Source organism: Granulicatella sp. HMSC30F09 (genome assembly GCF_001806915.1).
Taxonomy (GTDB): Bacteria; Bacillota; Bacilli; order Lactobacillales; family Aerococcaceae; genus Granulicatella; species Granulicatella adiacens.
Map to the genome: position 1 here is coordinate 100956 of NZ_KV786427.1, position 55814 is coordinate 156769.

Genomic DNA, 55814 nt, shown 5'->3' on the forward strand with positions numbered 1-55814 from the left:
AAGATAGCTAATCTTCGTACTTTTTTATTGTGATAGTTTATAAAGTGCTAATACTCCTTCTACGTTCGCTGAGAAGGAAGGGAAGAGGATGACATTACCAAATATGATAATTTTGTATCATTTTTTATACGTATCATAAATGATACAAAAGAAGATGTAACAAAAATGTGACGTCACATTTTTGTTACATCGTAAATTTTAGACAAGAAAATAGCACCAAGGACATTCAAGGAATGCCTTTGGTGCTACGTTTATTTTGTTGAGGTTATTTTTTTACATATCCATTTTTTTCTAATTTTTTAACGGCTTCACTATAATATAGTGGATCATTTTTAGCTGGATATTTCTTTGGATTACGTTTGTTTAGTTCTACAAAGTCCATTGTATTGTAGTCAAACGTGTTTTTACGGGTATATACCCCGTCCTTAAATTCAAGCGTTCCTTCGATTCCCTTAACACCTTTTGTTTCGTCAAAAGCTTTTTGGATGGTTATTTTAAATTGTTCTGGATCTTGACCCATTTCTTTTGGATTATAAACATAAGTACCTTCTTGTTTATAAACAACGTCATCTTTGTAGTAGTACTTCAATGTAACAGTAACACCAGGCTCTTTGTATTCGTAAGTTGCTTCGCCTGTTTGATTGCTTTTAGCAGATTGAGTGGTCGTCGCTTTTGTAGTTGCAGCTTGAGTAGTAGGCGCTTGTGTAGTTGCTTGAGCAACGGTTGTTTGCGCTGAAGTTTCATCAACTTTCTTTTCTCCACTTTGACATGCTGCTAGAGCAAAAGCAGTCGATAATAATGCAATAACTTTATAAGTCTTTTTCATGATTTTCTCCTTAAACATCGATTATATTATTTTTGTTGGAAACCAGCTTCTAAAAGCACTTTTTTCATGGCTTCGAAGCTTGTAGAATATTCATTCAGTTTAAATTTAGGATCAATTTCTTTTAGCTTAGCAACATCAATTTTTGTATAATCCATATCAAAAGTTTGGATTAGTTTTTCACCTTCAGTTTCAAGCTTAACGAGAAATCCTTCCATATCTTTGAATTGTTCCTTCGTAATTTTATAAGTTGCTTCAACCGTTTCTTTTTGTGCCTTAGCAATGATTTCTTTTGTTTCCTCTGTTATGCCAGGTAATGATGTAAAGTCAAAGATATTCTTAGTGATCTGTCTAGTCACTTGATCACCTTTATGATAAACGATCATAGTTGTAATGCTTCCTGGAAGAGAAATTTCGAATACAGCTTGTTCTTCCTGAGCATTTGAATCATCTGCTTTTGCAACGGTTGTTTGAGCGGTAGTCGTAGGAGAAGCCGTTGTTGTCTGCGTCGTTGTTTGCGCGACAGTGGTTTGAGCTTGCGTCGTTTGGACTACCGTTGTGGGATCCTTTTCTTCGGAATCTTTATTTTGTCCACAAGCAACCAGAAAGAAACCACATGTGGCAAGTAGAGCCAATTGTTTGGTACGTGTATTCATATTAATTTCCTTTCATAACGATTCCTTCGAGTATCAAGTAAGACTATTGAACTTCTTTGAATCCTTCTTTAACTAGGAAGTTTTTAGTAACTTCATAGCTTACTGTATTATCATCTTTTGGTTTAAAGCTTGGAACGAGTTCTTTTAATTTAGCAAAGTCTGTTTTTGAATAGTCGATTGTAAAGTTTTGGATGACTTTACCATCTTTGAGCTCAACTGATGAAGAGATTCCTTCTACACCTTTATAAGCTGCAAAAGCTGTCTCGAGTTGTGTTTTGATTTGTTCTTCAGTAGCTTTAGTTTCCATTTCTTTTACGTTGTAAACATTCTCAGTCGTTTGTTTTACAAGAACGTCACCTTTAGAGTACATGATTACACGAGAAGTTACGCCCTTATCAGACTGTTCTAACACTGTTTTCTTTTCACCTTCAGTTGCTGCAGTAGTTGTAGCTACCGTAGTTGCTGTTGGAGCGGTTGTTGTAGCAGTAGTAGTTGTTTCTTTTGTGGCAGATGATGTAGTAGTGGTTGTACTATTATCTTTTTGACCACAACCAGCTAATACTAAACCTGTAGTAAATAAAATGGCTAATACTTTCGATTTTTTGTTCATGATCTTTTCCTCACTTTTCTTGTTTTAATTATAGGAAAACCGGACGAAGAGTATATTCTTCCCCCGGTTTTATGAATATCCTTTTATTTCTTTTCTTTGTATCCAGCTTGTAATAAAGATTCTTTAGAAGCTTTAAAGCTGATTTTATCGCCGTCTCCAGTGAATTCTTGAGGGAATGCTTTTCTTAACTCAGAAACTTTAGCTTTAGTGTAATCCACTGTTAAAGTTTGAATAAGAGTACCATCTTTAGATTCAATACTAGCAGTAACGCCATCAACAGCTGTATATTTATTATTTACTTCTTCGATTTGTTTTTTAGCGTCTTCTTCAGTTACGCCTAATTTCTTTAAATCATAAGTATTTGTAGCAGTTTGTTTTGTTACTAAATCGTTATTATAGTAATAAGTTAAAACTGAAGTTACTCCGTTTTGATTTAATTCAAATGAAGATGATTCTTCTTTACCGCATCCTAGTAATACGAATAGTGCTGCGAAAAATACAGCGATTAATTTCAAGGTTTTTTTCATGAAATTCATCCTTTCAATTTGTAATATACTTGTATTATAAAACTAAAGATTCTATTATGCAAGAAATTTTGTAAAATTCTTGGGATTATCTAAAGAGAAGCATGTTCATTAGTTAGATTTTATAGGGATATGCTATACTAAATCTATCGTGAAATGGAGGAAAGAAAATGAATCAAACAATCGATTTCTTAAAAGAATTAGTAGCCATTCCATCTCCAACAGGGTACACAAAAGATGTTCAAGATTATTTAATTGAAGTGTTAACGGATATGGGATACCAACCAAAACGTACAGCGAAAGGGCTTGTCATTGTAACCGTCGAAGGAGCAAACGATAAAGAGCAGCGCGCAATTACGGCTCATATCGATACGCTTGGAGCGATTGTAAGAGCAGTGAAACCAGACGGACGTTTGAAGTTGGATCGTATTGGTGGTTTTGCTTGGAATATGATTGAAGGAGAAAATTGTACCGTTCATATTGCCTCAAACGGAAATACGGTTTCAGGAACGATTTTATTGCATCAAACGAGTGTTCATGTATATAAAGAAGCCGGAACGGTCGAACGGAGTCAAGATAATATGGAAGTTCGATTAGATGAGAAAGTCACTAATGAAAAAGAGACGCGAGCTTTAGGAATCGAAGTGGGAGATTTTGTTTCTTTTGATCCACGATTTGTTGTCACACCAACCGGATTTGTTAAAAGTCGATTCTTAGATGATAAGGTTAGTGCAGCAATTTTACTTACCTTATTGAAGAAATATAAAAAAGAGGGAATTACCTTACCGGTAACGACTCACTTTATGTTTAGCTGTATTGAAGAAACGGGGACTGGAGCTAACAGTAGTATTCCTTCTGAAGTGGTTGAGTTTCTTGCAGTGGATATGGGAGCGATGGGGGACGACCAACAAACCGATGAATATACGGTTTCGATTTGTGTCAAAGATGGGTCTGGACCTTATAACTATGATTTCCGTCAACAGTTAGTCAGTCTTTGCAAGGAACAAGAGATTCCGTTTAAACTAGATATTTATCCTTATTATGGAAGTGATGCTTCTGCAGCGATGCGAGCTGGGGCAGAAGTAAAACATGCACTGCTAGGAGCAGGAATTGAATCGAGTCACTCTTATGAAAGAACGCATATCGATTCTATTGAAGCCACAGAGTCCTTAGTGGATGCTTACTTATTAAGTGATTTAATCGAAGAATAACCGTAACCCTTCCCATAGATTTGTGGGAAGGTTTTTTTGCTTAAAAATTTGGAATATCTTTATTGACAGCACTCCCCCTCAAATAGTATACTCTAAAACGTAAAACTTACGATTTAAGAAAGTGGGAGATGAATGAATAAAAAAGAGAAGGTATTTCTAGGTGGAGCAGTTGCCTTAGGGCTTGTCTTCGCTTCAGGAATGATTTTAGCCAATCAACAAAGTCAAGTGAATCAAGTAGCAGAAAGTACGGTTGAACAAACGACGATTTCTCCTGAGCAGATGGCGAAGTATGAACAAGCTGCAAAGGAAATTAAAGAGAATAAACCTAAAACAATTGTGGGAGAAGTTTTTGAAAATGGGTATCTAAAGAAACATGGAGACCATTACCATTTTGTGTTTGGGACTCCACCTTCTGATGCGATTTATGAGCAAAAGAAACAAATTAGCCAAAACAACCATTCAGATGATGATTATGTCTTTAATCCAAAAGATATTGTGAGTGAAAATGAATTAGGGTTTGTGGTGAGACACGGTGATCACTATCACTTTATTTATCGTTCACAACTGGCAAATGCTCAAACCGTTACTAGAGAAGATGAAACGGGGAAAAAGAGGACTTGTAAATTACTCCGAATTCCTCATGGGGATCATTTCCATGATGTACTAGACTGTGGGGATGGAAGTACCAATTATACTTTTGACGATGAACCTACGTCTCATCGTGGAGGAGGAACGAGTGGGACAGTTGCTGCTGCCTCTACTCCTTCAAGACAACATCAAAATAGTACGGCTACAACACCTACCGTTCAAACGTCTACAACAGATATGACGACACCAGGAGATAAAGAATTAACTTTGCAATCTCCTGAAATTCAAAAATATTTGGATTATATTACGTATGCATATGGTGTAGAAAGAGATAGTATCAAATTCGAATCAGTTACCAATGATCAAGGTGAATATATTGGAAAAGTATTTGCCTTTCAAAATATGGAGCAAGGGCAAGATAAAAATCATATCCATCCTTGGGTCATTCCATTGAAACGATTTGAAGTACCAAATTCTGATCCATCGATCCCTGCTGAAGTGAGACTTTCACAGGAAATTGATTTGATTGCAAGACGTATGGGGATTTCTCGTACAGCGATCCGCATTGTCAATGGACGTTTTGATATTCCACACGGTGACCATAGTCATTCAATGAATATCGTGAATAAAGATGGGATTGAAGCTTACGAAAAAAATAAATTGCCTGGAATCGTTCCACCATTTGTGGCAGGGGATTTAAATGAAGAAGAAGTGTTTCAAAAAATTGACGAGGTGAAAACTCGCACCCAAGAGAAATACAAAGATGATCCAGTTGCTTTAAATCGAATTTTAGTGGCTTTAAGTGAATATAAAGAGCAAGTGCAACAAAAAGGGAATTCAACGGAAGGCTTTGTTAAAGGACTAGAAAACTTTGAAAAGAAAGTCGTGAATAAAGAACAAGATGTTGAAAATTCGGTAACACCGCAAGAGCAAAAGATGAATGCAACTCATGAAGAAACAATTCGTAAGATTAGTGAGTTATCATTGAAAGACTACGGAGTTACTGCGGATGAGCTAAGAGATTTAGCTACAAAAGCAAGAGAAAGTGGAAAAGAAGCGCAAGTGAATGCAATTGCTTCATTAATTCAAGCATTACGGGATGCTAACGATCGCATTAGTATTGAAGGGATGCGCTATTTATACTTCCTTACACAACACGTACTAGACCAAGAATTACCATCTGCTTTAAGAGAAGAAGTGGCTAGCCTCATCAAACGATATATGGGATCTCGCTTGAACTTTGGAACGACAGCCGTTGAAGCGCTCATTATTGAATCTTATCGTACTAAATTAGCGATTAAAGAAGCGCACGCGAACTTTAATGGCAAAGTTGAAGGTACCATTGGTAAGAATCTAAAAGAGATTATGACACCGGCTTCTGCTGATGAGTTAAGTATTTTAGAGGAAGCAAAAGACTTCTCTGAAGGCACTTTAGATGAAGCAGATAAAGATAATAGTATTCCAAAGAGCTCTATTTTAGACAAAAAAGTAGAGGAAAAATCTACTGAAGCTACAACAGTGTCATCAAGCACTTCAGAGACAACATCTACTTCTACGCAGGAGAGTACCGAGGAAAAGAGCACTAGTGCTTCTGAAACACAAGCTACAACCTCTCAAGAAGTTACAACAGAAGCTCCTAGTGAGACGACGAGTGAACCAACGCAAAAATAGTGGGAAAAGAATAAGGAAATTGGGAATCAATCTCTTAATTTAAAAGGAAGAAAATATGAATGAAAAGCATGTCAAATGGTCTATTTTGGAACGTTGACATGCTTTCCTTTTAGTCAAAAAAAGAAATTATGTTATACTAATACAGCATTCTATACGAAGGAGGGGTTTAAATGAGCGTAATGCACTTTGGAGATAATACTTGGATTAACATCAATTCAGATTTGATTAGTGAATACTCATCCATTTATGATACGTATGAAATTGATGATGAAATGATTGAATATGCACTGGATAAAAATGAGCGAGCACATATGGAATACAACCGTCGAACGAAAACGCTGGTTGTTATTTATAATGTATTAAACTTGTCTAAAGAAGAGAACCACTATGAAACGATTCCGTTAACATTCATTGTTCGTCAAAATCAAATTGTTACGATTTCAAATAGTCAAAATGAATACATTATCGATGCGATTGTAGAAGAGTTGGAAGAGAATCTTCATTGGAATGTGTTTAATCTTTTACTGCATAGCCTTTTTGTCATTTCGGAGCATTACTTCCCAGTAATTGAAAAATTAAATAAAGAACAGCAAAATATTAGCAAACTCCTTCGAAAGAAAACGACTAAGAATAATTTATTTGCACTTTCTGATTTGGAAATTGGTGGAATGTATTTAGTATCTGCCACTAAGCAAAATGCTGTTGTATTAGAGCAATTGAAAACGCAACAAGCCTTTAAAGAATTCGATGATTTTGAAAGAGAGCAATTGGAAGACAATATTATCGAGGCAAAACAATTAGTTGAGATGACAGATTTACATCTTCAAATTTTAAGACAAATTTCCGGAACGTATAATAATGTTTTGAATAATAATTTGAATGATACGATGAAATTTTTAACAGTTATTTCTATATTGATGACGATTCCAGATATTGTCACGGGATTTTTTGGAATGAACGTTCAAATTCCTTTGACGGAACTACGATATGGATGGGCCATTATTCTCTTCATCATTGCACTCGGTTGGATGGGCGCACTTAAAGTGATTCAAAAACTATTGAAAGATTAAAAAAGAGCAACTTCCCTGGTTTGAGGAAGTTGCTCTTTCATTATTTCATTCGTTTTGCTTTTTCGGTATTGGCGAAGTGGAGTTTTGCGACTTTACGTAAAGTATCCATTCCGTTGTGCTTTAGAATTTTTGCAGCAATTTGGTCCACATTGCTTCCAGCACCACTTGGTAGTTTATACCCGAATTCTGTACTTAATGAGTCTAAACCATCCAGGAAAGCGCATCTAGCAATCATTGACGCCGCCGCTACAGCGATATGATGGCTTTCGCCTTTTGTAATAAAGTACGTTTTATTTTTATCGACTAAAGGCTGTCCTTTTAAATAACGATAATATAATTCTGGTTTACAAAATTGATCAATTAAATACCCTTCAGGTGATTCTGGCATTATTTTTTCACTTAAGAGACGTAAGGCTTGGTTATGAAGAAGAGTCTTCATTTCATTTAAGTTTTTGACTTGTTGAACCTCATTGTATTTTTCAGGCCAAAGCGTCAATAATTTATACGGAATGACTTCTTTAATTTTAGGAACGAGAGCTCGGATTTGTTCATCCGTTAAATCTTTAGAGTCTTTCACTCCCATTTTTTTAAGAAGAGGGATATTTTCTTTTGAAACGTAAGCACTAGCAACCGTTAAAGGACCAAAGTAAGCTCCGTTTCCAACTTCATCGCTTCCCATTACGCTCCAAGAAGAAAAATCCTTTGGAAGAGAAGGCGTGTCTTTTGATTTCTCTTTAGATGTCTTTATTGACGATTCTAGCTGATTCTTTTGAATAAACGTTTCAATGCCTTTCCCTTGGAATAGCACTTTACCAGATTGATAGGCAGTAATCGTTAACCCGTCAATCTTCAACCTTAAAACGGCGTGTGGAGGAGGGGACTCTACATATGAAGGATATTTTGCTTCTAATGCGGAAACCTGTTCGGGTGATAGTGTTAATGTTAATGAATTCATAGTAATCCTCCTTGTTCTTTTTAAGAATACCATGAGAACATTTATTCGTCTACTCCTTCAAAAAGAGGATTATTCGTGTTTTTTTGCTCAGAAAATGGTAAAATAAGGTGATATTATGAGGAATGGAGATGATCTATTGTGAAACAACCGAAATCAAGAGTTAAAGCAGTCATTGCCGGCAAATCCTATACGATTATTGGGAAAAAGTCTCAACAAGAAATGCAAAGTATTGTGAGAGTCTTACAAGAGCAATTAGATCAAATCACCCGAGTATCAGACAAATTATCGAATGAAGAAGTAGCACTCCTTGCAGCGATTAACGCTATTTCAAATCAATTCGAAAAACAAGAAGAAGTCGTCGCATTGAAGAAGCGAGTAGAGCAGTTAGAAAAAGAAGTGCAAAATGCGCATCATAAGCGACCTTCCATTGACTCAAAAAGAAAACAAGAATTAGAAAAACAATTTGAATTACAACAAGATTTGTTGAGAAGGTAGGGTTTATGATTACATTAATCATTTTATTTTATTTAATCGTTGGAATCTATACGGGTGCCCGTAGAGGATTAACATTACAATTAGTTTATATTGCGGGTTACTTTATTACCTTTTTAGTGGCATTATTTACGCATGAAAAACTAGCTAAATTTTTATCGGTATTTATTCCGTATCCGTCCTATGTTCCCGGAAATCAATTAGCGATTTTCTCTGAAGAACAAGCAATGAATTTAGACCACTCATTTTATAGATTGATTTCATTTTTAGTGATTATGATTTTAGGTTGGTTAGTGGTTCGTTTCTTAGGATATATTGCGAGTGAATTAACATTTTTACCATTATTAAAACAATTTAATACAATCAGTGGTGCTGCATTAGGATTCCTTATGAACTATCTATTTATTTATTTTGTTCTTTACGCGATTGCGATGATCCCACTGGCTCCAGCACAAAAAATGATTGAAGGCGGACTGCCAAACTTTATTATTACCAAAACTCCAATTGTGACACAAATTGTTTCAAGTTGGTTATTACCTAAATAAAAACGAGAGCGTGGAACAGATTTGTTCCACGTTTTTTAAGAAAGAAGGACTGTTATGAATTCGAAAATCGAAAAGGTTTTAGAATTTGATAAAATTAGAGCCCAATTAGCTGAATATGCAACCTCTGAAAAAGGAAAACAAATGATTAAAGAACTTCCAATAGAGGTGGAAGAAAAGGCGATTCAACATAAAATTGAAGAAACAGCAGATGGAGTTGAGCTTCTTCGCTTAAAACAAGGGATTCCGATTCCACGGTTGAAAGATATTAGTTTCGCCTTGAAACGATTGGAATTAGAAGCGGGATTAAATGGGCGCGAATTAAGTGATATTTTACGAGTGCTGACGACAACGCATGAAGTAGAACGTTTCTTTGAAAAAGTTGAAGAAGAAGAGATTGCATTAAAACGTATCCCCCGACTAGTTGAAAAATTAGAAAGTATTCCTGATGTGACTAAGGAGCTAGAAGCATCGATTCGAGAAGATGGATATGTATTAGATAGTGCGTCTCCTACTTTGCATGGAATTCGAGTAGGCATTCAGAAAACGGAACAAGAAATTCGTCGCCAAATGGATCAATACCTTACAGGAAAGAATGCCCAATATTTAAGTGATACGATTATCACCATTCGGAATGACCGTTATGTACTTCCAGTAAAAGCAGAATATAAATCTGTATTTGGAGGTACTGTACATGACCAAAGTGCAACGGGACAGACTCTCTTTATGGAGCCTCAAGCAGTTGTTAATTTGAATAATAAATTACGAGAATATCAAGTCCAAGAAAAGCGTGAAGTCGAACGCATTTTATGTGAACTTTCTCAAAAACTCATGCCATACACGAATTCATTGCATCAAAATCATTATGTATTAGCACGATTAGACGTAGTGAATGCAAAGGCTCTATATGCTAATGAAATAAAGGCAACAGAACCTATTATTGACCGGCAGAATCATGTGGCGCTTTGGAAAGCATGGCACCCACTATTAGACCGTGAGAAGGCTGTCGCAAATGATATTATTCTTGGAGAAGAGTATCAAGCGATTGTCATTACAGGGCCGAATACAGGGGGGAAAACAATCCTCTTGAAGACGGTTGGAGTCATTCAATTAATGGCACAAATGGGACTCTATATTCCTGCGGGCGAAAATAGCCGTGTAGGAATCTTTACCGAGATTTTTGCAGATATCGGGGATGAGCAATCGATTGAACAAAATTTATCAACATTCTCATCTCATATGTCGAATATCGTGTCTATTTTGAAGAAAATTAATGATAAGAGCTTGCTGTTAATCGACGAAATTGGGTCAGGAACCGATCCACAAGAAGGATCTTCACTTGCGATTGCGATTCTCGATTATATTGCAAGTAAGCAAAGTTATGTGATTGCTTCGACACACTATCCGGAGTTGAAGGCCTATGGGTATGATCGTCCTAAAACCATTAATGCGAGTATGGAGTTTGATGGAGACACTCTTCAACCGACATACCAACTCCTACTTGGAGTACCAGGGCGTAGTAATGCCTTTGATATTTCAAAACGATTAGGCTTACCAAGCATTATTATCGACCAAGCACGCGGACTTTTATCAGAGGAAGACCAAGACTTAAATGCGATGATTAGTGACCTTGAGCAAAAACGTCGCCGTGCGCAGCGTGATGCCGATAAGATGCGTCATCAATTAGAGTTAAGTACACAGCTATTAGAAGATTTGCAAAAGGAAACTGAACAGTTTAAAGCAAATAAAGCAAGACTTCTAGAAGAGGCCAAAGAGCGTGCAAATACCTTAATTGAACAAAGTAAGGATGATGCAGATAAAATCTTGTCAGAAATCCGTGAATTACAACTGAGAAGTAAACAAAGTACGGTTAAAGAACATGAAATGATTGAGAAAAAGACAGCTTTAACAGACTTAAAACATGAGCAAGACTTGAAGAAGAATAAGGTTCTTCGTAAGGAAAAAGCGAAGAAGGCGCTACAAGTCGGACAAAGTGTCGAAGTTCTCTCGTTTGGGCAACGCGGAACGCTTGTTGAAAAAGTCAATGACGAAGAATGGGTTGTTCAAATGGGGATTATCAAGATGAAGATTGCTGTAGAAGACTTAGCCCCAATTGCCGAAACGCAAGAAACTAAACAACAAGTGATTGTGAAAAGTGCTAGAAGTAGTCATGTCTCTTCAGAATTAGACTTACGTGGAAAACGATATGAAGAAGCGATGAAAGATCTTGATTTATATATTGATGCGGCCATTTTAGCTAATTATCCACGTGTGACCATTATTCATGGACGCGGAACAGGCGCGATTCAACAAGGTGTTCATAAAACACTTCGAAGCCACCGCTCTGTTGCTAGTTTTGAATTTGCACCAATGAATACAGGTGGAAATGGGGCAACGATTGTTACTTTCAAATAATCTATGAGCAGAAAAGTTGGTCGAGTGAATTGAGATTGCTATACTGGTCTTATAGAAAAAGGAAAGGATGATTTCAATGGTAAAATCATTAACAGATAAAAACTTTGTAGAAGAAACTAAAGATGGAGTCGTTTTAGTAGACTTTTGGGCTACATGGTGTGGACCATGTCGTATGCAAGGACCAGTTATTGACCAATTAGACGAGGAAATGGGAGACAAAGTTACATTCACTAAAGTGGATGTGGACGAAAACCCTGAAACCGCTCGTGCTTTTGGGATTATGAGCATTCCAACTTTATTAATTAAAAAAGATGGAGAAGTGGTAAATAAAGTAGTTGGCTACCATGCTAAAGAACAATTAGAAGAATTGTTAGCACAATATTTATAAAATCATATTTTTGATGGAGTGATGAAGCAAGGAGAATCCTTGTTTTATCACTCTTTTTTTATTTTAAAAAATTTTTTTAAAAAAGATGTTGACAAAATAGTTTTTTAGTTTTGTAGTTAATTACACAGGTAACTAACCAACAAACACAAAACTAAAAGGAGGTGCGTTATGAAATTTGATTTTCAAAGTGATATCCCGTTATTTCAACAAGTAGCCAATCAACTAGAAGAAGAAATCTTCCATGAAGTCTACAAAGAAGGAGATCAAGTACCGTCGACAACTGAGATTTCCACAGGGTATCAAATCAATCCAGCAACCGTATTGAAAGGAATGAACTTACTCGTGAGCGAACAAGTATTAGAAAAAAGAAGAGGCCTTGGAACGTTTGTAGCAGAAGGGGCCAGAAAAATTATTCTAATCAAAAAGCAAAATGAATTTGCCAATCAGATGGTGCCAAATTTTTTAAAAGAAGCGCAAGCACTAGGAATTACAAAAGAAGAATTAGTTAAAATTATCGAAGGAGGGTTCCTAAAATGACAATCCAAGTGAAAGGGTTAAGAAAGAAATATTTCAATAAAGAAGCTGTAAAAGGGGTCGATTTTACGATTGAACCAGAAAGTATTATCGGTTTGCTTGGACGAAATGGTGCGGGAAAGAGTACCGTTTTAAATATGATTGCTCGTCGTATTGAGAAGACAAGTGGAGAAATTTTGCTTGACGACGTGGATCTTCATAAAACTCCAAGGGCGATGCATCAAGTGTATTTATCGAGTACAGAAAATTGGTTCCCAAAAGAATATAAATTTAAAGATTTATTATCTATTTATAAGAAAACTTATCCAGAATTCGACAGTGACTTTGCAGAAGAGTTAATTAAAGTCTTTGGAGTCAATGTGAAAGAAAGATTTTCAAAGGCCTCTACTGGATACCAAAGTATTATGAAAATTATCCTAGCGCTTTGTAATCCAAGTGAGTACATCTTTATGGATGAACCAGTACTAGGATTAGACGCGAATCATCGTCAAATTTTTAACAAAAAATTACTGGAAGCTTATGCAAGAAATCCACGAACATTTGTCATTGCGACGCATTTAATCGAAGAGGTTGCGTCTATTCTTGAAAAAGTCATTGTCATTAAAGATGGTGTGGTTACAGAGGAAATAATGGTGGAAGAGGTTCTTGGAAAAGGATATGTTGTCAGTGGTGCTTCCAGTCTAGTTCAAGAGTTTGTCGCAGATAAAAAAGTATTAGTAACCGAACAAATTGGAAATATCACTCGAGCAGTAGTAATTGGGAGAAAAGGTGAGACCCCTCAAGGATTAGATTTTTCACCATTAACATTGCAAGATTACTTTATTTCAATCACTCGAAAGGAGAATGAATAAGATGAACCGTTTAGTATCAGTTGTTAGCATGGGGCTAGTGAAAAGATGGAAATCGATTTTAATCTTTTTAGGTATGTGGTGGGTTTTCGCAGGCCTATTCATGAAAATTTTTGCAAATGGAGATTTCACTTCATTTGGAGTCTATTTTCCAATTTATTTTGATAATGAAGTCGGACTCATTATTTTAATCATCGGAATTGCTTATATCATTGAACAATTCCGCCTAGAAAGCCAATTAGGATTAACGAGAAATGAACAAATTCAAAGTCTGTTTATTCAAACAATTGTCGATTCACTCATTTTAACGTTTTTCTACAGTTTATTGTTACCACTTAGAGATGGAATCACATTATTCAATACTGTCAAAATTCAATCGAAGTTAAGCACCTTATATAATCCTGAAAATCTATTTTTAAGTATTGCAGCTTTCTTTGCGCAAGTATTATTGATTCATCTGATTGCAAATGTGATTGGGATTGTTATGAATAAAATGCCATTAAAAACAGGACTATTCGCACTTGGGGGAGTTACTTTATTAATGGGTATTATAATCAGTGGAGTGAGTCATCAAGGGAAGGAATTACCAGATTTTGTTAAATTTATCATTCAACTAGGAAAATCTATCAATGAACACCCTGGCTGGGCCATTTCAATAACTTTCTTAGTAGTGATCGTTCTCTTAATATTAGTGACTAGAAAACATCAAAGTAAAGATCCAAACGTAGCATAAAAAACGAGAACTTCTGCACAGCAGGAGTTCTTTTTGTTTAGTGCGGAGGTTTCTCCCCTTTCTTTTTTAGTCACCTGGTCGTATTGCAAAACGTTATGAGCATCATTGTTTGAATGAAAAGGTCGGAGGAGTCAAACGGAGGGCCTATCGGATTCTATAGTGTGAGTAATAGCTCAGTAGGTGAGAGACCACGGCTCGAACCGCTACAGCTATTACAAACACTATGAAGATATCCGATAAAGGCACGCAGTGTAGACCCTTCAAAGCCTTTTCATTCAAACACCGAAGGGTCTTCTCTTTGATTAACTTTTTCATAATACGAACCACTTTTGAATCAGCCAGGTTTGAACTATGGTATACTATAGAAGACAAAAGATAGAGAGGTTGGCAAAATATGAAAAGACCAATTGGATTTATTGATTCAGGAGTGGGAGGCTTAACGGTTCTCAAAGAGGCGTTAAAACAATTACCAAACGAATCAATGATCTTCTTAGGAGATTCCGCTCGTTGCCCATATGGGACAAGACCGAAAGAGGAGATTCGCCAATATACGTTGGAAATGGTGCAATTTTTACTGCAAAAGAATATAAAAATGCTGGTTATTGCCTGTAACACGGCCACAGCAGTCGTTTTAGAGGAATTACAACAAACTTTAGAGATTCCGGTAGTGGGAGTGATTCAACCAGGAAGTTTGGCAGCCATCAAGCAAACATCTAATGACCGAATCGGAGTATTGGGGACGAATGCTACGATTTCAAGTAAAGTGTATCCAAAAACAATGCATGACAAGAATAAGAACATTCAAGTATTTGATATTGCTTGTCCAAACTTTGTTCCCCTTGTCGAAAATAATCAATCGGACACGCCTGAAGCTTGGGAGATTGTAAATGAAACCCTCAAACCATTAGAAGGCACCAATGTAGATACAGTGATTTTGGGTTGTACACATTATCCTCTTTTAAGAAAAACGATTCAAAAAGTCGTAGGAGATCAAGTTTCCTTAATTGATTCAGGTGCAGAAACTGTATCAAGTGTGAGTGCTCTTTTAGATTATTGCAAACTCAGCGAAACTCCTGAAACGAATCCAAATCCTACTTTAGAAATTTATACAACGGGAGATGCAACTCTTTTTGAAGAGATTGCGGAAAATTGGCTCCACAGAAAGGGTTTAGAGGTGAAGACGGTGACTTTAGAGGAAAAATTAACGCCTATCCAACTTGGAAAAGAAATTGTTATTGCAACGAATAATGTTGGAAAAGCAAAAGAATTTGCCAAAATTTTTGAACCAAAAGGCTATAAGGTTAAAACTTTAAAAGATTTCCCAGAATTAGATGAAGTTGAGGAAACTGGAACGACTTTTGAGGAAAATGCGAGACTGAAAGCAGAGACGATTGCGAATGCTTTACAAACAATTGTTTTGGCTGATGATTCAGGACTTTGTGTAGATGCTCTAGAAGGACTTCCTGGAGTTTATTCAGCAAGATTTGCAGGAGAAGAAAAGAATGATGCGGCTAATAATGCCAAACTGTTATCTGAACTAGGTGGGCTTAAAGGAAAGGAAAGGGCAGCTCATTTCACATGTTGTTTAGTTTTAGCGGCGCCGTTTAAAGAATCCCTTGTGGTACAGGCAGAATGTCACGGAGAAATTGCCACATTACCATCAGGAGACAGTGGATTTGGTTATGATCCATTATTTTTAGTGCCAGAGTATCAACAAACATTTGCGGAACTCGGAATGGATATCAAAAATAAAATTAGCCACCGTGCAAAAGCGATTGAATTACTGGTTGAAAAATGGGAACATTGGACAAACTCTTTAGGAGCTGTGGAGGAAACAGAATGAAAATAGTCATTGTCAGTGATAATCATGGTCAAGAGTTGACGCTTCGGAAAATTTTTGATCATTTTTCTGGAGAAAAAGTAACTTTTGTTCATACAGGGGATTCTGAGTTTCCCTATAAGGATGAATTATTATCTCATTGTGTAAGAGTCACAGGGAATTGTGATTATGATATGGAGTATCCTGAGTTTGAGGTTTTTGAAGTAGAAGGGATTACGTTCTTTGTCACTCATGGGCATCATCAATATGTAAATGCTGGGAGAGAGTATTTAGCAAACATGGCTAAAGAAAAAGGAGCTAGTATTGCTTTGTACGGGCACACTCATAAGCTAAATGCAGAGACTGTTGATGGAATTTTATGTATTAATTCAGGATCGACAAATTTTCCAAGAGGGACTTATTCAGGAACTGCGAGTTATGCTGTATTAGAGATTTTATCAAAAGAACAAATTCGTTTAACGTATTATACGACGAAGCATGAAGTATTAGATGATTTAGTTTTAAACTATACTTGGAGCCCTGAAGGAGGTTATACACTTGATTCATAAGAGAATACAAGAATTATTATTGGAAAATCGAGAGCAGCTCTTTATTGATGCTGAGAATGTAGCGATTCTACAAGAAGACCATACATTAGAGCATGCCATGTTAGTTCTTACGAATGTACGATATTCTTTAATCCCCGTTTTGAATAAAGAAAATCAAATTGTAGGCTTAGTGTCTTTAGCGATGATTTTGCAAAAGATTACTGGAGTCGAACAAATTCATATGAATCAACTCAGTAAGTATAAAGTTCGTGATGTCATGAAGACGGAGTTTCCAACGATTTTCGTTGATACAGATATGGAAGATGTATTGAGGGATTTGGTGGATCAAAGTTTTATTTGTATTACGAATGAAAACCAAGAATTTTTAGGGATCGTAACCAGAAAAGAAGTGTTGAAACGCATTAATTTCATGGTTCATGAATTAACTAGAGAATTTGATTTAGTTGAAAAATAAAAAGAGAAGGCGAAAATTTTTCGCCTTCTTTTATTTTGTCAGATAGGGAATCGTTGGAGTCGAAAGGTCGATTCCTTTTTTTAATAATGCTTCTTGATATAAGGTTAAGTATTTTTGATAAGTGGCATGTTGCAATCCATTCTTCGTCATGATAGAAATCGTGAAGACAAATTGTCCAGTTGGTTTGGTTTGAGGGCCCACAATATTTGGTGCAGAAGCTAGAGCCTCATCCGATTTAGCATATCGAGTATTCACGGCTTCAATGGTTTCATAGACCGTTTTTAAATCAACATTACTATTGAGTGGAAGTTCGATTAAAGCTCTCATATTTCCTCGAGATTGGTTGCTAACAACGGTAATGTTGCGATTGGGAATGTAATGCAGGGTTCCATCATATCCTCGAACTTGGGTTGTACGAACGCCAACGCTTGCAATCGTCCCAGAAATAGAATTAATTAAAACCGCATCTCCTACTTCAAATTGACGTTCCATTAAGATAAATAATCCATTGATGACATCTGATAAGAAACCTTGTGCTCCTAGACCTAAAGCAACCCCAGCGATTCCGGCACCTGCTAGTAAACTAGAAATTGGGACTCCGATAATCGAAAGAATCCAATAAATCAAAATGAAATATAAGAAATAATCCAACATATTCTCTAATAATTTAAGAATGGTTTTCTTGCGACTTTCCGATTGAGTAGAGACTCTCATAGAAGAGAGAATGGTTTTCTTAAAGAGAAAATGGGCTAGTTTTTTTCCTAAATAAAATAGTAAAAATAAAATGACTAGTGAGAGTAGTTTAGTAAAAAGATTAGATAAAATAGATTCCCATTCAATCCCATTCCAATAATTGATAAAGAAATTAGAGATGGAATCGAACCATAAAAATACACGCATAATAAGTCTTCCTTTAAATTTGAATACAATTAGTGTAGCATACAAAAAAAACGAATGAAAGAGATTCATTTTACAAAGAATTTGATGGTAATTTTAAAGGGATAGTGTTATGATTGAATCATACTAGAAGATTGGAGGAATGGCTCAATGACAGGTATTGAGATTGCTGCATTAATAGCTGCATGTGCTTTATTAGCCTTAGTAGTTTTTGTGATTGTCAAAGTATCACCGATTTTATCAAAATTAAATAAAACCGTTGAGAACATGAATCATTCATTAGAGATTATTACTAAAGATGTAGACAGCCTCTCAATTGAAGTAGAGGGGTTATTAAATAAAGCCAATGTATTGGTGGACGATATCAATGGCAAATTAAAAGCCACTGATCCATTATTTACTGCAGCTGGAGATTTAGGTGTGACAATTTCAGATGTGAATGCATCTTCACGAAATCTAGCAACAAAAGCAGTAAAACTTTCTAAAACGAGTCGTGTAGCTACGGCAGTTAACTTCGGAAGAGCATTTTTTTCCAAAAAGAAAAAAATATAATTAATGAAATGGAGTGTTGAACATGAGTAAAAAATGCGGATTTTTATTAGGAGCATTAATCGGGGGAACAGCAGCAGCAGTAACTGCATTGCTATTTGCACCAAAATCAGGAAAAGAATTACGTGAAGATTTAGCAAAAGAAGCTGATCGTTATAAAGAACAATTGTCAGAATATGGTGAAATTGCCTTAGCAAAAGGAGCAGAATTCACTGAAGTTGCCAAAGCTTCAACTCAAGATATTCGTATTAACTTACAAGAACAAGCTTCTCATCTAAAAGAACAAGTTTCTAAACATACTGAAAACTTAAAAGACCAATTCAACGAAACAGTTGATAAAGTAAAAGAAAACTTCTCTAAACAAAAAGAAGAGTCAGCTGAAGTGGTTGCTGAATTAGCAGAAGATGTAAAAGAAAAAGCTCAAGATGTGAAAGAAGAAGCTAAAAAAGAAGCATAATAATGCATCCTTAAAAAGGCTGGGAAATTCCCCAGCCTTTTTTGTTTGTCTAAAAATCATATTTTACTTTAGTGAAGAGTTTTGAACCATTTTCGGTAACAGCTAAACAGTCTTCGATACGAACACCGAAGTCACCTGAAATATAAACACCCGGTTCTACAGAGAAACACATACCTTCAACGAGTTCCATATCATTTCCTTCCATGATTGAAGGAAATTCATGTACGCTTTGGCCAATCCCGTGTCCAAGGCGATGGATGAAATATTCACCGTATCCTGCTTCTGTAATAATATCGCGAGCAATTTTATCGATTTGGCTTGCTTTCATCCCTGGTTTTATAGCTGCAATGGCTGTGTCATGCGCTTTTTGTACAATATCATAGATTTCTTGATGACGTGGATCCTTGTCCTGGCTATTTCCAAAGAAGACGGTACGTGTAATGTCACTTGCGTACCCATCTACCATTGTACCAAGGTCAAATAGAACCCATTCATTTTCTTTAAGGGTGCGGTCTCCAGGTTCACCGTGAGGATCTGCCGCGTGATCTCCAAAGAGCACCATGGTATCAAAGCTCATCTGAGAGACGCCGAGTTTTTTCATTTCAAATTCGATGATGGCTACCACTTCACGTTCGCTGATGCCTACCTTTAAGGCGTTCTTCCCGATTTCAATCGCTTTGTCAGCAAAGGTTCCAGAGTAGACCAATTTTTCAACGGCTTCTTGATCTTTTACAAGACGAAGGTGTTGAACGATTGGCGTTAAATCTACAGAAAAATGAACCTCTTTAAAATGCTTTTGAACTTGTTCTGCGGCAAAAAGAGAGAAGTCCACTTTCTCTACTGCAAAATTGGACTGAGCAGGGAAGTATTCTTTAATCGCATCTGATAAGAGCTTCCATCCATCTTCATGATCATGATAGCTTTTCACGATATAATCTGGTTCCGCTTTTTGAGCGACTTGATGCTCTAATGCCGGAACGAATAACAGTGGAGTAGCATTGGGTGAATAGACAAGAGCCACGATCCGCTCATGAGGATCCGTTGAAAAATTCGTCAAAAGACGAATGGTTTCAGGATTTTGGATTAGAGCAATCGGATTGTTTTGTTTTGATAATTCAGTTTCTAGTTGTTTGAAAGTTGGGTTTAAATTCATATAGATCATCTCCTTAAAACTATTGTAGCATACTTATCGTATCAAGAATGTAAATAGTTTCAAAAAGTTATTGAAAATTTTCGTTAAACGCTTGCATTAATTTTATGAAAGTGCTACCCTAATGATAGATGAAAAGATGCACAAAGGAGATTTGTAGATGGAAAAGCAAACAATTACGATTTATGATGTTGCGCGTGAAGCGAACGTATCCATGGCTACAGTATCGCGTGTTGTTAATGGAAATCCAAACGTTAAACCAGCAACTCGTAAGAGAGTTTTAGATGTAATTGACGAATTGGATTATCGTCCAAATGCCGTTGCGCGTGGGTTAGCGAGTAAAAAAACAACGACTGTGGGAGTTATTATTCCTGATGTTACAAACCTTTATTTTGCTAGTTTAGCTCGTGGGATTGATGACATTGCTACAATGTATAAATATAACATCATTTTAGCAAACTCAGACCAAAATAATCATAAAGAAATTCAAGTGTTAAATACTTTGTTCTCTAAACAAGTAGATGGAATTTTATACATGGGAAACCATCTAACACCTGAATTACGTGCTGAAATTGTTCGTTCAAAAACACCGATTGTGTTAGCGGGAACAATGGATGCAGAACATGAAATTGCTTCAGTAAATATCGATTTCAATGAAGCAACAAGAGAAGTAGTGGAAACTTTAATTGAAAATGGACATAAGAAAATTGCTTTTGTCACTGCTGCAATGAAAAATGTAGCTTCAGTTGATTTCCGTTTAGAAGGATATAAAGCTGCTTTAGAAAAAGCAGGACTTAAATTTGACGAAAAATTAGTTTACGAAGTTCCTCTAACCTATCATGCAGGGGAGTCTATAGCTGAACGCATCCACAAAGCAGGTGCGACTGCTGCGGTGGTAACTGATGATGAAACTTCAGTAGGATTATTAAACGGATTAATCGATTTAGGCGTTAAAGTTCCTGAAAAATTTGAATTGGTTTCAAGCAACAATTCTAAATTAACAAAAATGACTCGTCCAATTCTTTCAACGATTGCACCTCCTTTATATGATATTGGTGCCGTTGCGATGCGTCTTTTAACAAAAATTATGAATAAAGAAGAAATCGTAGAGTCTGAAATCACTTTACCATACAAGATTGAATGGAGAAATACTACTAAATAAGTAGTGTCAACTTTAAAAATTCCACAATAAAAAGGCTGGACATTGTCCAGCCTTTTTTATTAGTTTGATCGAGTCGTTTGACTTTGAGTAGAAGGAGATTGAGTGGTTTCCTCTTTCTTTTCATTCTTCTTCTCTTCTTTTTTCTCGTCTTTTTTCTCGTCTTTCTTTTCGTCCTTCTTGGTGTCTTTCTTCTCCTCTTTCTTAGGAGTTGCTTTATTCCAGAAGTTATTCATTTCTTCAGGAGTAGCTCCAATAGCGAAGTTGTAGAAAGGATTCATCGGTGGGAAATCTTTCTTGAACCAGTCGGTCGTCATTCCACCGCTAATCGAGTAGGTTCCGCCGTTTTCAGCTTTGAATGTTCCGGCTTTCGTACCTGTTGTGGATACAACAGAATCACGATAAACAGAATCTGGTTGTTTAAAGGTTGTTTCTTTACCGATTAATTCAGGATTTGCTTCATAAGCGGCCTTCATTAAGTAAGTCCATTGACGTTGACTTCTAGTAGTTGGTTCTCCGTATCCATCACCAGCAGTAATAGCATAACGGGCATTATAGAAGTTATCGTATCCAATCCAAGAACCTAACGTTACGGTTGGGGTATATGCGACAAACCAGTTATCAATTTCATTTTCAGAAGTACCAGTCTTACCAGCCAAGTCTGAACTGAAGCCCATATTTCCCTTCATATTGTAGAATTGAGTCGAATTGGCGATGTCTTGAAGCATATTTGTTGTTAAATAAGCCGTTGCGTCAGAGAAGACACGTTCTTTTTTGTCTTCATGTTGGTAGACAACATTTCCTCTGGAATCTTCAATTTTCTCGATTAAGTATGCATCGTGGTGTTCACCACCGTTTGCTAAAGTAGAGAAGGCACTTGTTTGTTCTAAAACAGTCGGACCTGTTCTGGTTCCCCCAATGGAGAGGGCGATATTTTGATACTCATCTTCAGTAATCCCTTTGATGCCCATCTTCTTCAAGTATTCACCTGCGTTAATGCCTTTTTGAAGCATTGTTTGGTAAATCTTAATAACAGGATTGTTAAACGAACGGAATAGTGCATAACGGACCGTTAAGAATTGGTTCGTTATTGTGTTTCCGTAGTTTGTCGGTTGCCAGTAAGTTCCGTTTCCTTGAGGAATACTTACTTTAGTATCTGGAACAATACTTGCTGGATAAATCAGATTATTTTCAATAGCAGGAGCATAAACCAAGATTGGTTTAATAGTTGAACCTGGTGAACGGTGCGTAGTAAACGCGTGGTCTACTTGGTTTGATTCGAAATCTCGACCAGCAACAAATCCAAGAATACGACCTGTTTTATTTTCAATCATAACCGCTCCATTTTGAGCAGGCTCTGTTTGTGTTTTGGTTTCTCCAGTATTTTGATCAACATATTGTGTATTATACGTTGGTCCAATTTGGTTTCCATAACTTGCAATCGCTTTTTGCATTGCATCATAGACTTTTTGATCGATTGTTGATGTAATCTTATATCCTGAAGAACTTAGCTCACGACTAGCTTCATCGTAATATTTGCTGTAAAGCTCTGAGTCATTACGAACTTCATCATAAGTTAATTTATTCTTTTGAGCTGCTTTAGTAATTAAGACTTTAATCGCTTCACGGTTAACAGCTTGGTAAAGATAAGATTGTCTATCTGAAGAAATTTCTTTTGGCGGAAGGAAGTCTTTTGTAATGTCATACGCTAGAGCTTCTTCGTATTGTTCTTTAGTAATTTTGTTTTCACGATACATACTAAAGAGAACAAATTTCATCCGTTCAATACCCGCAGAAGTATCTTCTTTTAAGGTAGCTTGGTTTGTGTAAGGAGTATACACAATCGGATTTTGTGGCATCCCAACAAGGTAAGCAGCTTGTGGTAGGGTTAAATCTTTTGCAGCCACACCGAAAACACCTTGAGCGGCTTCTTCGATTCCGGCGATATTTAATCCATTATGATTTCGACCAAATGAAGATACGTTTAAGTAGGCTTCTAAAATTTGATCTTTCGTAAAGTGTTTTTCAAGACGTAATGCGTATAAAATCTCGTTGGCTTTTCGTTTGAAAGTAACTTCACTCGTCAAAATTTGTTGCTTAATTAATTGTTGCGTAAGAGTGGAACCACCCGTCGCGCCTGATCCAGAAGAAACAGCTTCTTGGAGAATAGCACGAAGTAAAGCTTTTGGTACAATCCCATTATGTTCGTAGAATGAACTATCTTCGGTTGAGATAATTCCATCAATTACGTATTGAGAAATTTCTGATAGAGGTTTTACAATTCGTAGTTCATCAGAATTCACATCTGAAATTTTTGTACCGTCACTATAATGGAAACTAGAGATTAAATTAAGATTTCCAATTGCGTCACTCATTTGTTCTTGGGTAAGGGGCTCTTCATTGGAAGTTAAACTTGCAAAATATCCTAATCCAATTCCACCACCAAATATTCCTAATAGCATTAAGAATAAAATTGCAATTACAAAAATATTTTTTAGAACTGAATAAGCGATGTTAAAAATAAATCGAATATTTTTCAATATAGGTTTATTCCAAAAAGTTAGTAGAGCCTCGCGCCAATCTGGAGTTTGGTTCTGAACTGACATAATTTCAACTCTTTTCGTTTATACATATTTTTATCCAGTATATCAAAAATATGTATAAAATTCTATTTATTACTTGTTTTAATAAGGTTTAGAGCATTTTTAGAACAATTTATCATTGGTGTAAAGATAAAATACTTTACAAGCATTCTTCTTTCTGCTACACTATGTAACTGTGAGATTAATACATGGAGGTGTAAATAATGGCAGTTAAAATTCGTTTAAAACGTATGGGTTCTAAGAAAAATCCTTTCTACCGTGTAGTTGTAGCTGATTCACGTTCACCACGTGATGGTCGTTTCATCGAAACAGTTGGAACATACAACCCAGTAGCAAACCCAGCAGAAGTTTCAATCAATGAAGAATTAGCATTAAAATGGTTAGCTAACGGTGCTCAACCTTCTGATACAGTTCGCAACTTGTTATCACAACAAGGTATCATGAAGAAATTCCACGAATCAAAGTTTTCTAAGTAATTTCCATAAAGTCGACAATTCGATGGAGAGGTGAAAAGAATGCCTGATATTAGTGAATTAGTATTATCAATGGTTAAACCATTAGTAGAATTCCCTGAAGATGTTCGTATTGACATCTCTGAATCAGATGAATTCATGGAATATACTTTACACGTAAATCCGGAAGATATCGGTCGCGTGATCGGTAAACAAGGACGAGTGGCTCGTGCGATTCGTACGATTACTTATAGTGTTCGTACTCGTGGACCAAAACGTGTTCGTTTAAGTATTGAAGCCTAAATAAAACGATGAAGCCTTGGAGAAATCCAGGGCTTTTTTGTGCTATAAGAGGACTGATAAAACGATGACTTCGAATCCTTACGGATTTCTTTATACTAGCTGTACTGGGGCACCGGATTTAGTCTGGAGTCTCAATCTCTTTCAAGATTCAAATGGACTCTAAAAAATGAATTTTTAAGAGTCCATAATTCACTTTGAATGCTATCCCCAGTACTGCTAGTATAAAATCCGTAGAATTCTCCGTCATTGTATAGTCATTATAAAAAGTCTGGATTTCTGCAAAACTTCACTGAGAGGGAGAAACGGAAAAATAAGTGATACCTTATAAGGTATCACTCATTATAATGTATACATTATAATGAGTGTTCTTTTGTTGTTGTTGGCACTTGGGTTTTTGATTGTTTTCCGTTAGTTTGTTATGATAAATAAGTAATATTATAGTTGAAGGGAAGACCGTATGAAGAAAAAGCCGATATTAAAAAAACAGATGAATCGACAATATTATTATTTATTCGGCCTGTCCGTAATGTTAATGATACTAGCGTTTATCATCGAATCACCACAGTCGTTAGTGAGTGGGATGATGACGATATTAGTATCGCCAAGTCAGTTGTTTACGGATTATATGGAAATTGCGTCTGTTGGAAGTACCTTGTTAAATGTGGCGATTATGCTCGGTATTAGTATTTATAGTTATAAAAAACTGGAAATTCCTCTAAACGGAACAGTTATTGGAAGTTTGGGCATGCTTGCTGGATTCTCATTTTTTGGGAAAAATCTCTTCAATAGTATTCCATTTATGATAGGGGTATGGATTTATACGAAGGTAACGAAGCAAAATTATCGAAATTATGTCATTGTTGGATTATTTGGATCTGCTTTAGGTCCATTGATCTCTTTCCTAGCATTTAGCGGAGTTCTACCACAAGGATGGAGCGTTCTAATCGCCTATGCTTTAGGAATATTTATTGGCTTCATCTTACCTCAACTAACCACACAGTTTCTTGGGTTCCATCAAGGGTTCAGCTTGTATAATGTCGGGTTTACAGCTGGAATTATTGGAATGGTTGTTCTAGGATTTATGAATGCATTTGGAATTGAAGTAGAGACTAGAACACTAACAAGTACACAAAGTCCATTGATTTTGTATCAACTGCTCATCGGATTTTGTGTGATTTTGATAGTGACAAGTTTCTATTTACATTTCAAAAAGAAAGAAAAATATCATTTTAAGTTACTCTTAAAGCTTTCCGGACGTTTGCCAAGTGATTTTGTTGAAATGACGAATCTGGCAACAGTGACACTGAACATGAGTATTATAGGATTTATATTATTAGGATATGTCCTTATGAATGGTGGCCAATTAAATGGTCCGATTGTCGGAAGTATTATTGGTGTAATGAGCTTTGGAGCTTTTGGGAACCAAGTGAAAAATACGGTTCCAGTATTAGTGGGGATTATGATTGGTTCTTACTTGACGGGAGTAGAACCTACAAGTACGAGTGCGCTTATTGCAGCGATTTTCGGAACGACACTTGCTCCGGTTAGTGGTTATTATGGGCCGCTTGCGGGGATGATAGCAGGATTTGTTCATATTACACTAGTAAGCCATGTGGTTGTAATGCATGGTGGGCTAAATCTGTATAATAATGGGTTTGCAGGAGGATTCGTCGCAGCGGTTCTCGTACCAATTTTTGAAATTTTTGAAGGCATTCGTCAAGAGATGAAAGAAAGAAAGGCAGAGGGATAATGGCAACAGAAAAGGATTTTGTAAAACGTATCGTAAAGGAAATGGTGGATTATTTCCTGTATCATGAATTGTATGATGTGACTGCGCATGTATCTTATGTACCACATGAAAAAGCAACGATTACGTGTACTGCGCCTTATACAAAATTACCTAAAGACTTAGATTTATTAGAAGCTGGGCTTTCGGTGGAGAAACATTTAGAATTAGATTCGATGTATAGTTCATTGATGGGAACGCATAATCGAGACAAAAACTATTGTATGCTCGGTCAATGTATTGATGATTATGATGTAGAAGTCACGGATAAGTTATTACAAATTAGGGTAGAGAGACTCTTTTAAGGAGGAGAAAGAATGACAACCTTTTATAAAGTGGGAAAAATCGTTAATACTCAAGGTCTTCGCGGAGAAGTACGAGTGATTTCGACGACCGATTTTGCTGAAGAACGTTATAAAAAAGGAACAGAATTAGCGATTTTTAAAGATGGGGAATTTCTTACATTTGTGACAGTGGCTAGTCATCGTCGTCATAAAAACTTTGATTTGTTAACGTTTGAAGGAATGAACCGTATCGAAGATGTTGAAAAATACAAAGAATGTCTTTTAAAGGTAGCCGAGGAGCAGTTGACAGAACTCGAAGACGACGAGTTTTATTACCACGAAATTATCGGACTTGAAATCGTAACGGATGAAGGGGAAGTGCTTGGAAAAGTGACTGAAATTCTTTCTCCAGGGTCAAATGATGTCTGGGTTGTAAAACAAAAAGGAAAGAAAGAACTCTTAATTCCATTTATTGAACCAGTCGTTTATAAAGTTGATAAAGAAGAAAAGAAAGCTTATATCCATTTATTGGAAGGGTTGATCGATTAAGATGAAGATTGATGTATTAACATTATTCCCTGAAATGGTACAAGGACCGATGACGCAATCGATTATCGGGAAGGCCATCGAAGCAGGAAAAATTGAATTTGAGACAACGGATTTCCGTCAGTTTTCAAATAATAAACATAATCATGTCGATGATTATCCTTTCGGTGGAGGAGCTGGGATGCTTCTGAAAGTGGAGCCGATTGATTTAGCGCTCGCTTCGATTCGTGAGCGTTCTCCTGAGACGACGCCACGTGTGATTTTAATGGATCCATCTGGAAAGACATTTACGCAAAAGGATGCCGAAGAGTTGTCGAAAGAAGAGCATTTGGTATTTATTTGTGGCCACTATGAAGGATATGATGAACGGATTCGTACGCTAGTGACGGATGAATATTCAATAGGAGACTTCGTGTTAACAGGTGGGGAATTAGCCGCAACCGTGATGATTGATGCAACGGTGCGACTTTTGCCAGATGTATTAGGAAATGATGCTTCCGCAGTAGGAGATTCTCATTCCACAGGATTGTTGGAACATCCGCAATATACGCGCCCAAGAGTTTATAAAGAGATGGAAGTTCCTGAAGTATTGTTTAGTGGGAATCATGCAAAAATTGCGGAGTGGCAAATGAAAGAATCCCTTCGTAAAACTTATTTAAGAAGACCGGATTTACTGGAAAAATATGAACTTTCAAAAGAAGAAGAAAAGTTACTGGAGCAAATTAAGGAAGAAGAGGGATGTTAAATGAGAGAACATTTAAGTCCAGAAGAAATAAAAGTTTTTCAAAAGGTGATCGAAAACGATTCGGGGCGAGCAGAAATGGTTCAACTCTTTAAACTTCTAGGAGATAACACTCGGTTGAATATCATTACGCTTTTAACCCGAAAAGAACCTTTATGTGTGGAAGATTTGATGAAATGTACAGGAATGGAGCAATCTGCCATTTCTCATCAGTTAAAAAAACTGAGAGCTCACCATATCGTGAAGGCAGAAAAAGTTGGAAAACATGTTTGGTACTCCTTAGAAGATCATCATGTATTACAACTTTATAATTTAGCGGATGAACACTGCTGCGAAGAGCATTCGTAAGTCTTATTTTTACTAAGAAAATCTCTGTAATTTGCTTGCAATTGAAAAGCAAGTATGCTAATATATTTCGAGTGAGTGAGACTTCACTCAGAGATAACGATATTCCGCTGATTGGACAAGCGGCCAAGTCATGAATGTTTGTTGGAAGGAGAAAAAAACATGAGCAAATTAATCGAAGAATTAACTCAAGAACAATTACGTTCAGATATCCCTTCATTCCGTCCTGGTGACACTGTACGTGTTCACGCTAAGGTTGTTGAAGGAACTCGCGAACGTATCCAAATCTTCGAAGGCGTTGTTATCAAACGTCGTGGTGCTGGCATCAGCGAAACTTACACAGTACGTAAAGTTTCTAACGGTGTTGGTGTGGAACGTACATTCCCATTACACACTCCACGTGTAGCACAAATCGAAGTAGTTCGTTACGGTAAAGTTCGTCGTGCTAAATTATACTACCTACGTAACTTACGTGGTAAAGCAGCACGTATCCAAGAACGTCGTCGTTAATAGAAACACCAAAAGAGATTGGCTTCGGCCAGTCTCTTTTTTTATCTAAAAATAATTTAGAATAATTTTAAGATATCTCTTGACACATGAATGTTCATTCATGTATTATGTGATTAACAAGAAATAGTAAGGAGAGATATCATGGATTTCAAAGAGCTAACACATAACCTAAAACATAAATTTGAACACCTTTTGAATAAAGAAGAAACTCATGAAGGAGAAACATGCCAAGATCATTACTTGCATCATGAAGATCACGACCACGATCACGAGCATGAGCACCATCATGAACATGGACATCGTCAAGGTCACAACCACGATGATAGTAAAGCAGTTATCTTTTATATTGCAGGACTAGTCCTTTACATTATCGGGATGGTTCTTCAATATATGGGGAACGGGATTGCGAATATTCTATTCATTCTAACTGTCATCCTTTCAGGTTACCATGTAACGATGGAAGGTGTTGAAGATACTATTGAAAAAACCAAAAAGAAAGGAAAATTCCAACCGAATGTGCATATTTTAATGACACTTGCGGCAGTTGGCGCAGTGTTAATTGGAAATGCGGAAGAAGGAGCTCTACTGATTTTAATTTTTGCGGGAGCACACTTCCTTGAAGAATATGTTGAAGAGAAAAGCCGTAAGTCGCTAACAGCGTTATTACAAATGAATCCAACGCAAGCACGTCTCATCCAAGAAAATGGAGAAGTGGTTGTCGTTGACGTGGCTAGCTTAAAAGTTGGGGATACATTAGAAGTATTGCATGGCGATCAAGTGCCAATCGATGGAGTCATCACAAAAGGATTAACATCGATTGACGAAGCGACCATTACAGGTGAAAGCATGCCTCGTTCAAAAGGCGAGGGAGATGAAGTGTTCGCGAGTACAGTGAACTTATCAAGCCGTATCGAAATGCGAGTAACTGCAGAAAGTACGGATACGGTCTTTGCGAAAATTATGAAGGTTGTGGAAAATGCTCAAGGTTCAATGAACAAGCAAGCGACCTTTATTCAAAAAATCGAACCAATTTATGTAAATGCCGTTTTAATCCTTTGGCCAATCTTCCTATTATTTGGATATTTCTTAATGGGATGGGATTTAAATACAACACTTTACCGTGGAATGGTTTACCTTATCGGGGTATCTCCATGTGCCTTAGCAGCAAGTGCCGTTCCAGCAACTTTAGCAGCGATGTCTCGTTTATCTAAAATGGGAATTTTAGCAAAAGGTGGAGCAGCCATCTCTCAATTACAAGACCTACGCGTGATTTCATTTGATAAAACAGGTACTTTGACAAAAGGAACTCCAGAGTTGACAGATTACTGGTTTGAAGATGAAACAATGATTCCAGCAGTGGTTGCGATGGAAAAACAATCGACGCATCCACTGGCGCAAGCAGTCGTTCAAAAATTCAGCGACTGGACAGTGCTTGAAGAAGAAATTGAAGTGGAAGTACTTGTCGGACAAGGTGTTCGAAGTGTCGTTCGAAACGAAGAAATTCATATTATTAAATCGATGGATACAGTTGACCGCTCTAATGAAGTTGCGTCTCGTATGAAAGAATGGGCAAGCGAAGGCAAGACAGTTGTAACGGTTGTAAAAAACAATAGAATTGTTGGTTTGATGGCGTTCATGGACCTTCCAAACGAAGCGTCAAAAGCGGTGCTCGATTACTTCAAGAGTCAACAGGTGCATACAACAATGATCACAGGGGATTCAAGAGAAACGGCTGAAATGATTGGGATGAAGCTTGGAGTACAAGAAGTTGTTGCCAATGTATTGCCTGAAGAAAAATTAGAAAAGATTCAGTCTCAAAAAGAACGCTATGGATTAACAGCGATGGTGGGGGATGGCGTGAATGATGCGCCAGCTCTTGCTACAGCAGACGTCGGTATTGCGATGGGAAATGGGACAGATATTGCGATTGAAACAAGTGATATCGTCATCATGAAAAACGACTTACAAAAACTCGTTTCGGCGCATAAGATTAGTAAGAAATTACATCGTGTGATTTTAGAAAATATGATTTTTGCGATGTCAGTCGTTGTGATGCTCTTAGTCCTTAACTTCTTTGGATTAACGAACATCGGTTGGGGAGTTGTCTTACATGAAGGAAGTACGATTTTAGTACTCTTAAATGGATTACGATTGCTTGCACCAATAGAAGAATAAATGAAAAAGCAGAACAAGGACGCAGAGAAATAAGATTGTCCGAGTTCTGCTTTTTTGCACTTTGAATCACGCTTGTTCAAAACAAACGCGGTAAGTGTCACTTTCAGGAATGAGTTCTAATGGGAAATTCGTTCTATAAATACTATAATCAGGGAATTGCTCTAAAAACATGACGAAGTTATTTGGATAAATACTCAACATCTTTGTAAAGACATTATCTTGATCTATAATCACAGTTTTTATTTCACTGATATTTTTTACCCATGGGGTTTCTACATGGAAATAACTCCCAGGAGCAATATGGTATTCATACTTTAAAATAGTTATCGCTTGTTCTAACATAAAATCCCTCCATTCATTACACTTTAAGTATAGTGTAAATGTATGCGTTTTACAAATAGATGTTCATTTTTGAGCAAAATATCCCAAAAATTTCTACATAATAACCATTTTTCATTTCGGATTCATTAATAAAAAAGAGTAGAAAGAATGATAATTCAGAAATTAAGCCGTTTTTACATACAAAGGGGATACTTTGTGATACAATGGATAAAGAAGGTGTTGGAAATTGGCGAGACATGGAAAGAGGCGGGAGCAATGGTAAAACGTGTCACGAAAGAAATCAAGAGTACAGTAGAAACCGAACTCAGAAAAGGAACAAGCAAATCAAGAATTGCCCATTTGTTAGGTGTTCCGTATGAAGAAGGAGTTCAGATTATTACACAAATCAAGGAATCGATAAGACCAGAAGTTGGCAATCGGATTCGATTTACTTTTAGAGAGCAAGAGATGATTGGGATTATTTGGAAACTACTAGCCAATAGTGCTGTTGTTGTCATCGATTGGAATTCCTCTAACCAATGCATGAAGGATATTTGTGAAGCTAGAACGGTTGTTAATTTTAAGGATATTGTGGAATTTTTACCGATTGAAAAATAGAGGAAGGTCCAAGGTAGGATGAGCTACCTTAGGGCCTTTTTATTTTGATGAACTTTCTAATTTGGGTCCTTTAAAGTATAATATAAATGAAATGACTGTGGAGGAAATCGATGACTGAAAAATATACAATCACAAATGATCTTCAATCCGATGAGTTTGAAGAGAAGTTAGAAAGTGCAATCGAAGAATTTGAACATAAGATTAGCACAAAAGACTATCAAATAGACTTAGACCCTTTTTTACAATTGCTAGAAAAAGGGAAACGATGGGACGATTTAACTTACTATGTAGAAGAAGCAGCACTTGAGTTTGACACCAAAGCGAATAAGTGGGAGTGGAAGATAAAAGTTGCGATTCATAACCATCAGTTCTATCAGGTGGAAGAGTGGATGCAAAAAGAAGAACTGATATCAGTTTTAGGAATGGATCGTATTTTAGAATTAAGGCTATTATGTGAAAAAGAAAAAAGTGAATTTACCCAAAGTGAAGTGGTAAAACTGCAACAGTTAAGTGAGAAGCTTAAGAAGGATGAGGTTTTATCCGAGGAACAGAATTCCTATATTGTAAGAACGTTAACCCAGATGCAGACGCCTTTAAAATGGTCTGTAGTGGAGTCCTTTCTTTTAAGCGCCAACACACAATTATTTTGGAAAGGATTTTTAGTGGAATATTGGTTAAAAGAGGGGCCTTCGAAAAGGATAAATTTTTATGATGTTTTTTCTAACAATAGAGTGGAAATTTCTAAGGAAAATACTACATCGGTTTATGAGAATGGAGTATTCATTGAAATTGAGACTCTAATTTCTAAACAAGCCCAGCTAAGCGAAGAAATGAAGGAATTGTTACTTCAAAAACTTCATTCTGATTTTTTACGTGTAGCTCCTTTTGCTGATAAATATTTTAAAGATGCTGGGGAATGGGTAGAGACACAATTACAAAGGGATGATTTACTATTAAGCTTGTATGAAAGAGATAAGACTTTTATAAAAGCTCACCAAACACTTCATAACTGTTAAAAATTATCGTATCCAGTATAATAGAGATATATCATTAAAGGAGGAATCCATATGGAAGTCGGAATTGTTAAATGGTTCAATAACGAAAAAGGATATGGTTTTATTCGCAATACAAAGACGGATGAAGATATCTTTGTTCATTTCACAGGAATTGTGGCAGAAGGTTTCAAATCGTTAAAAGAAGGCCAAAAAGTGACTTTTGAAATTTCAAAAGGAACACATGGAGTTCAAGCGACCCATGTGGAGACACTTGTAAATCATGATTAAAGTATATACGGATGCAGCCGTCAATGGAAATCCTGGTGAAGTGGGGTTAGGAATTCTACTGGTAAAAGATGGGGAGCAATTTCCTTATAAATTTCCTATCGAAAAGAAAATGGATAATCACCTTGCCGAGTTTACTGCGATTTCTAAAGCATTGGAATTATTAGATGCCAAGCAGCATCAAGAAGAGTTAATTTTTATACATACAGACTCTAAAGTAGCTGCAGATGCAATTTTAAAAAATTATACTAAAAGAGAGGATAATAGAGTTGTCCTTCAGGAAATACAACGTCAGTTAAAACAATTTCCTCAAGTATTTATTAAATGGATACCAGAAAGTGACAATCGTGGCGCAGATCAATTAGCGCGCCAAGCCTTACAGCAACGACTAACACATCAATAAAGGAGAGATTTCATGAACGAAAAAATTTTATATTATAGTAGCTTATGCCCAGATACAGCTCCTTTTAAAGAAGCGATGGCAAAACTTGGAATTTCTGCTAGAGAAGTGGATATCACCTCTAGTATGAAAAACTTAAAAGAATTTCTCAGATTACGAGACCATGAAGAAGTGTTTATCCCAAGGAAAGCGCAAGGGATGGTGGGGATTCCTTGTTTGATTACTGAGGAAGGTGCATTCATTTTTGAAGTGAGCACCTTAGAAGAAAGGTATCTCTAATCAGTGGAGTTTCCTAAAGAATCATTGCAGACAGTCCTTTTTATTTATTTTGTTGGAATCAATAGTTTATTATTCATTTTGATGGGAATTGATAAATGTTGTGCAATTTTAAAAAAATGGAGAATTCCAGAGAGAACTTTATTGTTGCTTGGAATTTTCGGTGGAGGTTTTGGGGGTCTACTTGGGTTATTCATTTTTAATCATAAAAAGAGGAAAAACTATTTTTTAATCACTTTTCTAGTGAATATTGTTTTCTGGTTAGTGATTGGGGTAGTTTGGATGTATAGAAAGTAGGATACATGGATAAACAAGAGAGATTTTATTTTGATATTTGGATTGCTTTATTAAGTATGCTATCGGGAATGGTTAATGTATTGACCTTGTTACTGTTTTTAATACCAGCTACCCATTTTACCGGGAATATTACGCAATTTGTTTTAGCGTTAAATGAGGGGGAATGGAGCGTGGTAATCCGCCTTCTAGGAATGATACTTTGCTTTGGCGGAGGCGGTGTACTGTCGGGGGTCCTATTTTCTAAGAAAAAATTTGAACCTACTAAACGATACGGACTTTTACTGTTAACTTTCGGCATCATTATGTTAGGATTATTTTTGATAGGGCTTAGAGATGAACGCTGGCTCTATTATTTCTCATTTGTCGTGGGAACACAAAATGGAATGTTTATTTATTATCATGGAATGATTGTGCGAACCTCACATTTCACTGGATATTTAACGGATATCGGGGTTGTGATAGGTCGTTTAATTCGTGGTCAGAAGAAGGAACGTTGGAAGGTACTTTTCTATTTTACAAGTATGCTGTTTTTTGGAATTGGTGGGACTATTTCTTTCCAATTTTTCAAACTCTATTCGGATGCGACGATTATACTGATTAGTGTGGGATATATGATTCTTGGTTTTTATTATTTCTCATTCCGAAAACTATTTTTTCATTAGGAGGAAAATGTATGAAAGTTTTAATTGTTGTAGATATGCAAAATGATTTTGTAGATGGAGTATTGGGTTCAAAAGAAGCCGTTTCGATAATTGATACCGCGGTTGAAACCATTAACTCATTTGATGGGAAAGTATTTTATACTCAGGATACTCATGGAGAAGACTATCTAGATACTGAGGAAGGCCGTCATTTACCGGTCGTTCACTGTATTAAAGGAAGCGAAGGATGGAAAATTCATCCAAAAATTGAAAAAGCATTATTATTAAAAGGCGCAACAGGAATTGAAAAATCTACATTTGGTTCTGAAAAATTAATGGGAATCATTGAAAAGGAAGTTCCTGAGGTAGAAAGCATCACACTTATTGGGATTTGTACAGATATTTGTGTAATTAGTAATGCAATGCTTGCTAAAGCGCATTTTCAAAATACACCTGTTAACGTTATTTCTAGCGCTTGTGCTGGAGTTACACCAGAAAGTCATGAGAATGCTTTAGCAGCAATGAAGATGTGTCATATTGAAATTCAATAATGGAGGAAGCGTATGAAAGAGCAAGATCCAAAAGATAGAATTAGAGAAATGTCCGTGTTGAATCTCATCATGTTGATTGGGATTGCTATCGGATTTGGCATTGGAATTCTAATCGATAATATGATTGGTGGGATTGCCATCGGGATGTTAGGGGCGTTTATTTGTCGTCTATTATACATTCGTAAAAAATATAAAGAAATCAATCCGAAAGATAAGAAAGAGTAGGCACATTTGTTGCACTACTCTTTTTTCATTGTCATAATGGAGAAAAATGAATGGAGGGATTTTTAATGGAACAATTTGCAAAAGATGTAAGCCAATTTGTGGAAACAACTGCTGAGAAAGTAGAAGCGTTAATCGGTGAAGGAAAGGAAGTCGTTCTTTTTGTAGGACGCCCAACTTGCCCATATTGCCGTCGTTTTGCTCCAAAGATGAACGAAGCGCGTGAAGCTTTAGGAAAAGAAATGTACTTCATCAATTCAGAAGACAGAGCTAACGAAGCTTTAGCAGCTTTCCGTGCGAAATACAATATGCCAACAGTACCTGGTTTATTAGTCGCTCGTAATGGCGAAGTGCGTGTAGTTTGTGACTCATCACAAAGTGTGGAACAAATCAAAGCCTTTATTGGATAATAAATAAAAGTCAAAACTCTCCGTGGAAGTGATTTGCGGAGAGTTTTTGCATGCGAAAAAATAGTTCATTACCATATATGGTAATGATTTTTTAGGTCTGTGCTCAAATTCGATATTGTGATAGAATGAAATAGAAATAAAAAGGAGGGGTTCGATGAACGAGATTAAATGTCCACATTGCCAGACGGTTTTTACGATTGATGAGAACTCGTATGCAGATATTGTGAGCCAAGTGCGCAATAAGGAATTTGCAGAAGATGTTCATAAGCAATTGGAATTTGCGAAGAAGCAATTTGAGACGGAAAAGGCACTCGCAAAAGAGCAAGAAAAGCGTCTATATGATGAGGAACGTGCGAACTTTGAACAGAAGATTCTTTCGCTTGAATTAGCGTTGAAGAATGCAGATGTCAAGGAAGAAAAGAATGTTCAAGAAGCACTTCATCAAAAAGAGAAAGAATTTAGTGCACTCCAAGCAGAATTGGATCAATTAAAACAACAACTTCAATTCAAAGAAGTAGAATTGTCTCAAAAATACCAAGAAGATATACACGCAAAAGAACGTACGATTCTTGAACTCAAACAAGAAAAAGAGTTGCAACAAAAAGAACAAGAAGTGCAACAAACGGCCCTAAAAGAAAAATACGAATTGGAATTACGCTCAAAGAAAGATCAGTTCGAATTAGAGTTGAAGGCAAAAGACGAAGCGATTGCGTTCTATAAAGACTTCAAGGCGAAACAATCAACGAAGATGGTGGGAGAAAGCCTTGAACAACATTGCGAAATCGAATTTAATCGTCTTCGTATGACGGCGTTTCCGCGTGCAGAATTTGGCAAGGACAATGATGCCAAAACGGGAAGTAAGGGTGACTATATCTACCGTGAGTATGATGAGAATGGAATTGAAATTCTATCCATTATGTTTGAAATGAAGAACGAAAATGACGAAACAGCAACGAAGAAGAAAAACGAACACTTCTTCAAAGAGTTGGATAAAGACCGTCATGAAAAACAATGTGAATATGCGATTCTTGTTAGTCTCCTAGAAGCAGACAATGAACTTTATAACACAGGTATTGTGGATGTGTCTTACCAATATCCAAAAATGTATGTGGTGCGTCCGCAGTTCTTTATTCCAATTATCACCTTGCTTCGTAACGCAGCGTTGAATTCATTGCAATATAAACAAGAATTAGCCATGATGCGTGACCAACATATTGATATTACGCACTTTGAGGAAGATCTTGAGACTTTCAAAAAAGGATTTGCGCGTAACTATGAACTCGCAAGTAAGAAATTCCAATCGGCTATTGACGAAATTGACAAGACGATTAAGAGTCTTGAGAAGACAAAAGCCGCCTTGCTTTCTTCTGAAAATAATTTGCGTTTAGCCAATAATAAAGCGGAGGACTTAACTGTAAAGAAACTCGTGAAGAACAATCCGACGATGAAACAACGCTTTGAAGAGCTAAACTCGGACGAATCATAAATACAAAGCTCTATTCCGTAGTAATGCGGAGTAGAGTTTTTTTATGATGAAATATCGATAACTGTTCTCATTTAGAATTAAAATTAAGAAAAATGACCATCTTCTATGAACACTTAAAAAATATTGAAAAATAAAGAAAAATTACTGTTTAAAGCGAATGATATCGTTTGCTTTTTATGTACCGAATGTGTAGGATATAAGAGTATAGATAATAATTATTCTTATCTAGAACAATAATAAACAAAAGTGTTTATAGGAGGAAATTTGATGAAAGTTGTAGTAGTTGGATGTACTCACGCGGGTACTGCTGCAGTCAAAACAATTTTAAATGACAATCCAGGAACAGAAGTCGTTGTATACGAAAGAAATGATAATGTTTCATTCTTATCTTGTGGGATTGCTTTATACGTAGGAGGAGTTGTTAAGGACCCTCAAGGACTATTCTATTCTAGTCCAGAAGAATTAGCTTCATTAGGAGCTACAGTTCGTATGGAACACGATGTAACAAGCATCGACACTGTTGGTAAAACATTAACAGTAAAAGACTTAAAAACAGGCGAAGAAAAGACTGATTCATTTGATAAATTAGTACTTACAACTGGATCTTGGCCAATTCTTCCTCCAATTCCAGGACGTGAATTAGAAAACGTTCAATTATGTAAAAACTACAACCAAGCAAAAGAAATCTTTGCTAAGAAAACTGACAAGAAGAAAGTTGTTGTTGTCGGTGGTGGATACATCGGTATCGAATTAGTAGAAGCATTTGCTTTAGAAGGTAAAGAAGTAACATTAGTTGACGGATTAGACCGTATCTTAAACAAATACTTAGATCCTGAATTCACTGATATCTTAGAAGAAGACTTACGTGCACGTGGCGTACAAGTTCGCTTAAACGAAATGGTTAAATCATTCGAAGGCGAAAACGGCGTTGTTAACAAAGTTGTAACTTCAGGTGGCGAATACGAAGCTGACATGGTAATCTTATGTGTTGGTTTCCGTCCAAACAACGACTTAGTAAAAGACCAATTAGAAACTATGCCTAACGGTGCTATCATCGTTAACGACTACATGGAAACATCTGTTAAAGATGTATATGCTGCAGGAGATAGCTGTGCTGTTAACTACAATCCAAACGGTGGACATGCTTACATTCCATTAGCAACTAACGCTGTACGTATGGGTTCATTAGTAGGTAAAAACATCAACGGTCACAAAGTGAAATACCGTGGAACTCAATCAACATCTGGATTACACTTATTCGGATGGAACATTGGTTCAACTGGGGTTAACGTAGGTAGCGCACCTCACTTTGGATTAGATGTACGTTCTGTATACGTGGTAGATAACCACCGTCCAGAATTCATGCCAACATACGAAAAAATCTACATGAAATTAGTTTACGAAGTAGGTACAAACCGTATCGTAGGTGGACAAGTAATGTCTAAATACGACTGTACAGCTTCTGCAAACACATTGTCATTAGCAATCCAAAACAAAATGACAATCGAAGACTTGGCTTACGTAGACTTCTTCTTCCAACCAGTATTCGACCGTCCATGGAACTACTTAAATATCTTAGGACAAGCTGCTGTTGAACAAGAACGCGTATTAGCAGAAGGTAAATAATACACTTTAGAAAGAGGATGCTTGCATCCTCTTTTTTGATACACTTTTCCTCGATGCTCAAAATTCACTTATAAGTGAATTTTGAGCATTTTCACTTTAAAAAAGATTTTTTTAAAAAGTGATAGAAGAACTCCACATGGAACCTTTTCAAATCTGGTTAGACCGTTTCTTTCTAGAAGAAAAAAGGCTGTATTTATGATACAATAATTGAGATACAATAAAAGAAGTGTGGAATTCACTACAAGAAAAGGGGAGGACGGTTGTGCAGAGATTGAAAAAGTTTGGAAACAGGCTTTGGAATATTATTCAAGAGAATTTAATGCACGTGAATATTGGTGTAGAATCTGCAGCATTGACATATTATATTTTGCTATCCATTATTCCGATTATTATGTTGATTGCCAATATCATCCCACTTTTACCAATCCCTGTTGATGTTATTTTTAAAACGATGAGAACTATTTTTCCTGCGGATATTAATGAAGTGTTGATTCCGATTTTAAGGAATTACCTTGGCAATTTTAATGGAGGAGCCCTTTCAGTGGGTCTTTTAATTTTATTTTGGCCTGCTTCTCAAATGTTTAGTAGTTTGCAAAGAGCATTGAATGTTTTATATGGTGCTCCTGTTCGAAGGAATTTTATTTTTGAAAGATTTTTTGCGATTGTAATTGCGATGGCTGCAATTTTAATGATTTTTGCAGTTTCTGTATTGTTTATCTTTGGAGAGCAATTTTTACGTCTTATAGGAGAGTTTTTCTCTTTAAATTTATCAACCATTATTTTAGATTTTTCATTTATTAAATGGGGGATGCTTTTCATAACGGTATTTTTATTACTGAGTTTTATGTATTTTGCAATTCCAAATGTGAAATGGTCGTTCCTCTATGCTTTGCCTGGAGGATTCTTTGCAACCATTGGATTTGTATTAATTTCGCAACTATTTTCGATCTATATCCACTATGCTGGACGCAATTTAACAGCCAATGGTGCATTTGGGACATTGATTGTATTTATGATTTGGCTGTATTTTATAGCTAATGTAATGATTTTAGGCGGAGTTCTGAATGTCATTATTTATCGATTTAGACACCCTAAAAAAGAAAATGAAGGAGTAACTGATGAAAAAAAAGAACTTAATGTACAATGATAAAGATTCACGAATCGATTATGGTGTCATTCTTCCAGTATTGTTATTAGCATTTATTAGTATTGCTACACTATTTTCTACGACGTATTTAATTAGTGGAAATGGTTCATTAAGAATGGTACTCATGCAGGTTGTGTGGTATGTAGTTGGAGTCATTGCAATTATTGTCATTATGCAATTTGATTCGGAGCAACTATGGAAACTAACCACTTGGGGTTATATTTTAGGCTTACTCATGCTATTAGCCGTTCTCTTCCTCTATGATAGAGCCACATTTGCAGATACGGGGGCGAAGAGTTGGTTCAGATTCGGTACTTTCTCATTCCAGCCTTCAGAGGTCGTGAAGATTTTTTATATTTTAATCTTAGCAAAAGTTGCGACTTCTCATAATATGAAGACAAAATATAAAACTAGAAGAACCGACTGGCAATTATTCGTCAAATTAGTGTTATGGGCAGCTCCAGCATTGATCTTAGTGATCCTACAAAATGACTTAGGAACAACCTTAGTTTTCTTAATGATTTTGGGTGGAGTTATGATTATGTCAGGGATTAGTTGGAAGATTCTCCTTCCAATTATCATTACAGTGATTTTAATTGGAGCCCTTTTAATCTATTTAGTTGTTTATAACCGTCAACTACTATTAAATATCGGATTTAAAAATTATCAATTTGCTCGTATCGATTCTTGGTTAGATCCATATCGTGATCAAGGTGGAAATGGTTTCCAATTGTTCCAAAGTTTGAAAGCAATTGGTTCTGGTCGAATGTTTGGTAAAGGATTTGGAGTCTCAGATGTTTATGTTCCCGTTCGAGAATCTGACCTAATTTTTGCGACAATCGGAGAAAACTTTGGGTTCCTAGGAGGAACCTTCTTAATCGCGATTTACTTTATTTTGATTTATCAAATGATTCGCGTTTGTTTTGATACGAAAAATGAATTTTATACTTATATCGCAACAGGCGTTATTATGATGATTCTATTCCACGTTGTTGAAAATATTGGAATGACGATTGGGCTATTACCACTTACAGGGATTCCATTACCATTTATTTCTCAAGGGGGTTCAAGCTTGCTTGGAAATATGATGGGGATAGGACTTATTATGTCGATGCGTTACCACTTTAAGAGCACCATATTTGATGATGAAGAAGATGCATTCGGAGCAAAACACCAAGATGCAACCATGTTACGTTTACGTCAGGAGGATGGAAAATGATCGTTTATGTTCACCCAACATGTACAACTTGTAAGAAAGCTTTAAAATGGTTTGACTTAAATGGAGTAAAGTTTGAGCAAAAGGATATTCGTGAGAACCCGCCAACTGCCAAAGAACTTTTAAAGATTAAAGAAACTCAGAACTTAGAGTGGAAGAAAATGGCGAATACGAGTGGAGAACTTTACCGCTCTCTTGGCTTAAAAGATAAATTACCTTCGATGAGTGATGAAGAAGCAGCAAGTCTCCTTTCAAGTAATGGGATGTTAATTAAACGTCCGCTTGTATTGGATAATGGCGAAGCAACATTTGGATTTAAAGAAGAAGTGTATGAAGAGAAATGGAAGAGATAAGATGAAAAAGTATAGTGAAAATGGACTTTGGATTAAAAAAGAAGGAGAAGAATATATAATCGGTCTTTCTCCTAAAGGGCAAGATGATCTTGGCGATGTGAGCTTTGTTGAATTGCTTAAAAATAAAGAAGTAACGACAGAAGATTCCATTATTAGCGTAGAAGCGGCTAAAGCAGTGACTGAACTGTTATCGCCACTTAGCGGAACAGTCGTTGTTTTCCATGACGATTTAGAAGAAAATCCAGAATTCTTAAATGAATTAGCAGAAGAGAAAAACTGGATTCTACGCCTAACTGGAGTAGACGAAGCAGCATTCAATGCTTTATTAGATGAAGACCTTCCATGTGAACAATGTGAAGTGAAATAAAGATAAGAAAAGAAAACTACGAGTTCTCAACGAGTGAGAGTTCGTAGTTTTTTATTTTGCATTTTGCTTTGAGCGATTAACGCGTTCCACAAAGTTATCAAATAACCCTTGCATCACATTACTATCTTCAATTAATAGTTCAGGATGCCATTGAACGGCAACGACGCTTTGGTCCTCCGATTTAGATTCAAATGCTTCAATAAGCCCATCCGTACTCCAAGCAACAGGGACAAAATCCGAGGCTAATTGTTTAACCGCTTGGTGATGATAAGAGTTCACAGGAGTCGTTGTTCCAAGAACGCGAGAAAGTTCGCTACCACTTGCGATTTGGATCGTATGAGTTGGTTGGCTCGGCATTGTTTTTTGTGTATGTTTCACAGAAATATTATCATATTGTGATTCAATATCTTGGTAGAGTGTTCCGCCAAGTGCGACGTTCAGAATTTGTAAGCCGCGACACACTGCAAAGATTGGTTTGTGTTGTCTATAAGCTTCTTTAATGAGCTCAATTTCAAACGCATCACGAGCAGGATAAGTACGTGCCAAGTTAAGATGTGGTTCTTCACCATATAGAAGTGGCGAAACGTCCTGTCCACCTGCTAATAGGAGTCCATCAACCCTAGAGATAAATTCTTTTGCAAATTCTGGGGTACGGATGGGAATGATGACAGGAATCGCTTTTGCTTTTTCAAGACCACGGACAAAACCGTTTGGTGCATACGATAAAATGTAGCGATCTTCTTCCGTGTTATCTTGGCGATGATTTCCTGCAATACCAATAAGTGGATAAGTTTGCATATGCATCAGCCTTTCTTTCAAAAATTAGTACCATCATAACTCATTTTCATTGAATTGAAAAGTATTTGTATCATTTTCAAAGAGAGCGTCTATTTGCGAATCGTTCTCAATTAGGATAAAATAAGACAGAATAGAATGATTATAAAGGAGAATGAATCGTGGCAACTTTAGAGATTAAAAATCTACATGTATCGATTGAAGATAAAGAAATTTTAAAGGGCGTTAATTTAACCATTAACACTGGAGAAATTCATGCAGTCATGGGACCAAACGGAACTGGGAAATCAACACTTTCCGCAGCCATTATGGGCCACCCAAGTTATGAAGTAACGCAAGGAGAAATCCTATTAGACGGCGAAAACGTCTTAGAAATGGAAGTAGATGAGCGTGCTCGTGCAGGTCTATTCTTAGCGATGCAATATCCAAGTGAAATCGTTGGGGTGACAAATGCAGAATTCATGCGTTCAGCAATCAACGCACGTCGTGAGGAAGGCGACAAAATGGGAGTTCGTGAATTCATCAAGAAACTTGATGAAAAAATGGCCCTATTAGATATGCCAGAGGAAATGGCAGAACGTTACTTAAATGAGGGGTTCTCAGGCGGTGAGAAAAAACGTAATGAAATTCTTCAATTATTAATGATTGAACCAACTTTTGCGATTTTAGATGAAATCGACTCAGGCTTAGATATTGATGCCCTAAAAGTTGTGTCACGTGGAGTGAATGCGATGCGTGGTGACAATTTTGGATCATTAATTATTACGCACTACCAACGTCTTTTAAATTACATTGAACCTGATGTAGTACATATTATGATGGATGGCCGTGTTGTGATGACAGGAGATGCGTCTCTTGCTCGTCGCCTAGAAGCTGAAGGATACAAAGGAATCAGTGAAGAATTAGGAATCAAGATTGAACATCAAGAGTAGGAGTGAGATTGTGGCAGAGACAAAATTAACCATAACACCAGAAGAAATCACCGCATTCTCTCTTACAAAGAATGAACCAGAGTGGTTTCTACAAACACGTTTAAAAGGGTTAGAACTTGCTAAAACGCTAGACTTACCATTTATTGAACGTGTGAAATTCCACCGTTGGAACTTATTTCAGTCTTCAATTGGAGAAGGCACTTCAATGATTGAGGAGCTCCCAAAAGTGATCCCAACAGCAGCTGGGAGTGCCAAAATTGTACAATTAGGTGCGGTATCTTACTGGGAAGAAATGAATGCTGAAACAGCCATGAATGATGTTCTGGTGATGGATTTATTTGACGCTTTGGAACAATATCCAGAGCTTGTAAAACCGTACTATATGACAAAAGCTGTACCAGTCGATGAAGATAGCTTAACGGCTTATCACGCTGCGATGGTCAACTCAGGAGTATTTATTTATATTCCTAAAAATGTAGCCGTGGAAGAGATTATTGAGTCTCATTTCGTTCAAAACAACTTAGTGGACGAAGCGTTCGTGAAACACGTGTTAATTGTGGCGGATGAAAATAGCTCGGGCTCTTATGTGGAACGTTTTGAGAGTGTTGGAGACAAAAAGAATACAGCAAACATTGTTGTAGAAGTGATCGCCAAACAAGGGGCGAAAGTTCAATTTGCGGCTGTGGATACTTTAGGTCAATCAACAGATGCGTATGTGAACCGCCGCGGATACCTTGAAAAAGATGCAACGATTAACTGGGCACTTGGCATTATGAATGACGGAAATGTGATTGCGGACTTCGACTCTGAATTGCGCGGAGACGGTTCTCATTCACAAGTGAACGTTATCGGTATTTCTACAGGACGCCAAGTACAAGGAATCGATACACGTGTGACAAACTATGCGCCACATTCAGTAGGACATATCCTGCAACATGGTGTTATTTTAGATAAATCAACCTTAACCTTTAACGGAATTGGACATATTATTAAAGGAGCGAAATTTGCAGACGCGCAACAAGAAAGTCGTATACTCATGCTTTCAGAAGGCGGACGTGGAGACGCGAACCCAATTCTATTAATTGATGAAAATGAAGTAACGGCTGGACACGCAGCAAGTGTAGGACAAGTGGATGATGAACAATTATTCTACTTAACAAGCCGTGGAATCTCAGAAGCTGAGGCAAAACGCCTCGTGATTCGTGGCTTCTTAGGAGCCGTGATTCGTTCAATTCCTTCAAGTACTCTTCAAAAAGAACTTGTAGATATGATTGAACAAAAGTTGGTTGCTAGCTATGATTAGTAAAACGATTCGAGAAGACTTTCCGATTCTAAAGCGTGAAGTCAACGATGAAGTGCTTGTCTATTTAGACAATGCAGCCACCACACAAAAGCCACGTCCAGTCGTAGAAGCCCTTGAAAAATTCTATGCAATCCACAATGCCAATATTCATCGTGGGGTGTATACATTAGCACAGGAAGCAACAGACTTATATGAAGCGGCTCGCGCTAAAGTGATGAAATTTATCCATGCTGGGAGTACAAAAGAAGTGCTCTTTACGCGTGGAACAACAACCAGCTTAAACTGGGTAGCACAAGGATTTGCACCAAATCGACTTCAAAAAGGGGACGAAATTTGGATTAGCCCAGCTGAACATCATTCGAATGTGGTGCCTTGGCAACAAGTGGCCAAACAAACAGGAGCCGCCTTACGTTATTTTTCATTAACCAAAGAGGGCGAATTAGACCTCGAAGCAGCAGGTAAATTATTAACCGAGAAGGCAAAAATCGTATCGATTAACCACGCCTCAAACGTTCTTGGAACGGTAACGGATGTGAAACGTGTGGCTGAAATGGTTCACGCAGTAGGAGGCATCCTTGTTGTAGATGGTGCTCAAGCAGCTCCACATCAAAAGGTGGACGTCCAAGCGTTAGACTGTGACTTCTATGCCTTTAGTGGACATAAGATGCTGGCTCCTACAGGGATTGGTATCTTATATGGAAAAGAAGCACTTCTTCAAGAGATGAATCCTATAGAATTTGGCGGAGAAATGATTGATTTCGTGTATGACCAGGAGAGTACGTGGAATGAACTGCCGTGGAAATTCGAAGCCGGTACTCCAAATATCGCAGGAGCCATTGGACTGGCAGCTGCTATTGATTATTTAGAAGAAATCGGCATGGACAATATCCATCAGCATGAACAAGAAATGGTTGCATATCTCTTACCAAAGATGCAAGAGATGGAAGGTGTGACAGTCTACGGGCCAAGTGACCCAGCACAACATTCTGGAGTCATTAGCTTTACGATTGATGGCCTCCATCCACACGACATCGCAACTGCGCTTGATATGGAAGGTTTTGCGGTTCGTGCAGGACATCATTGCGCGCAACCTTTAATGAGATGGCTCGATGTACCATCAACATGCCGTGCAAGTTTTTATATTTATAACACGCTTCAAGAAGCTGAGAAGTTTTTAGAAGCATTAGAAAAAGTAAAGGAGTTTTTCCAATATGGCCTTATCTAAATTAGATCAGCTTTATCGTCAGGTGATTTTGGATCATTCGTCTCATCCTCACCATAAAGGATTGGTGGATGATGCGAGCATTCCAACGATTGAATTTAATAATCCAACGTGTGGAGATGTGTTGCAGTTGCAACTTGTCGTAAATGATAATGGCGTGATTGACGATGTTCACTTTGACGGACACGGCTGTACGATTAGTATGGCTAGTGCCAGCATGATGAGTGATGCGATTATTGGAAAGACAGTTGACGAAGCGGTCGCTCTAGCAGAAGATTTCTCAAGTCTAGTGCAGGGTGAAACCGTGGATGAAAAACCTTTAGGGGATGCGGCGTTACTTGCCGGTGTTCAAAAATTTCCAGCGCGTATCAAATGTGCCACTCTTGCGTGGAAAGCATTAGAACGTGCAGTAGAAAATGAGAAAGCATAAGAAAGTGGTGACAAAATGAGTGGAGTTCCTGAATTAGCCGATTACAAATATGGCTTTCATGAGGATGTAACACCTGTTTATGAAACAGGAATGGGATTAAGTGAAGAAGTCGTTCGTACGATTTCAAAGGTGAAGAACGAACCACAATGGATGCTTGATTTCCGATTAAAATCATTAAAGACGTTCCAAAACATGCCAATGCAAACTTGGGGAGCGGACCTTTCAGATATCGATTTTGATGCAATTACTTATTTTAAACGTGCCAGCGATAAGCCAGCGCGTTCATGGGATGATGTTCCTGAAAAAATTAAAGATACCTTCGAGAAAATCGGGATTCCTGAAGCAGAACGTGCTTATTTAGCAGGAGCTTCAGCACAATTCGAGTCTGAAGTGGTTTACCATAATATGAAAGAAGAATTCGATAAACTTGGAATTATTTTTACAGATACAGATTCTGCTTTGAAAGAATATCCAGAATTATTCGAAAAATACTTCGCCAAACTTGTACCACCAACGGATAATAAGTTGGCTGCTTTAAACTCAGCAGTATGGTCAGGCGGAACGTTTATCTATGTACCAAAAGGTGTGAAATGTGATGTGCCACTTCAAACGTACTTCCGTATCAACGACCAAAACATGGGTCAATTCGAACGTACGCTCATTATCGTAGACGAGGGAGCAAGCGTACACTATGTTGAAGGATGTACAGCACCAACATATTCTTCAAATAGTTTACATGCAGCGATCGTTGAAATTTTCGTTGAAGAAGGCGGATATTGCCGCTATACAACGATTCAAAATTGGTCGGATAATGTGTATAACTTGGTAACGAAACGTGCCAGAGCTGCTGCTCACGGAACGGTTGAGTGGATCGATGGAAACCTTGGGGCGAAGACAACGATGAAATATCCATCTGTCTTCTTAGAAGGACCATACGCGAAGGGGACAATGTTATCCATCGCATTTGCCGGAGAAGGCCAACACCAAGATACCGGTGCGAAGATGATTCATAATGCACCACATACGTCAAGTTCAATCGTTTCAAAATCGATTGCTAAAGATGGTGGAGCGGTGAACTACCGCGGTCAAGTAACATTTGGTAAGAAATCAGATTATTCTATTTCGCATATCGAATGTGACACGATTATTATGGATGACAAGTCGAAATCAGATACGATTCCATTTAATGAAATTCATAATGATAAAGTTGCACTTGAGCACGAAGCGAAAGTGTCAAAAATCTCAGAAGAGCAATTGTTCTACTTGATGAGTCGCGGAATTAGCGAGTCAGAAGCAACAGAGATGATTGTTATGGGATTCGTTGAACCATTTACAAAAGAACTTCCAATGGAATACGCTGTTGAACTAAACCGTTTAATCGCGTACGAGATGGAAGGTAGCGTAGGCTAGTTTTTAATAAGACCCTAGAAACATTGTTAATTCAGTGTTTCTAGGGCTTTTATTTTTTCTGTTTTTGCAAAAGTACCAGAAAAAGTACCAGAGATTTTTAAAAACCTACATGTTTAGCAAATTCATCAGCTAATTTATCTCTTTGTTTTTCAGTTACGTGAGTATAAATATCCATTGTTGTTTTGATATTGCTATGACCTAATCTTTCTTGAACTACTTGAATAGGAGTTCCCATTTCAAAGAGTAAAGAACAATGACTATGACGGAAACCGTGAATAGTTATCTTTTTTAGGTTGTATGTCTTTATGATGCTGTCTAACCAATCGTTCACATAACAAGGACGATAGAGTTTATTATCTTCATACGTGAAGAGCAACTGATGCTTATTTAATGAGTTGATACCTTTTTTCATTAATACTTTTGCTTGTTCGAGTTTCCATCTTTTTAAGACAGATACTGTCTCATTGTCAATACTAACAGTTCTTACTGACTTTTTAGTTTTAGGAGTAGAGATGATAGGCGTATCATTTTCATCAAGTGATACGCCTTTTTTGATATGTACTAACTTTTTCTCAAAGTCAATATCACACCATTCAAGGGCTAAGGCTTCTCCTTTTCTCATTCCAGTAAAAGCCAATATACGGAAGAATGCACTGAATTTAAGATTGTTGTAATCCTTTAAGCATTCAAAAAAATGTTTTAATTCTTCAGTAGTGTAATACTTGCTTATTTCATTGATTACACCTTTTCGCTTAGGTAGCTTAACCTTTCTCATAGGGTTATCTTGGATAATATCCATCTTAATAGCATAATCAAAGACTTGTTGAGTGATACCTTTAGGGTATTTTGCACTGTTAAAGTATTCTGCCCATTGGTTAACTAACTTTTGACAATCCATTACAGTAAAGCTATCCATTGGCTTATTCCCAATTTTAGGGAGTATATGCAGGTTAGCGTATCTTTTGGTCGTTGCATAAGTTCCAGGTTTAACAGTGTTTTTATGTTCAATTAGAAATAGCTCATATACCTGTTTGAACTTGTATTTTTGATTTTTCCCTATATACGAATTATTCTCGTATTCCAGTTTTACTCTAGCTTCCATCAGGGAGGCTTCTTTACGTGTTTTAAAACCTTTCCTAATAACTTCTATCTGTTTTCCTGTTAGGTTATCTAAACCTAGATAAACTCTAAATTTGAAACGTTTAGAGCCGTCTTTTAATCTATATTCTTGAATCATAGTTATTTCCTTTCTAACTCCACCCCCACGGCGAAAATAAAAAGGTTTTATAAAAATCAGTGTTTTTTATAATTCATCAGTTTCGTTGTCATCTTCAGGAATATATTCAACTAAATATGAATATCCCTCTTGTGACATTTCGTTAAAAATTTCTTCAGAATTGCCCATCATAGCATCATAGGTAAAGTAATTAGCAATGTAATCATTTTCGTTAAACGTATCTAATTCATAGATAAAATCGAGTAGAAGTTCGACCTTTTTATTACTAATAACTACATCAATTTTCTTTAAAAATGAAATAAATTCATTTAAGTCGTTACGTTTATCCCTCTTTTTAGAAGTAGTTCCTCTAACATGACCTCTTGGAGAAGTAATGATTTCTTCATCATCATAAATTGCCTTATTGTCTGTGTAACCTAATAAGTAACCTACACTAACTTTTAAAATTTCAGCAATTTGCTCAGCTTTTTCTTTTTTAATTTCTCTTTCTTCATTTTCCCAAGCTATGATAGTTCTTTTTGATACATCTAGTAATTCAGCAAGTTTTTGCTGTGTGATTTTTTCTTTTTTTCTAAGTTCTTTAATTCTGTTCATAAGTACACCGCCTTAGACATTATTATACACTTTTTTTAAAAAAAGTGAAATAAAATGACACATTAGTATTGACAGGTAGAATAAAGTGTTATAAAATAGCGTCAGAAATAAAGAAAGTGCTGTAATAATTCACTTTTAGGAAGGAGGGTAATATATGTTAATTGATAAAAACACAGCAAGAAAAATTAAAGTAAAAAGAGCCTTAAATGGTATTGGAATTAAAAAGTTAGCAGAAAAACTCAATACAACTTATGCAACTTTAAAAAAGGTTGAAAATGGAGATTATGATGTTAACAGACGAATTTTTAACGAAATTATGAATTGGTTAAATGATTATGAGGAAATAAAAAATAGTAATGATATTTATTAGACTCTTATAGTTAGTAATAAATTTATAAAGAAAGGAGGTTATAGAATGACCGTACAGGGCATACCCGTTTATCTGCCCGAAAGTGTGCAGCAAGAAATTTTTGAAGAGTTGCTTAAGTTAACTTTACAAGCAGTAGAGAAAGCAAAAAAAGAAATACAAGCTAATACGAATACCCGTTATTTGAATAAAAAGGGGCTATGTGAGTATTTTACTTGCGCCCCTAAAGTAATTGAACAGTGGCAAAGAGAAGGGCTTAGAAGCTTCTTAAAAGGCAAAGAAATCATGTTTGATATTAATGATGTACATGAGTTCTTAGAAAAGAAAAAATTTTAAAACACCACCCCCACAGTAGAAAGAAAGGAATTTTAACTATGGAAAATATGAAAAAAGAGTATGTAAAAGAATTTAAACTTTTAACACAAATGGTCAGTGAAGGAGCAAGTAATGATGTAGTAAAAGACCAGGCCAAAAAAGTCTTTGACATGGGCGAACGAATTATAAGCGAATTGGAAGATGAGGGAACATCTTGCTAACAATCCCTACGGTAATTATTTTAAGGAGATGTAAAAAATGAGTAAAGTACCACATTATGCAGAATTGATAGAAAAGGAAGATTATTATTTATTGGTTACTTATGTAAGGGATGTACCTAAATATGATGCGTTAAAAACAGCGTTGGAAGTAAAACGAGAACATAATTTGCAACATTTAAAAGTTACAAAGGTTAAAACTAAGGAAATCATTAATAATGTCGTGCTTGCGTTATTATTTATGCAAAAAGAAAAAGCTACTAACTAAACGCTAGTAGCAGACAGAAATGAATCCATTTTAATACACCCCGAAATGTATTAAATTGTTTTTTATATTATAGCAAAATAATATTGATACAACAATATTTTAATGAATTTTAATATTAATAAAATAAGTATGAAAGATAAATTTAGAATGACGTTTTAAACAAGTAACTATTAATTTAAATTAAAGGAAAGGAGGGCAAAAAAAGAGTGGCAGAAAAAAAGTATTATTGGTTGAAATTGCCCAAAGGTTTCTTTGATATGAAGGAAGTTAGATATTTACGACGGAAAGAACATGGGGAAATCTATGTAATAATTTACCTAAAATTACTCTTAATGTCCTTAGAAACGAATGGTCAAATTAAATTTGAACATTATTCAGAAACTCCAGAGGAAGAAATAGCTTTTGCAATAGATGAAGAAGTTGAACATGTTAAGGCTGTTTTAGATTTTTTGATTAGTAAGAATCATATTACTGTTTCAAATGATGTCTACTGTATTGAAAAATTAGCCGAAATGGTCGGAAAAGAGGGTAGAACAGCTTCAATCATGAGAAACGCAAGGGCTAAAGAGAAACAAAATGATTCAAATAAAATACAAGATGTGACTGAGAATTGTCACGATGTGACAGATAAAAATAACAATGTGACGGATTGTGTAACATTGTTACATAGAGAAGAGAAAGAGAAGAGTAGAGAAGAAAAAGATAAAGAAAAAGATAAAGATAAAGAAATAGACATAGATACTAGAGTAGATACAGATACTAGAGTAGATACAGAGGTAAGAGAAGATGCTACCCTTGAAACTATTCGTTTAAAAAACCAACAATTGTTTAATGATTTTGTAGCTGATAAAACACTAAGTAAAAAACAAAGAGAGTATATTCTTGGAATGGTTAATAGATACGACAAACTAATCACTAAAAAACACATACAAGGTTTTTATAACAATGCAATGACTAGCATTAATGATTAGATATAGAAAGGATGAATTTATGGGATATAATCAAGCGTTGAATTTTGAAGCCCAACGTCAATACATCATAGATAAAACAAATGGGAAATTAGAATATCGAGATACGATTTATTGTCCAGATTGTAAGAGAAACACAAAACATTATTTCATGAAAGAATTAAATAAAGAAATTTGTGGATTTTGTTATATGAAGAATAAGAATGAAGAACAAGAAAAAAGTATTACAAAGGAAGTCAATAAAGATAGAATAGATAGAGTAGAGCATATTAATAAAAGTTATTTGAAAAAATACTCTATTATTTCTAATACCAATTATTTTGATAAAACGTTTTATGAGTTTAGAACTAACAACAAACCGAAACTTAATGAGGTAAAAGAGCCGTTAAGACAATTAACAAAACAAATCTTAAATGGTAATCATTTCACTGTTGTATTGTACAGTAATGAAAGTGGAACAGGGAAAACTCACTTAGGGTTTTCGATGCTTAACGCTATTAATGATAATAGTTCGGATTGGGGAGATAATAACAAACAATTAAAATGTTTAGCGGTATCATTTTTAACTCTAGCAGATAAAATTAGTCAAAGTATTACTGAAGGAGAGAATAAGCAAGGCTATTACTTAAATCTCATTAAAGATGCTGATGTCGTCCTTCTTGACGATGTAGGAGCAGAAAAGACTAGCGATTTTAGAACGAGTTTATTATTTGATATCCTTGAAAGCAGAGCAGAAACTAAGACTACAATCATTACAACTAATCTAAATGATAATCAATTATTAAATAAATATGGTCAGCGTGTTTTTAGTCGTATGAACTTCAATAAACAAGTGATTGATTTTAGCGGATTAGAGGATTATAGAATGAATAAATTTAAGTAGACATGCTAGCTAAAGCTCGAGTGAACCACGAAAAAATCTTAAAATGTGAGAAAATGGATATTTTTTGAAAATAAAAAAGCCAAGAAGCATAATCTTCAAGGCTTATAGTAGAAGTTATTACTGATTTTGATTAAGAAGTTGTGGATATTTATTCACTAAATTTAATAGTCTTTCCATTTTCTCAGGTTCTTCTAAAGCTTTAATTAGCAATCTCTCGTTGAAATTATCATTTGAAGGTACTTGGTTAGTAGTATAGACACCATCTAATAATCGAGAATTCATTACATCTAAATTAGACTGTATGTTAACTAAGATTTGCATGACACGATTTATATTAACTTCATCGACTTCAGTTGTTTCCTGACTATCAAAAACCATGTTTTCTACAGTTTTCTCAATATAATTTTTTGCTTTCGAAGCTTCGGTCAAAACATCGTCAGATTTAAGATTATATTGTTTAATATTAATATTTTGGATATCAAAAGGAAGACGTTCATCATCTTTTTGCATAATATAAACTATAGGCTTGTTTATAGCCATTCTATAACCTACTTCTAGGAAAACATTAGGATTTTTACCTGTTAAGTCAGCTAACACTAAATCAGCTTCACGTAATAACTTAAAAATTCTTTCGTCAATTTTATCAGAATGAAATATTTTATCCGCTCTAATAACGTTAAAGTCTTTTGAAAGAGCAGGATTAATAATATGGTCAAATACGTTGTCAGAATGCTTACGTTGTTCAGACCCTTCATTTCCAATAATAGAAACAACAAAACACGTTTTCTTTTCCATTATAACACCTCCTTTCCCTAAGACTAATTATAGAATTGAAAATGGGTTACAACAATATGAAAGGAGTAAGAAAATGGATTTTGACGAAATGATTTTCCAAGCTTTAGAAAGAAATCCAGAAAGACTAATTAATTTGTTAATGAACAGTGGATTTAAAGTAGTAGCAATGAAAACTGATTTAACCACAAAAGAAATGTGTGAACAAGCAAATATTAATTATCAAAGTTGGTTACAAAGTGATGTGCGAAATGACCCACGTATTGTGGTAATGAGAGATACTACAAGTGGTAGAAATCATCAATACAAAGCAACGGATGTGGATAAGATAAAGGAAATATGGAGAGAAAGTAAGAGAAAAAGGAGGTAGGATTGGATACAGAGCAAAGAGCAACCATTAAGAATATGTTAGCTATTCCCAATCTAATTACAGCATATACAGACAAATTAAATAATGTTAGTGAAATGTTCTTCCTTACTCATAGCCTAATTGGTGGAATGATGATAGATGACCTCAATGTCTACACACGTTCAATAGACCCGTACAGTGCAGCAGTATTAATTGAAACAGAGGAACGCATCATCAGAACGAGAATAGAGCGTCTAAATAAGCGATATAACCTATTTACTGATGAATTTACCACGGAAGAGTTAAACGCGCTTAGAAGGGCTGTAAATGAAAATGAGGATACTCTAATCATTCAAAGAGCGTATGAATGGATACAGGAAGTGGATTGTTATTTAACTGCTAGAAAAGAAGCAATAAAACAAAAAAGAGAAAAACCAAAAGGGCTCAGTTTCCTAGAGGAAGACTCAATGCAGCAAAAAAGAGAACAATTAAGAGAGATTAGTTTCCTCGATGAAGAATTTGAAAATATGATGCGAGGGGTAGCAATTTGAGAGAAATACAAAAGGGATATGGTAATAAATACAGTTATTCGGGCAAAGCATTTTACTGCATTAGTGATGTATACTTCCACCGCTTATATATTACAAAGACCTATAACGCACTTTCAGATAACCGTTCTTTAAAACAGTTAGCTAGTTTTTACGAAGTGATGAAGCGGTTGAATATGGAAGATAGGATAATTATATATGAGAAATATTTCAAGTATGCGATGATGCGAGTATCTAAAGATAAATATAAAAATAAAGTAAAGATACAGAACAAGTATATTGTTAAAGAAGTAAGCAACGTTGAGCATGCAAAAGCGATGAACATAACAATCAATGAGTATAAAGAGCGATTAGATAGAGCGTTAAGAAACTATTTAAACACACTGATTGATGTTGTAACTGAATAACAAAAATATAACTCTCTTACTGAAAGGTAAGGGGGTTATTTATATACATTCATAAACATTAATATAGAAATACTCTTATCTATTTTAGGTTGTCGTTTAACGTTTCTTTGTTTGAAAATCATATATGAATTAGTTTACTTATAAAAGCTATCAAACGCATCATAATCATCAAAAAAACACATAGTACAGTAAACCTCTTTCATTGATGCTTTAAATTATCTGAGTGAATATTAGGAAGAGTGATAAGAGAATAAAGGAGAATGTAAGTAACTAATCTACAGGAAAAGGACGGTAGAAGTAACTGGCAATGTATACTGTATATAAGTGATAAAGAAGTTGAATCAATGGTTTATTTTTAATCATAGAACAAGATAGTGTATGTGTTTGCCGTGATACTAGAGGGGCAAGAGGATACCCCGTGTGAAAATCACTAGAGGAAAAGGCAAATTCAGACCGCGCCCCCCTCTAGCTCACACAAACTCCCCTTAATTTTTATTTTGCATAACACAAAAAAAGCCCTAGATAACAACTAAAGTAAAGTTGAAACTAGGGGAAAATAAGTGATTTTTAAATAAAAAAAAGTACTCACTTACTTTAAAACCTTAAAAAAGGTGAAGTGAATACAGATAAATTATAATGAAAGCTAAATCAAAAATCAATAATAGGTATGTTATAAACCAGTAATTAATTAGTCTAGAAAAAAAG

At 36.1% G+C, this 55814-nt stretch carries 68 protein-coding genes; 55 read left to right on the plus strand and 13 right to left on the minus strand.

The features are described 5' to 3' along the window. Positions 1-265 precede the first annotated feature (265 nt). From HMPREF3103_RS05675 to HMPREF3103_RS05690, 4 genes are all read right to left on the minus strand, one after another. Positions 266-826 (minus strand): DUF1307 domain-containing protein, encoded by a 561-nt coding sequence (locus tag HMPREF3103_RS05675; RefSeq protein WP_070438133.1) that lies wholly within the window; start codon positions 824-826, stop codon positions 266-268. Positions 827-852: 26 nt separating this feature from the next. Continuing rightward, positions 853-1479, minus strand: a complete 627-nt coding sequence (locus HMPREF3103_RS05680; protein ID WP_070438136.1) for a DUF1307 domain-containing protein — start codon at positions 1477-1479, stop codon at positions 853-855. 43 nt (positions 1480-1522) lie between these two features. Then, entirely contained in the window at positions 1523-2089 is a 567-nt protein-coding gene (locus HMPREF3103_RS05685) for a DUF1307 domain-containing protein (RefSeq protein WP_070438139.1), read from the minus strand. A gap of 83 nt (positions 2090-2172) precedes the next feature. Further along, on the minus strand, positions 2173-2616 hold the full coding sequence (locus HMPREF3103_RS05690; protein WP_168132831.1) for a DUF1307 domain-containing protein: 444 nt from the start codon (positions 2614-2616) through the stop codon (positions 2173-2175). Positions 2617-2783: 167 nt separating this feature from the next. Here HMPREF3103_RS05690 and HMPREF3103_RS05695 point away from each other — a divergent pair, with 167 nt between their 5' ends. The 3 genes from HMPREF3103_RS05695 (at position 2784) to HMPREF3103_RS05705 (ending at position 7153) form a co-directional block, all read left to right on the plus strand. Next, a complete protein-coding gene (locus tag HMPREF3103_RS05695) occupies positions 2784-3824 on the plus strand; it encodes a M42 family metallopeptidase (RefSeq protein ID WP_049555258.1) in 1041 nt (346 codons plus the stop codon). 132 nt (positions 3825-3956) lie between these two features. Further along, positions 3957-6083 carry a pneumococcal-type histidine triad protein gene (locus HMPREF3103_RS05700; protein WP_070438144.1) on the plus strand — a complete coding sequence of 709 codons (2127 nt, stop codon included), beginning with the start codon at positions 3957-3959 and terminating at the stop codon, positions 6081-6083. A gap of 170 nt (positions 6084-6253) precedes the next feature. Next, a complete protein-coding gene (locus HMPREF3103_RS05705; protein ID WP_049555256.1) occupies positions 6254-7153 on the plus strand; it encodes a magnesium transporter CorA family protein in 900 nt (299 codons plus the stop codon). Between the two features lie 40 nt (positions 7154-7193). Here the strand turns inward: HMPREF3103_RS05705 and rnhC are convergent, their stop codons facing one another. Further along, a complete protein-coding gene (rnhC, locus tag HMPREF3103_RS05710) occupies positions 7194-8108 on the minus strand; it encodes a ribonuclease HIII (RefSeq protein WP_070438148.1) in 915 nt (304 codons plus the stop codon). Positions 8109-8246: 138 nt separating this feature from the next. Between rnhC and HMPREF3103_RS05715 the strand changes: the two genes are divergently transcribed. The 10 genes from HMPREF3103_RS05715 (at position 8247) to cbpB (ending at position 16902) form a co-directional block, all read left to right on the plus strand. Further along, positions 8247-8603 (plus strand): cell division protein ZapA, encoded by a 357-nt coding sequence (locus HMPREF3103_RS05715; RefSeq protein ID WP_049555254.1) that lies wholly within the window; start codon positions 8247-8249, stop codon positions 8601-8603. Between the two features lie 5 nt (positions 8604-8608). After that, positions 8609-9145 (plus strand): CvpA family protein, encoded by a 537-nt coding sequence (locus HMPREF3103_RS05720; protein WP_070438151.1) that lies wholly within the window; start codon positions 8609-8611, stop codon positions 9143-9145. 54 nt (positions 9146-9199) lie between these two features. Further along, on the plus strand, positions 9200-11557 hold the full coding sequence (locus HMPREF3103_RS05725) for an endonuclease MutS2 (RefSeq protein ID WP_070438154.1): 2358 nt from the start codon (positions 9200-9202) through the stop codon (positions 11555-11557). Between the two features lie 76 nt (positions 11558-11633). Then, positions 11634-11945, plus strand: a complete 312-nt coding sequence (trxA, locus tag HMPREF3103_RS05730; RefSeq protein WP_039849092.1) for a thioredoxin — start codon at positions 11634-11636, stop codon at positions 11943-11945. Positions 11946-12113: 168 nt separating this feature from the next. Next, positions 12114-12482 carry a GntR family transcriptional regulator gene (locus HMPREF3103_RS05735; RefSeq protein WP_070438157.1) on the plus strand — a complete coding sequence of 123 codons (369 nt, stop codon included), beginning with the start codon at positions 12114-12116 and terminating at the stop codon, positions 12480-12482. After that, the gene (locus HMPREF3103_RS05740) at positions 12479-13330 is read left to right on the plus strand and encodes an ATP-binding cassette domain-containing protein (RefSeq protein ID WP_070438160.1); all 852 of its coding nucleotides are present in this window, start codon (positions 12479-12481) and stop codon (positions 13328-13330) included. The genes HMPREF3103_RS05735 and HMPREF3103_RS05740 overlap by 4 nt, the downstream gene beginning before the upstream one ends. Before the next feature lies 1 nt (position 13331). Beyond that, a complete protein-coding gene (locus HMPREF3103_RS05745) occupies positions 13332-14060 on the plus strand; it encodes a hypothetical protein (RefSeq protein ID WP_070438164.1) in 729 nt (242 codons plus the stop codon). A gap of 394 nt (positions 14061-14454) precedes the next feature. Next, the gene (gene racE, locus HMPREF3103_RS05750) at positions 14455-15903 is read left to right on the plus strand and encodes a glutamate racemase (RefSeq protein ID WP_049555248.1); all 1449 of its coding nucleotides are present in this window, start codon (positions 14455-14457) and stop codon (positions 15901-15903) included. After that, positions 15900-16448 (plus strand): metallophosphoesterase, encoded by a 549-nt coding sequence (locus tag HMPREF3103_RS05755; protein ID WP_070438167.1) that lies wholly within the window; start codon positions 15900-15902, stop codon positions 16446-16448. The genes racE and HMPREF3103_RS05755 overlap by 4 nt, the downstream gene beginning before the upstream one ends. Next, entirely contained in the window at positions 16438-16902 is a 465-nt protein-coding gene (cbpB, locus tag HMPREF3103_RS05760; protein WP_049555246.1) for a cyclic-di-AMP-binding protein CbpB, read from the plus strand. Before HMPREF3103_RS05755 ends, cbpB begins: the two co-directional genes overlap by 11 nt. Before the next feature lie 30 nt (positions 16903-16932). Here the strand turns inward: cbpB and HMPREF3103_RS05765 are convergent, their stop codons facing one another. Then, complete coding sequence (locus HMPREF3103_RS05765) at positions 16933-17802, minus strand: mechanosensitive ion channel family protein (RefSeq protein ID WP_239652367.1); 870 nt, start codon at positions 17800-17802, stop codon at positions 16933-16935. Between the two features lie 147 nt (positions 17803-17949). Between HMPREF3103_RS05765 and HMPREF3103_RS05770 the strand changes: the two genes are divergently transcribed. Continuing rightward, positions 17950-18351 (plus strand): DUF948 domain-containing protein, encoded by a 402-nt coding sequence (locus HMPREF3103_RS05770; RefSeq protein ID WP_049555245.1) that lies wholly within the window; start codon positions 17950-17952, stop codon positions 18349-18351. A 22-nt stretch (positions 18352-18373) separates the two neighbouring features. Next, positions 18374-18805: a YtxH domain-containing protein gene (locus tag HMPREF3103_RS05775; protein WP_049555244.1), complete on the plus strand. Its 432-nt coding sequence runs from the start codon at positions 18374-18376 to the stop codon at positions 18803-18805. Between the two features lie 49 nt (positions 18806-18854). Here HMPREF3103_RS05775 and HMPREF3103_RS05780 read toward each other — a convergent pair whose 3' ends face one another. Then, positions 18855-19958 (minus strand): aminopeptidase P family protein, encoded by a 1104-nt coding sequence (locus tag HMPREF3103_RS05780; protein ID WP_070438170.1) that lies wholly within the window; start codon positions 19956-19958, stop codon positions 18855-18857. A 157-nt stretch (positions 19959-20115) separates the two neighbouring features. On the opposite strand from HMPREF3103_RS05780, the gene ccpA reads away from it, so the two are divergent. Next, the gene (gene ccpA, locus HMPREF3103_RS05785; RefSeq protein ID WP_070438173.1) at positions 20116-21117 is read left to right on the plus strand and encodes a catabolite control protein A; all 1002 of its coding nucleotides are present in this window, start codon (positions 20116-20118) and stop codon (positions 21115-21117) included. A gap of 59 nt (positions 21118-21176) precedes the next feature. Here the strand turns inward: ccpA and HMPREF3103_RS05790 are convergent, their stop codons facing one another. Next, the gene (locus HMPREF3103_RS05790; protein WP_070438176.1) at positions 21177-23720 is read right to left on the minus strand and encodes a transglycosylase domain-containing protein; all 2544 of its coding nucleotides are present in this window, start codon (positions 23718-23720) and stop codon (positions 21177-21179) included. Positions 23721-23920: 200 nt separating this feature from the next. Between HMPREF3103_RS05790 and rpsP the strand changes: the two genes are divergently transcribed. The 9 genes from rpsP to HMPREF3103_RS05835 all read left to right on the plus strand — a co-directional run bounded on the left by rpsP (position 23921) and on the right by HMPREF3103_RS05835 (position 30860). Then, positions 23921-24193 (plus strand): 30S ribosomal protein S16, encoded by a 273-nt coding sequence (gene rpsP / locus HMPREF3103_RS05795; protein ID WP_005606737.1) that lies wholly within the window; start codon positions 23921-23923, stop codon positions 24191-24193. 39 nt (positions 24194-24232) lie between these two features. Continuing rightward, complete coding sequence (locus HMPREF3103_RS05800) at positions 24233-24472, plus strand: KH domain-containing protein (protein ID WP_005606736.1); 240 nt, start codon at positions 24233-24235, stop codon at positions 24470-24472. Between the two features lie 457 nt (positions 24473-24929). Further along, on the plus strand, positions 24930-26222 hold the full coding sequence (locus tag HMPREF3103_RS05805; protein ID WP_070438179.1) for a DUF1576 domain-containing protein: 1293 nt from the start codon (positions 24930-24932) through the stop codon (positions 26220-26222). Continuing rightward, positions 26222-26563 carry a hypothetical protein gene (locus tag HMPREF3103_RS05810; RefSeq protein WP_070438182.1) on the plus strand — a complete coding sequence of 114 codons (342 nt, stop codon included), beginning with the start codon at positions 26222-26224 and terminating at the stop codon, positions 26561-26563. The genes HMPREF3103_RS05805 and HMPREF3103_RS05810 overlap by 1 nt, the downstream gene beginning before the upstream one ends. A 12-nt stretch (positions 26564-26575) precedes the next feature. Next, the gene (rimM, locus tag HMPREF3103_RS05815; RefSeq protein ID WP_005606733.1) at positions 26576-27091 is read left to right on the plus strand and encodes a ribosome maturation factor RimM; all 516 of its coding nucleotides are present in this window, start codon (positions 26576-26578) and stop codon (positions 27089-27091) included. A gap of 1 nt (position 27092) precedes the next feature. Beyond that, positions 27093-27833, plus strand: coding sequence for a tRNA (guanosine(37)-N1)-methyltransferase TrmD (gene trmD, locus HMPREF3103_RS05820; protein ID WP_070438185.1), 741 nt, complete (start codon positions 27093-27095; stop codon positions 27831-27833). Further along, positions 27834-28178 (plus strand): ArsR/SmtB family transcription factor, encoded by a 345-nt coding sequence (locus tag HMPREF3103_RS05825; protein WP_053091358.1) that lies wholly within the window; start codon positions 27834-27836, stop codon positions 28176-28178. A gap of 159 nt (positions 28179-28337) precedes the next feature. After that, entirely contained in the window at positions 28338-28685 is a 348-nt protein-coding gene (gene rplS, locus HMPREF3103_RS05830) for a 50S ribosomal protein L19 (RefSeq protein WP_048784034.1), read from the plus strand. 141 nt (positions 28686-28826) lie between these two features. Next, positions 28827-30860, plus strand: a complete 2034-nt coding sequence (locus tag HMPREF3103_RS05835) for a heavy metal translocating P-type ATPase (protein ID WP_083278748.1) — start codon at positions 28827-28829, stop codon at positions 30858-30860. Positions 30861-30926: 66 nt separating this feature from the next. On the opposite strand, the gene HMPREF3103_RS05840 is transcribed toward HMPREF3103_RS05835, so the two are convergent. Continuing rightward, entirely contained in the window at positions 30927-31202 is a 276-nt protein-coding gene (locus tag HMPREF3103_RS05840; protein WP_070438188.1) for a hypothetical protein, read from the minus strand. A gap of 195 nt (positions 31203-31397) precedes the next feature. Between HMPREF3103_RS05840 and HMPREF3103_RS05845 the strand changes: the two genes are divergently transcribed. From HMPREF3103_RS05845 to HMPREF3103_RS05920, 16 genes are all read left to right on the plus strand, one after another. Continuing rightward, positions 31398-31799 (plus strand): DUF2187 domain-containing protein, encoded by a 402-nt coding sequence (locus HMPREF3103_RS05845; protein ID WP_308609700.1) that lies wholly within the window; start codon positions 31398-31400, stop codon positions 31797-31799. Between the two features lie 110 nt (positions 31800-31909). Next, positions 31910-32815 (plus strand): hypothetical protein, encoded by a 906-nt coding sequence (locus tag HMPREF3103_RS05850; protein ID WP_070438191.1) that lies wholly within the window; start codon positions 31910-31912, stop codon positions 32813-32815. Between the two features lie 51 nt (positions 32816-32866). Next, entirely contained in the window at positions 32867-33082 is a 216-nt protein-coding gene (locus HMPREF3103_RS05855) for a cold-shock protein (RefSeq protein WP_005606721.1), read from the plus strand. After that, on the plus strand, positions 33075-33482 hold the full coding sequence (locus tag HMPREF3103_RS05860; protein WP_070438194.1) for a ribonuclease HI family protein: 408 nt from the start codon (positions 33075-33077) through the stop codon (positions 33480-33482). The genes HMPREF3103_RS05855 and HMPREF3103_RS05860 overlap by 8 nt, the downstream gene beginning before the upstream one ends. A 12-nt stretch (positions 33483-33494) precedes the next feature. Next, positions 33495-33758 carry a glutaredoxin gene (locus HMPREF3103_RS05865; protein ID WP_070438197.1) on the plus strand — a complete coding sequence of 88 codons (264 nt, stop codon included), beginning with the start codon at positions 33495-33497 and terminating at the stop codon, positions 33756-33758. 3 nt (positions 33759-33761) lie between these two features. After that, the gene (locus HMPREF3103_RS05870) at positions 33762-34052 is read left to right on the plus strand and encodes a DUF1294 domain-containing protein (RefSeq protein ID WP_049555192.1); all 291 of its coding nucleotides are present in this window, start codon (positions 33762-33764) and stop codon (positions 34050-34052) included. A 5-nt stretch (positions 34053-34057) separates the two neighbouring features. Then, on the plus strand, positions 34058-34714 hold the full coding sequence (locus HMPREF3103_RS05875; RefSeq protein WP_049555191.1) for a YoaK family protein: 657 nt from the start codon (positions 34058-34060) through the stop codon (positions 34712-34714). Between the two features lie 11 nt (positions 34715-34725). Then, positions 34726-35244 (plus strand): cysteine hydrolase family protein, encoded by a 519-nt coding sequence (locus tag HMPREF3103_RS05880; protein WP_070438200.1) that lies wholly within the window; start codon positions 34726-34728, stop codon positions 35242-35244. A 12-nt stretch (positions 35245-35256) separates the two neighbouring features. Beyond that, complete coding sequence (locus tag HMPREF3103_RS05885) at positions 35257-35469, plus strand: hypothetical protein (RefSeq protein WP_005606713.1); 213 nt, start codon at positions 35257-35259, stop codon at positions 35467-35469. A 65-nt stretch (positions 35470-35534) separates the two neighbouring features. Beyond that, a complete protein-coding gene (locus HMPREF3103_RS05890; RefSeq protein WP_070438325.1) occupies positions 35535-35876 on the plus strand; it encodes a DUF6568 family protein in 342 nt (113 codons plus the stop codon). Positions 35877-36030: 154 nt separating this feature from the next. After that, on the plus strand, positions 36031-37362 hold the full coding sequence (locus HMPREF3103_RS05895) for a DUF2130 domain-containing protein (protein WP_070438204.1): 1332 nt from the start codon (positions 36031-36033) through the stop codon (positions 37360-37362). Positions 37363-37629: 267 nt separating this feature from the next. Beyond that, entirely contained in the window at positions 37630-38988 is a 1359-nt protein-coding gene (locus HMPREF3103_RS05900) for an FAD-dependent oxidoreductase (RefSeq protein ID WP_070438207.1), read from the plus strand. Between the two features lie 271 nt (positions 38989-39259). After that, positions 39260-40135, plus strand: coding sequence for a YihY/virulence factor BrkB family protein (locus tag HMPREF3103_RS05905; protein WP_148128812.1), 876 nt, complete (start codon positions 39260-39262; stop codon positions 40133-40135). Continuing rightward, positions 40107-41354 carry an FtsW/RodA/SpoVE family cell cycle protein gene (locus HMPREF3103_RS05910; protein WP_005606705.1) on the plus strand — a complete coding sequence of 416 codons (1248 nt, stop codon included), beginning with the start codon at positions 40107-40109 and terminating at the stop codon, positions 41352-41354. The genes HMPREF3103_RS05905 and HMPREF3103_RS05910 overlap by 29 nt, the downstream gene beginning before the upstream one ends. Continuing rightward, positions 41351-41704, plus strand: coding sequence for an arsenate reductase family protein (locus HMPREF3103_RS05915; RefSeq protein ID WP_070438212.1), 354 nt, complete (start codon positions 41351-41353; stop codon positions 41702-41704). The genes HMPREF3103_RS05910 and HMPREF3103_RS05915 overlap by 4 nt, the downstream gene beginning before the upstream one ends. 1 nt (position 41705) lies before the next feature. Beyond that, positions 41706-42071, plus strand: a complete 366-nt coding sequence (locus tag HMPREF3103_RS05920) for a glycine cleavage system protein H (protein WP_039849088.1) — start codon at positions 41706-41708, stop codon at positions 42069-42071. A gap of 51 nt (positions 42072-42122) precedes the next feature. Here HMPREF3103_RS05920 and HMPREF3103_RS05925 read toward each other — a convergent pair whose 3' ends face one another. Further along, complete coding sequence (locus HMPREF3103_RS05925; protein WP_070438328.1) at positions 42123-42869, minus strand: gamma-glutamyl-gamma-aminobutyrate hydrolase family protein; 747 nt, start codon at positions 42867-42869, stop codon at positions 42123-42125. 158 nt (positions 42870-43027) lie between these two features. Between HMPREF3103_RS05925 and sufC the strand changes: the two genes are divergently transcribed. The 5 genes from sufC to sufB are packed head-to-tail and all read left to right on the plus strand — an operon-like array spanning position 43028 to position 48163. Then, positions 43028-43798: a Fe-S cluster assembly ATPase SufC gene (gene sufC / locus HMPREF3103_RS05930; RefSeq protein WP_005606700.1), complete on the plus strand. Its 771-nt coding sequence runs from the start codon at positions 43028-43030 to the stop codon at positions 43796-43798. A 10-nt stretch (positions 43799-43808) separates the two neighbouring features. Then, a complete protein-coding gene (sufD, locus tag HMPREF3103_RS05935; RefSeq protein ID WP_070438214.1) occupies positions 43809-45101 on the plus strand; it encodes a Fe-S cluster assembly protein SufD in 1293 nt (430 codons plus the stop codon). Continuing rightward, positions 45094-46326 (plus strand): cysteine desulfurase, encoded by a 1233-nt coding sequence (locus HMPREF3103_RS05940; protein WP_070438217.1) that lies wholly within the window; start codon positions 45094-45096, stop codon positions 46324-46326. The genes sufD and HMPREF3103_RS05940 overlap by 8 nt, the downstream gene beginning before the upstream one ends. Then, positions 46313-46753: a Fe-S cluster assembly sulfur transfer protein SufU gene (gene sufU, locus HMPREF3103_RS05945; protein ID WP_070438220.1), complete on the plus strand. Its 441-nt coding sequence runs from the start codon at positions 46313-46315 to the stop codon at positions 46751-46753. The genes HMPREF3103_RS05940 and sufU overlap by 14 nt, the downstream gene beginning before the upstream one ends. Before the next feature lie 15 nt (positions 46754-46768). Continuing rightward, positions 46769-48163, plus strand: a complete 1395-nt coding sequence (gene sufB / locus HMPREF3103_RS05950; protein ID WP_070438223.1) for a Fe-S cluster assembly protein SufB — start codon at positions 46769-46771, stop codon at positions 48161-48163. 97 nt (positions 48164-48260) lie between these two features. Here sufB and HMPREF3103_RS05955 read toward each other — a convergent pair whose 3' ends face one another. Together HMPREF3103_RS05955 and HMPREF3103_RS05960 are read right to left on the minus strand one after the other, a co-directional pair. Further along, on the minus strand, positions 48261-49400 hold the full coding sequence (locus tag HMPREF3103_RS05955; RefSeq protein WP_070438226.1) for a tyrosine-type recombinase/integrase: 1140 nt from the start codon (positions 49398-49400) through the stop codon (positions 48261-48263). Positions 49401-49466: 66 nt separating this feature from the next. Further along, the gene (locus tag HMPREF3103_RS05960; RefSeq protein ID WP_070438229.1) at positions 49467-49994 is read right to left on the minus strand and encodes a helix-turn-helix transcriptional regulator; all 528 of its coding nucleotides are present in this window, start codon (positions 49992-49994) and stop codon (positions 49467-49469) included. A 154-nt stretch (positions 49995-50148) separates the two neighbouring features. On the opposite strand from HMPREF3103_RS05960, the gene HMPREF3103_RS05965 reads away from it, so the two are divergent. The 6 genes from HMPREF3103_RS05965 to HMPREF3103_RS05985 all read left to right on the plus strand — a co-directional run bounded on the left by HMPREF3103_RS05965 (position 50149) and on the right by HMPREF3103_RS05985 (position 53013). Then, entirely contained in the window at positions 50149-50364 is a 216-nt protein-coding gene (locus tag HMPREF3103_RS05965) for a helix-turn-helix domain-containing protein (protein WP_070438232.1), read from the plus strand. A gap of 45 nt (positions 50365-50409) precedes the next feature. Further along, positions 50410-50697, plus strand: coding sequence for a hypothetical protein (locus HMPREF3103_RS05970; RefSeq protein WP_070438235.1), 288 nt, complete (start codon positions 50410-50412; stop codon positions 50695-50697). 38 nt (positions 50698-50735) lie between these two features. Further along, positions 50736-50897 (plus strand): hypothetical protein, encoded by a 162-nt coding sequence (locus HMPREF3103_RS09525; protein WP_168132833.1) that lies wholly within the window; start codon positions 50736-50738, stop codon positions 50895-50897. A 37-nt stretch (positions 50898-50934) separates the two neighbouring features. Then, positions 50935-51162 carry a hypothetical protein gene (locus HMPREF3103_RS05975; protein ID WP_070438238.1) on the plus strand — a complete coding sequence of 76 codons (228 nt, stop codon included), beginning with the start codon at positions 50935-50937 and terminating at the stop codon, positions 51160-51162. Positions 51163-51368: 206 nt separating this feature from the next. After that, on the plus strand, positions 51369-52133 hold the full coding sequence (locus HMPREF3103_RS05980; RefSeq protein ID WP_070438241.1) for a phage replisome organizer N-terminal domain-containing protein: 765 nt from the start codon (positions 51369-51371) through the stop codon (positions 52131-52133). Positions 52134-52152: 19 nt separating this feature from the next. Continuing rightward, a complete protein-coding gene (locus tag HMPREF3103_RS05985) occupies positions 52153-53013 on the plus strand; it encodes an ATP-binding protein (RefSeq protein ID WP_070438244.1) in 861 nt (286 codons plus the stop codon). A gap of 117 nt (positions 53014-53130) precedes the next feature. Here the strand turns inward: HMPREF3103_RS05985 and HMPREF3103_RS05990 are convergent, their stop codons facing one another. Then, entirely contained in the window at positions 53131-53808 is a 678-nt protein-coding gene (locus tag HMPREF3103_RS05990; RefSeq protein WP_070438247.1) for a TIR domain-containing protein, read from the minus strand. A gap of 73 nt (positions 53809-53881) precedes the next feature. On the opposite strand from HMPREF3103_RS05990, the gene HMPREF3103_RS05995 reads away from it, so the two are divergent. From HMPREF3103_RS05995 to HMPREF3103_RS06005, 3 genes are read left to right on the plus strand one after another with little or no spacing between them, the layout of a single operon-like run. Continuing rightward, the gene (locus HMPREF3103_RS05995; RefSeq protein WP_070438250.1) at positions 53882-54175 is read left to right on the plus strand and encodes a hypothetical protein; all 294 of its coding nucleotides are present in this window, start codon (positions 53882-53884) and stop codon (positions 54173-54175) included. Positions 54176-54177: 2 nt separating this feature from the next. Next, positions 54178-54705, plus strand: coding sequence for a hypothetical protein (locus HMPREF3103_RS06000; protein WP_070438253.1), 528 nt, complete (start codon positions 54178-54180; stop codon positions 54703-54705). Continuing rightward, positions 54702-55109 (plus strand): hypothetical protein, encoded by a 408-nt coding sequence (locus HMPREF3103_RS06005; protein WP_070438256.1) that lies wholly within the window; start codon positions 54702-54704, stop codon positions 55107-55109. The genes HMPREF3103_RS06000 and HMPREF3103_RS06005 overlap by 4 nt, the downstream gene beginning before the upstream one ends. The last annotated feature ends 705 nt before the right edge of the window (positions 55110-55814 follow it).

Coding starts and splice junctions, on each gene's coding strand:
- HMPREF3103_RS05675 (WP_070438133.1), bottom strand. CDS start 826: ATGAAAAAGACTTATAAAGTTATTGCATTATTATCGACTGCTTTTGCT.
- HMPREF3103_RS05680 (WP_070438136.1), bottom strand. CDS start 1,479: ATGAATACACGTACCAAACAATTGGCTCTACTTGCCACATGTGGTTTC.
- HMPREF3103_RS05685 (WP_070438139.1), bottom strand. CDS start 2,089: ATGAACAAAAAATCGAAAGTATTAGCCATTTTATTTACTACAGGTTTA.
- HMPREF3103_RS05690 (WP_168132831.1), bottom strand. CDS start 2,616: ATGAAAAAAACCTTGAAATTAATCGCTGTATTTTTCGCAGCACTATTC.
- HMPREF3103_RS05695 (WP_049555258.1), top strand. CDS start 2,784: ATGAATCAAACAATCGATTTCTTAAAAGAATTAGTAGCCATTCCATCT.
- HMPREF3103_RS05700 (WP_070438144.1), top strand. CDS start 3,957: ATGAATAAAAAAGAGAAGGTATTTCTAGGTGGAGCAGTTGCCTTAGGG.
- HMPREF3103_RS05705 (WP_049555256.1), top strand. CDS start 6,254: ATGAGCGTAATGCACTTTGGAGATAATACTTGGATTAACATCAATTCA.
- rnhC (WP_070438148.1), bottom strand. CDS start 8,108: ATGAATTCATTAACATTAACACTATCACCCGAACAGGTTTCCGCATTA.
- HMPREF3103_RS05720 (WP_070438151.1), top strand. CDS start 8,609: ATGATTACATTAATCATTTTATTTTATTTAATCGTTGGAATCTATACG.
- HMPREF3103_RS05725 (WP_070438154.1), top strand. CDS start 9,200: ATGAATTCGAAAATCGAAAAGGTTTTAGAATTTGATAAAATTAGAGCC.
- trxA (WP_039849092.1), top strand. CDS start 11,634: ATGGTAAAATCATTAACAGATAAAAACTTTGTAGAAGAAACTAAAGAT.
- HMPREF3103_RS05735 (WP_070438157.1), top strand. CDS start 12,114: ATGAAATTTGATTTTCAAAGTGATATCCCGTTATTTCAACAAGTAGCC.
- HMPREF3103_RS05740 (WP_070438160.1), top strand. CDS start 12,479: ATGACAATCCAAGTGAAAGGGTTAAGAAAGAAATATTTCAATAAAGAA.
- HMPREF3103_RS05745 (WP_070438164.1), top strand. CDS start 13,332: ATGAACCGTTTAGTATCAGTTGTTAGCATGGGGCTAGTGAAAAGATGG.
- racE (WP_049555248.1), top strand. CDS start 14,455: ATGAAAAGACCAATTGGATTTATTGATTCAGGAGTGGGAGGCTTAACG.
- HMPREF3103_RS05755 (WP_070438167.1), top strand. CDS start 15,900: ATGAAAATAGTCATTGTCAGTGATAATCATGGTCAAGAGTTGACGCTT.
- HMPREF3103_RS05765 (WP_239652367.1), bottom strand. CDS start 17,802: ATGCGTGTATTTTTATGGTTCGATTCCATCTCTAATTTCTTTATCAAT.
- HMPREF3103_RS05770 (WP_049555245.1), top strand. CDS start 17,950: ATGACAGGTATTGAGATTGCTGCATTAATAGCTGCATGTGCTTTATTA.
- HMPREF3103_RS05775 (WP_049555244.1), top strand. CDS start 18,374: ATGAGTAAAAAATGCGGATTTTTATTAGGAGCATTAATCGGGGGAACA.
- HMPREF3103_RS05780 (WP_070438170.1), bottom strand. CDS start 19,958: ATGAATTTAAACCCAACTTTCAAACAACTAGAAACTGAATTATCAAAA.
- ccpA (WP_070438173.1), top strand. CDS start 20,116: ATGGAAAAGCAAACAATTACGATTTATGATGTTGCGCGTGAAGCGAAC.
- HMPREF3103_RS05790 (WP_070438176.1), bottom strand. CDS start 23,720: ATGTCAGTTCAGAACCAAACTCCAGATTGGCGCGAGGCTCTACTAACT.
- rpsP (WP_005606737.1), top strand. CDS start 23,921: ATGGCAGTTAAAATTCGTTTAAAACGTATGGGTTCTAAGAAAAATCCT.
- HMPREF3103_RS05800 (WP_005606736.1), top strand. CDS start 24,233: ATGCCTGATATTAGTGAATTAGTATTATCAATGGTTAAACCATTAGTA.
- HMPREF3103_RS05805 (WP_070438179.1), top strand. CDS start 24,930: ATGAAGAAAAAGCCGATATTAAAAAAACAGATGAATCGACAATATTAT.
- HMPREF3103_RS05810 (WP_070438182.1), top strand. CDS start 26,222: ATGGCAACAGAAAAGGATTTTGTAAAACGTATCGTAAAGGAAATGGTG.
- rimM (WP_005606733.1), top strand. CDS start 26,576: ATGACAACCTTTTATAAAGTGGGAAAAATCGTTAATACTCAAGGTCTT.
- trmD (WP_070438185.1), top strand. CDS start 27,093: ATGAAGATTGATGTATTAACATTATTCCCTGAAATGGTACAAGGACCG.
- HMPREF3103_RS05825 (WP_053091358.1), top strand. CDS start 27,834: ATGAGAGAACATTTAAGTCCAGAAGAAATAAAAGTTTTTCAAAAGGTG.
- rplS (WP_048784034.1), top strand. CDS start 28,338: ATGAGCAAATTAATCGAAGAATTAACTCAAGAACAATTACGTTCAGAT.
- HMPREF3103_RS05835 (WP_083278748.1), top strand. CDS start 28,827: ATGGATTTCAAAGAGCTAACACATAACCTAAAACATAAATTTGAACAC.
- HMPREF3103_RS05840 (WP_070438188.1), bottom strand. CDS start 31,202: ATGTTAGAACAAGCGATAACTATTTTAAAGTATGAATACCATATTGCT.
- HMPREF3103_RS05850 (WP_070438191.1), top strand. CDS start 31,910: ATGACTGAAAAATATACAATCACAAATGATCTTCAATCCGATGAGTTT.
- HMPREF3103_RS05855 (WP_005606721.1), top strand. CDS start 32,867: ATGGAAGTCGGAATTGTTAAATGGTTCAATAACGAAAAAGGATATGGT.
- HMPREF3103_RS05860 (WP_070438194.1), top strand. CDS start 33,075: ATGATTAAAGTATATACGGATGCAGCCGTCAATGGAAATCCTGGTGAA.
- HMPREF3103_RS05865 (WP_070438197.1), top strand. CDS start 33,495: ATGAACGAAAAAATTTTATATTATAGTAGCTTATGCCCAGATACAGCT.
- HMPREF3103_RS05875 (WP_049555191.1), top strand. CDS start 34,058: ATGGATAAACAAGAGAGATTTTATTTTGATATTTGGATTGCTTTATTA.
- HMPREF3103_RS05880 (WP_070438200.1), top strand. CDS start 34,726: ATGAAAGTTTTAATTGTTGTAGATATGCAAAATGATTTTGTAGATGGA.
- HMPREF3103_RS05885 (WP_005606713.1), top strand. CDS start 35,257: ATGAAAGAGCAAGATCCAAAAGATAGAATTAGAGAAATGTCCGTGTTG.
- HMPREF3103_RS05890 (WP_070438325.1), top strand. CDS start 35,535: ATGGAACAATTTGCAAAAGATGTAAGCCAATTTGTGGAAACAACTGCT.
- HMPREF3103_RS05895 (WP_070438204.1), top strand. CDS start 36,031: ATGAACGAGATTAAATGTCCACATTGCCAGACGGTTTTTACGATTGAT.
- HMPREF3103_RS05900 (WP_070438207.1), top strand. CDS start 37,630: ATGAAAGTTGTAGTAGTTGGATGTACTCACGCGGGTACTGCTGCAGTC.
- HMPREF3103_RS05910 (WP_005606705.1), top strand. CDS start 40,107: ATGAAAAAAAAGAACTTAATGTACAATGATAAAGATTCACGAATCGAT.
- HMPREF3103_RS05915 (WP_070438212.1), top strand. CDS start 41,351: ATGATCGTTTATGTTCACCCAACATGTACAACTTGTAAGAAAGCTTTA.
- HMPREF3103_RS05920 (WP_039849088.1), top strand. CDS start 41,706: ATGAAAAAGTATAGTGAAAATGGACTTTGGATTAAAAAAGAAGGAGAA.
- HMPREF3103_RS05925 (WP_070438328.1), bottom strand. CDS start 42,869: ATGCAAACTTATCCACTTATTGGTATTGCAGGAAATCATCGCCAAGAT.
- HMPREF3103_RS05940 (WP_070438217.1), top strand. CDS start 45,094: ATGATTAGTAAAACGATTCGAGAAGACTTTCCGATTCTAAAGCGTGAA.
- sufU (WP_070438220.1), top strand. CDS start 46,313: ATGGCCTTATCTAAATTAGATCAGCTTTATCGTCAGGTGATTTTGGAT.
- sufB (WP_070438223.1), top strand. CDS start 46,769: ATGAGTGGAGTTCCTGAATTAGCCGATTACAAATATGGCTTTCATGAG.
- HMPREF3103_RS05955 (WP_070438226.1), bottom strand. CDS start 49,400: ATGATTCAAGAATATAGATTAAAAGACGGCTCTAAACGTTTCAAATTT.
- HMPREF3103_RS05960 (WP_070438229.1), bottom strand. CDS start 49,994: ATGAACAGAATTAAAGAACTTAGAAAAAAAGAAAAAATCACACAGCAA.
- HMPREF3103_RS05965 (WP_070438232.1), top strand. CDS start 50,149: ATGTTAATTGATAAAAACACAGCAAGAAAAATTAAAGTAAAAAGAGCC.
- HMPREF3103_RS05970 (WP_070438235.1), top strand. CDS start 50,410: ATGACCGTACAGGGCATACCCGTTTATCTGCCCGAAAGTGTGCAGCAA.
- HMPREF3103_RS09525 (WP_168132833.1), top strand. CDS start 50,736: ATGGAAAATATGAAAAAAGAGTATGTAAAAGAATTTAAACTTTTAACA.
- HMPREF3103_RS05975 (WP_070438238.1), top strand. CDS start 50,935: ATGAGTAAAGTACCACATTATGCAGAATTGATAGAAAAGGAAGATTAT.
- HMPREF3103_RS05985 (WP_070438244.1), top strand. CDS start 52,153: ATGGGATATAATCAAGCGTTGAATTTTGAAGCCCAACGTCAATACATC.
- HMPREF3103_RS05990 (WP_070438247.1), bottom strand. CDS start 53,808: ATGGAAAAGAAAACGTGTTTTGTTGTTTCTATTATTGGAAATGAAGGG.
- HMPREF3103_RS05995 (WP_070438250.1), top strand. CDS start 53,882: ATGGATTTTGACGAAATGATTTTCCAAGCTTTAGAAAGAAATCCAGAA.